We start from the raw sequence: 49,622 nt of genomic DNA, 5'->3' as shown, positions 1-49,622 counted from the left end.
CACCAGAAGATTTAATGGATAATTACTTGGCGGCACAAGCCGCATAAATGGTATGCGCTTCAAGGTTGAATCCGCGCAATAAAATTACGTATTTGGCTGAAAAATTATACAGGACTGGATCAAGGATGATGTGGGAAATTAAGTCATAACTGACGATCCACTTCCAAGATCGCCTGGATAAATACATAAGGCCACTTGGCTGAGGCGGCGTTTAATACCGTTACTCAAGCAGCCCCTGAAGGCCGCGACAGGCAGCCCAGCAGTGGATGTAAAATTAACGCGACTTAAACAGTAGAATTCGCCCATTCCCTGAATCAGTAATAAATAGCGTATCCTTATAAGCAAAAATTCCAGTAGGTGATTTAAATGTCGAAGCATTCGGCAATTCGCCTGGATCAGCAATTCCATTCTGATTGGCATCATTCTCAATCGAACCGTAAAAATCACTTTGCCCCAAAACATAATCTGCCGGTGCAAAATTCTTTTCCGGCCAGCGATCCCAGATTAAAACTCGATTGTTATTACCATCTGCAATAAACAGTTGTACTCCATTAGACCAGATTCCAGTTGAAGGCTCACTCAAAGTCTTTTCATTTATGGGGCCGTCAGCCTCCTCGTCAGAAGAAGAATACACTTTTTTGTCAGAAAAAGACGCTTGACCTAAAACGATATCTGCGGCTGTAAAGTTATTACCCGGTAGTTTATCCCATAGCAAAATACGGTTATTACCACCATCTACAATAGCCATTTTTTCGCCGTCACTCCAAACATCTGATGGAAGCGCAAGCGTTTGTGCTGAAGGCTGAAATACGGTAGCATCTTGATTCCTATCATTGGAAAAGCAATGCTCCATAGTTGACTGCCCAACAATCAAATCTGCAGGAGTACCACTGTCTTCTGGTACGGCGCTCCATATAAATACACGGGAATTGATCTCATCGGTAGCGAAGAGCTTACCATCAGCAATAGATGCCCCCCAATAAAGATCAAACCCCGCCGCATTCCAACAATCAATATTATCCCCTCCCCTGGGCTTTATATTCAAAGCCGGAATTGCCCCTCCGTCCTCCGGTATATTATTGTAAATAGAAAGCAATCTTGGCTCAGATTGCGCTATAAGCAGCCTGCCACGATCAAAACTAATCTCAGCAGGTCTCTGTAGCAGCTGCCTGCTATCTGACAACCTTGTGGTGTCCAAATCATCCTTCCCTATGACCATATTTGCAGATGCGCCATTCACAGAGGGAATAGAGTGGAACACCAAAACTCGATTGAGGGAAGTATCCCCTACAAATAACCTGCCATCTCCATCAACTGCTACATCTCCATGAGGGTAATATGAGAAATTTTTGGCGTTAATCCCTGACGTGCTGCTAGAAAAATCATCTTGTCCAATCACAACCTTTGCAGCATCAAAATTCTCAAAATACAGAGGCACCGTAAAACGGTTTGTCAGTGTGGTAGTTGCGTTACCTGCCAAATCCTTTGCAGTAATGCTGATTGCGCGCTCTTGGCCAGATACCCAGCGCTCATCAGCCATGACAGTTAGTGTGTCATTTTCTAAATGTGTTTTTGACCATGAGATTTTATACTCATTATCCAGCAGTGAGCCAGTCAATTGAAGGCTTCCTATATCCATGGCCTCGGAGAATACCACTTGAATGCTGTCATTCTTTTCAAGGCGAATATTTTCAGGGGTGATACGCACCAAAAATGGTGCAGTATTGTCAATAGAGTAACTGGCAGATAATGCTTCCATTTTATTGCCCGCTGCATCTTCAGCATTAACGACTAAAGTCAATTCAGATAATTCTGACCAACGCTCACTCGGTTGAAAAACAAAAGTATCACCATCAACTTGAGACAGTTCTCCTAGCTTTGCCATAGATCCAGACAAAGCAACATTCTGCAGCGTCAGTGGCTCACTGAAATCCAGTTGTATCGCTGCACTCAAACCAATCTCGCTACCACTCATTGGTGTCAGGGTCACTCTCGGGGGGGATATATCACTGCCAGAACCACCAGTGACCGGAGGGGCTGTATCCCCATTCTCATCTGGCACTTCGTTGCCATCTGGGCTTCCGGAGCTCCCGCCACTACAACCAAACAACGCGAATAAAATGGATAGAAGAAGGGTTGTTCTTATTATAGATTTTTTCACGTATAGATCTCCAACTCAACAATATTTAATTATACTGAGATATTGAACAGGCAATGGTTTATGTCATCGCTCAAAAATACTCTATATGAGAAGCAAAAAAAGAAAGGAGTTAAGCTTCTCTTACAGGAAAATCAAACAGCAATCTGGCTCAAATCATCTTTGACACCTCGCAGATTTTAATAGGCTAAAAAGCATTAACACAAATGACTGAACAGTGATCTAAGAAAATTTGTAGTTTTATCTTCTGATCACCATCCAACGAAAAACCAAACTCAACGCAGCCTGTAATACAGAGGCCCCTTCATGGGCAGCAACTATTTTGTCGAGCAGCTGTCTTTATATTCAGAACAGGTACCACCACGCGTAGTACACGTTTCCAGTAGTTTTCCTTTGGCTTCTGCACAGGAATACCCCTGAGAATATATACCCCCGAACTTTATGTCCTGCATATAACAGGTCCAATTGGGGCGCTCTTCAGTAGGTGGCGGTTGAACCACCGTGACAGGCTGTTGTTCCAGTGCTGTTTGCAAGCTAACGATCAGATTCTGCAAAGTACGCAACTCTTTTCTCAGCTGAATGACCTCTTTCTTTAATTTGCGAACCTCTTCCCCACCGGCGTTACTGCCATTAGCACTGTGGAATTCTTTACGCAGCCTAATTACTTCTCTCTTTCATTGACGCAGCTCATCTGTAGCCAGGGAACTGTCATGGGTTAGCGAAGGAATGGAAAATAAAGCGAGAGAAATCAAAAGGGACAAACTACGCATAGCATCACTTCCGAACCAATTACCGATGCACCATGAAAAACCTGCAAGGAATATAGTGTAAATACCCTGAACAGAAAATGAATTGTCTCCAGTGAAATAGGCCAAAAAGCCATAATGCATCAGTGGTACAACCAATACCTATGAGATATCTATGTGGAATGCCAAAGCGGACCCCACCATCAAAACAGAGTTTGCGGCCAGTTTAAACCGTATCCCCCTTTGCACGCCCAGTTGGACAGCGCTGCGCCACAGGTAGTACATTTGTGCACTATTAGTGGATACAATAGAAAGTCAATCGAAGACGCTCTCTGAACAGATTCTGCCCATTCGTGTCCTACTCATCCGGTGAAAAGGACTGGGTATGCAGCGCTGGTATCAATACACCCGGTTTAAGGGGAATTGGGACTGCCTGGCAGTCAAGGTGATGCCATAAGATAAACTCCCATGAATACAGGAGTATGACCAACATCCGGTTACCTCTACCAGGCCCTATTCAATAAAGCGCTTATCCTCCATTTCCGATGACTTCGCAAAAAAAAGCCGCTTCGGATGAAACGGCTTTTTCACTGGTGGGGAATTGCCCGGTGGTTATTACCAGCCAGCAATTTCCTTCAGAGCGCTGCCAATATCCGCCAGGGAGCGCACGGTTTTTACACCGGCGTCTTCCAGAGCGGCGAACTTCTCATCCGCAGTGCCTTTGCCCCCGGAGATAATCGCACCGGCGTGGCCCATACGTTTGCCCGGAGGCGCGGTTACCCCGGCGATGTAGGAAACCACCGGCTTGGTGACGCTTTCCTTGATGTAAGCCGCCGCTTCCTCTTCAGCGGTCCCGCCGATTTCACCAATCATTACGATGGCTTCGGTCTGCGGGTCCTTCTGGAACATTTCCAGGATATCAATGAAGTTGGAACCGGGAATGGGGTCTCCACCGATGCCCACGCAAGTGGACTGGCCGAAACCGTAGTCGGTGGTCTGCTTCACTGCTTCATACGTCAGGGTGCCGGAACGGGAAACGATGCCTACTTTACCCGGCTTGTGAATGTGACCTGGCATAATGCCGATCTTGCACTCACCCGGAGTAATCACACCCGGACAGTTGGGGCCGATCAGGCGCACACCCAATTCATCACACTTCACTTTGGCGTCGAGCATATCCAATGTCGGGATACCTTCGGTGATACAAACGATCAGCTTGATACCGCCATTGGCCGCTTCCAGGATGGAATCCTTACAAAAGGGCGCGGGCACGTAGATAACCGAGGCCTCTGCACCGGTGGCTGCCACGGCTTCTTTCACGGTGTTGAATACCGGCAGGCCCAGGTGAGTCTGGCCGCCTTTACCCGGCGTCACACCACCCACCATTTTGGTGCCGTACGCAATCGCCTGCTCGGAGTGGAAAGTCCCCTGGGAGCCGGTGAAGCCCTGACAGATGACTTTAGTGTCTTTATTAATCAGTACTGACATGATTATTTACCCTCCGCAGCTTTAACCACTTGCTGAGCCGCATCGGTCAGGCTGGTGGCCGCGATAATGTTCAAGCCACTGTCGCTCAACACCTTGGCGCCCAGGTCTGCGTTGTTACCTTCCAGACGCACCACAACCGGCACTTTTACACCCACTTCTTTCACTGCGCCAACCACCCCTTCGGCAATCATGTCACAGCGAACGATACCGCCGAAGATATTGATCAGTACGGCTTTTACGTTCTCGTCTGAGAGGATGATTTTGAACGCTTCCACAACCCGCTCTTTGGTGGCGCCGCCGCCCACGTCGAGGAAGTTGGCCGGCTTGCCGCCGTGCAGGTTCACGATGTCCATAGTGCCCATAGCCAGGCCAGCACCGTTGACCATACAGCCGATGCTGCCATCGAGCGCTACGTAGTTCAGGTCAAACCTGGCCGCATGCGATTCGCGCGGATCTTCCTGGGAAGGATCGTGCATTTCGCGCAAGTCAGCGTGGCGGTACAGGGCGTTTCCGTCGATCACCACCTTGGCGTCCAGGCAGTGCAGGTTGCCTTCGGTGGTGATCACCAGCGGATTGATTTCCAACAGGGCCAGATCTTTTTCCTGGAACATTTTCGCAAGACCCAGGAAGATCTTGGTGAACTGCTTAACCTGGGTCGGGTTCAGGCCCAGTTTAAACGCCAGCTCACGCCCCTGGTAAGGCTGGGCGCCCACGAGTGGATCAATGGTCGCTTTCAGAATTTTTTCCGGGGTTTCTTCCGCGACTTTCTCAATTTCAACGCCGCCTTCGGTGGACGCCATAAAAACGATACGACGGGTGGAGCGATCCACAACCGCACCCAGGTAGAGTTCCTGATCGATATCGGTGCAGCTCTCAACCAGGATGCGGGTTACCGGTTGGCCATTCTCATCTGTCTGGTAAGTTACCAAACGCTCACCCAGCCATTGTTTGGCAAATTCTTCAATTTCCGCCTTGGAATCTACCAGCTTTACACCACCCGCTTTACCGCGACCCCCCGCGTGTACCTGGGCTTTAACCACCCACTTATCACCACCAATCTCGTCAGCCGCCGCTACTGCCGCTGCCGGGGTTTCCGCCGCAATGCCTTTGGAAACCGGCAATCCGTATGCCGCAAACAGTTGTTTGCCCTGATACTCATGCAAGTTCATAGTCAATACCAATTCACATCTAACATGTGTTTATGAATTGCAGATTACTCTGCACCTGAAGACAAAATTCAACCTTTACACCACTGCAAATTTTGAATTCCGCAAATGAAACCGGGGCAGCCACTTAACTTTTAATTGGCTGCCCCGCGATCGAACATTGCGCTTACTTGCGCTTTTTGCGGTTTACGGCGTGAATCGCATGGCCATTCACACCAAGGGCCGCTTCCTTCACGGTCTCGGAAAGAGTCGGGTGCGCAAATACGGTCATACCGATATCCTCGGCACTGGAACCGAATTCCATCGCAATCGCCACCTGCTGCACCAAATCTGCGGCGGACGGGCCGACAATATGGGCACCCAATACGCGATCAGTTTCCGCGTGGGCGATAATTTTTACCAGGCCCTGAGTATCATTGGCCGCCATGGCACGACCGTTGATCGCGAACGGGAAGCTACCCACGTTGTAGGGCTCGCCATCGGCCTTAACCTGCTCTTCGGTACGGCCAACCGAGGCGATTTCCGGGTGGGTGTAAATCACATTGGGGATCACGTCGTAGTTCATCATGGGCTTCTGGCCGGCGATGCGCTCGGCAACCACAACCCCTTCCTCAGAAGCCTTGTGTGCCAGCATGGGGCCGCGCACCACGTCGCCAACCGCCCAAACGCCCGGTGCGGAGGTCATGCACAGATCGTTGACATAGATAGATCCGCGCTCGTCCATCTTCACACCGGCATCTTCGGCCAGCAGGCCTTCGGTGTAGGGGCGGCGGCCCACGCAAACGATCAGTTTGTCGAAGGTTTCTCTGTGCTCCTTACCGTCTTTGTCCTGGTAGGTGACAACCACTTCCCCACCCTGCACTTCAGAACCGGTAACACGGCAGGCAAGGCGGATATCCAGGCCCTGCTTTTTGAGAATCTTTTGGGATTCTTTCGCAATCTGCTGGTCCATCACTGGCAGGAATTTGTCCAGCGCCTCCAGAACCACAACGTCGGAACCCAGGCGGCTCCAGACAGAGCCCAGCTCCAAACCAATCACGCCAGCGCCGATAACACCCAGGCGCTTGGGTGCTTCGGTGAATTCCAGGGCGCCGGTTGAATCCACGATAACCGTGTTGTCCACCGGGGCGGGCGGAATGTTCACAGGTACAGAGCCGGAAGCCAGAATCACATGTTCCGCCTCAAAGATCGCAGACTTGCCCTCATCATCAGTCACTTCCACTTTTTTGTTCGCCAGCAATTTGCCGGTGCCAAAAATGGAGGTCACTTTATTGGCCTTGAACAAGCCGGCCACACCACCGGTCAGCTTGTTGACGATCTCTTCCTTGCGCTCGATCATTTTGTTGACATCCATCTTGACCTTGCCAACCGAGATGCCGTGCACACCGAGCGTATCCTTGGCCTCGTGATATTTCCACGAGCTGTCCAGCAAAGCCTTCGATGGGATACAACCCACATTCAGGCAGGTACCACCGTTTACGTTTTTCCCTTCCCTGTCCTTCCACTTTTCGATACAGGCGGTTTTCAGACCCAGTTGAGCGGCACGGATGGCAGCGACATAACCACCGGGACCAGAGCCAATTACGATTACGTCAAATTTTTCCGACATGATCAGTTCCAGATTTTTCTAAATTCAGTGTGATCGAGGGAACCGCCGGGGCGGCCCCTGAACAAAGGCGCTCAGATTTCGAGCAGAATGCGCGCCGGATCTTCGATCATCTCTTTAATGGCCACCAGAAAGCCAACCGCTTCCTTACCGTCGATCAGGCGGTGATCGTAAGACAGTGCCAGGTACATCATCGGCAGGATTTCCACCTTACCATCGACTGCCATGGGACGCTCCTGGATTTTGTGCATACCCAGGATTGCGGTTTGCGGCGGGTTCAGGATCGGGGTGGAAAGCAGGGAGCCAAACACGCCGCCATTGGTAATGGTGAAGGTGCCCCCGGTCATCTCTTCAATGGAGAGCTTGCCGTCGCGGGCACGCGTACCCAGATCGCGGATACGGTTTTCCATATCCGCAAGGCCCAGATTCTCAGCATTGCGCAAGATCGGCACTACCAGCCCTTTTGGGGAAGATACCGCCACACCGATATCCTGGTAGCCGTGGTAGACGATATCGTTACCGTCGATAGAAGCGTTTACCGCTGGGAAGCGTTTCAGGGCCTCTACTGCAGCTTTGACGAAAAAGCCCATAAAGCCCAGGCGGGTGCCGTTATGGACTTTCTCAAACAGCGCTTTGTAGTTTTTGCGCAGGTCCATCACCGGCTGCATGTTGACTTCATTGAAGGTGGTGAGCATGGCGGTGGACTGACTCGCGTCCAGTAGGCGCTCGGCAATGCGTTTGCGCATACGGTTCATGGGTACGCGTTTCTCTACACGCTCACCCGCAGCAACTGCCACCTCAGCAGCAGCCACAGGCGCCACAGCCGCGGGTGCTGTGCCGGCCTTCATTACGTCCTCTTTGAGAATGCGCCCGCCCTTACCGGTGCCTTCCACACCGGCCAGGTCAAGGCCCTTTTCCGCTGCCATCTTCCGGGCAGAGGGCATGGTGATTTTTTCACCGGCGGCGGGCACTGCGTCTTCGGCGGCAGGCGCCTCGGCCTGCTCTTCTGCCGGAGTAGCTGCGGCGCCGGCTCCCGGCTCAAACTTGGCGATCACTTCATTGGAGAGCACGGTATCGCCCTCATCCTTGAGGATCTCGGAAAGGGCGCCGTCTGCCGGCGCAACCACTTCCAGTACCACTTTATCGGTTTCGATATCCACGATCAGTTCATCGCGGGACACGGCTTCACCGGGTTTTTTATGCCAGGTGGCAACTGTGCCGTCCTGGACGGATTCCGGGAAAGTTGGCGCTTTAATCTCGATCGTCATTTTCCTGTTTCCTGAGATTGACTCTGCTTTACTGACTGCCGTCGTTGTTTGACGGTCAGCGCCTCGTTGATGAACTTATTCTGCTCCTCCAGGTGCGTGGACATATAGCCCGCCGCAGGGGCCGCTGAGGGCGCGCGGCCCACATATTCCAGGTCCAGCTTGGGGTGCGTTTCCGCCAGCAGGCGGCGCAGATGGTGCTGGCTGTGGTACCAGGCGCCCTGGTTCATGGGCTCTTCCTGGCACCAGGCGGCACTTTTAATATTCTTGTACACGGACACCGCCTCCACGAATGCTTCGTCGGGGAAGGGGTACAGCTGTTCGATACGCACAAGGGCCACATCTTCCTGCGTGCGCTCCAGACGCGCCTCCAGCAGGTGGTAGTACACCTTGCCGGAACACAGGACCAGACGCTTGACCTTGGCCGGGTCCACGCCCTGATCCTGGATCACAGTGTGGAAACGCCCCTCCGCCAGCGCCTCCAGACTGGAAGTGGCCAGCTTGTGACGCAAAATCCACTTCGGGCTCATAATGACCAGTGGGCGGCGCATCGGGCGGATCACCTGGCGGCGCAGCAGGTGAAAGATCTGCGCAGGCGTAGTGGCATTACACACCTGGATATTGTGCTCGGCACACAGCTGCATAAAGCGCTCCAGGCGCGCTGAGGAGTGCTCCGGACCCTGGCCCTCATAACCGTGTGGCAGCATCAACACCAAGCCGCACATACGCCCCCACTTGTGCTCACCGGAAGTGATGAACTGGTCGATCACCACCTGGGCACCATTGGCGAAGTCCCCGAATTGCGCTTCCCACACCACCAGGGATTTCGGTGTAGTGGTGGAGTAGCCGTATTCAAAGGCCAGTACCGCCTCTTCCGAGAGCAGGGAGTCATAGATATAAAATGGCGGTTGGTCTTCAAACATGTGCTGCAGGGGCACATAGCACTGGCCGTCTTTCTGGCTGTGAATCACCGCATGGCGGTGAGAGAAGGTACCGCGTCCCACGTCCTCACCAGTGAAGCGGATCAGACAGCCCTGCTCCAGCAGGGTGCCGTAGGCCAAAGTCTCCGCCATGCCCCAGTTCAGCGGCAGAGCGCCGGCGGCCATTTTGCGCCGATCATCGTAAATTTTGGAGACCTGGCGCTGCATCACAATACCGTCGGGCACGGTGGTCATGCGGTTGGCCACATCCTGCAGTTTCGGCAGGGCAAAACCGGTATCCGCAGGCTCCTGCCAGTCGTGACCCAGATAGGGACTCCAATCCACAAACATGGAAGCATCCGGCTGTTTTACCAGGCCGGTGGCCACGTCTTCGCCCGCATCCAGCTTGTCGCGGTAATCATTGGCCAGCTTGTCTGCCGCCGGTTTGTCCAGAACACCCTGGCTGATCAGCTTCTCTGCAAACAGCGTACGGGTGGTCTTGTGCTTGCGAATCGCCTGATACATCAGCGGCTGGGTGCCGGAGGGATCATCGGTCTCGTTGTGGCCCCGGCGGCGGTAGCACACCAGGTCGATGACAATGTCTTTCTTGAACTCATAGCGGTAATCCACCGCCAGCAGTGTCGCCAACACCACCATTTCCGGGTCGTCGCCGTTGACGTGCAGTACCGGGGCATCAATCATCTTGGCCGGGTCAGTACAGTACTCGGTGGAGCGAGCGTCCTCGCGCTTACTGGTGGTAAAACCCACCTGATTGTTCAGCACGATATGTACCGTGCCACCGGTGTAGTAACCGCGGGTCTGGGACATCTGCAGGGTTTCCTGCACAACACCCTGACCGGCAAACGCCGCATCACCGTGGATATTGATGGGCATGACCTTCTCACCGGTGCCATCCTTGCGGCGATCCTGGCGGGCGCGCACGGAGCCGACAACCACCGGGGCACAGATTTCCAGATGCGAGGGATTGAAAGCCAGCGCCAGGTGCACTTCGCCACCGGGGGTCATCACGTTGGAGGAGAAGCCCTGGTGATACTTGACATCACCGGAAGTATCCAGGGTCTTCTTGCCTTCGAACTCCTGGAACAGGTCTGTGGGATTTTTGCCGAGAATATTCACCAGGGTGTTCAGGCGACCGCGGTGGGCCATGCCGATGACGATTTCCTTCACACCATAGGTGCCGGAGCGACGAATCAGCGCATCCATCATGGGAATCAGGCTTTCCCCGCCCTCCACGCCGAAGCGCTTGGTGCCCGGGTACTTGGAGTCCAGGTGGCGCTCAAGCCCCTCCGCTGCGGAGAGACGCTGCAGGATTTCAATGCGAATGTCGTTGCCGAAATTGGCCCTGGACTGGCTGCGCTCCAGGCGCTGCTGGAGCCACTGCTGCTCTTCGAGGTTGGACAGGTGCATAATCTCTGCACCCAGGTTACCGCAGTAGGTGTGCTCCAGATTCTCGATAATTTCCCTCAGGGTCGCCTCTTCCTTGCCGATAAAGAGGCTGCCGGTATTGAAGGTGGTGTCAAAATCCCCCTCGGTAAGACCGTGGTAATTCAGCTGCAGGTCGGGCACCTGTTCACGGGCCATCAGGCCGAGCGGGTCCAGGGTGGCCTTTTTGTGACCGCGGTGGCGGTAGGATTCGATCAATTGCAGCACTTTGATCTGCTTGCGCTCGTGCTCGATATTCACGGAACCGGAGCCGGGCGCCACAACCGGGCGCGCGCGGTGCCTGCTGAGCAGTTCAAAGTGCTGGCGCACCGCAGCGTGGGAAACATCATTGCTTCCCCCCACTCGGGGGAGGCTGTCAAAGTAATTGCGCCACTCCTCCGGCACCCCGTTGGCATCGTGCAAATAGATCTCGTACAGCGCCTCCACGTAGGCGGCATTGCCCCCGGAGATATGGGAGCTGCGCCACAGCTGCTCCATGGTACTTTCGTGCATGTTAATGCCTACCTCAGTTGCAGTGCGCTTCTCATCGCTTACGCCACTGCCTTTCCTTTCACTCACAAAAGGGGAGGCGCCTAAAGCCACCTCCCCTTTTCAATTGAATGCCGGTTTATCGGCTTGATGTCATTGGATCAGTACGTTACCCGGTCGGTCCGCAATGGGCGGACACTGGCAGGGCGACCCTGTCCCCTATACCGCACGGGTCAATAGCATGTTGCGGATATGGCCAATAGCGCGCGTGGGATTTAATCCCTTTGGGCACACATTCACACAGTTCTGAATACTGTGACAGCGGAATACGCTGAAGGGGTCGTCCAGGTTGGAAAGTCGCTCGTCGGTGGCCAGGTCGCGGCTGTCCGCCAGAAAGCGGTAGGACTGCAGCAACCCGGCCGGCCCGATAAACTTGTCGGGGTTCCACCAATAGGACGGACAGGCGGTGGAGCAGCAGGCGCACAGAATACACTCGTACAGGCCGTCGAGTTTTTCACGCTCTTGCGGGGACTGCAGACGCTCAATGGCGGGCGCCGGGGTATCATTTTGCAGATACGGCTCGATCTTTTTGTACTGTTCGTAGAACAGTTCCATATCCACCACCAAATCGCGGATCACCGGCATACCCGGTAGTGGACGCAACACCAGTTTATTTTTCGGTGCCGCTTCCGACAGGGGCGTGGTACAGGCCAGGCCGTTGCGTCCGGAGATATTCATCCCGTCGGAACCGCATACACCCTCGCGACAGGAGCGGCGAAAGGACAGGGTCGCGTCCTCGGCCTTGAGCAGCTCCAGCACGTCCAGCACCATCAGATCCTTGCCCTGGGTATCCAACTCGTAGTCCTGCATATAAGGCGCTTTGTCGGTTTCCGGGTTGTAACGGTAAATGCTTACTTTCAACATACTCTATTCCGCTCCCGAATCAGTAGGTCCGAGCTTTTGGTTCAAAGGCATCCATGGTGGTTGGGGCAAAGTTTACCGCACGCTTGCCAACCCGTTTTTCCGCCGGGAAATACAGGGAATGACACAACCAGTTCTCATCGTCACGCTCCTGGAAGTCTTCGCGTGCGTGGGCGCCACGGCTCTCGGTGCGGGCTTCGGCGGCAATCGCTGTGGCCTCGGCAACCTCGAGTAGATTCTGCAGCTCCAGCGCTTCGATACGGGCGGTATTGAAGGCGCGGCTCCTGTCGTCCAGGCGCACCGCCTCAATACGCTCGCGCAGACCCGCCAGCTTCTTCACACCTTCCGCCATAAAGTCGCCGCGGCGGAATACACCGAAATGGTTCTGCATCACACCCTGCAGTTCTTTGCGCAGATCGGAGGCCTTTTCACCGGTCTCACTGATCTCCAGGCGGTTCAGGCGTGCCATGGCGGCTTCGATATCGGACTCGGAGGCTTCGCGGTGCTCAATCCCCTCGCGCAGGGCCTTCTCGATAAACAGGCCGGAAGCGCGGCCAAAGACCACCAGGTCCAGCAGGGAGTTGCCGCCGAGGCGATTGGCACCGTGTACCGAGACACAGGCCACCTCACCACAAGCGTAGAAGCCGTCGATGATATGGTCATTGCCGGCCGCATCCTGGGTAAGGGCCTGGCCGTGCACATTGGTGGGGATACCGCCCATCATATAGTGACAGGTGGGTGCCACGGGTATCGGTGCCTTCACCGGATCCACATGGGCAAACGTCTTGGACAGCTCGCAGATACCCGGCAGACGGCTGTTGAGCAATTCTTCTCCCAGGTGGTCGATTTTCAGCAATACGTGGTCGCCCTCGGGGCCACAACCGCGGCCATCGAGCGTTTCAAGCACCATGGAGCGGGCCACGACATCGCGACCGGCGAGATCTTTGGCATTGGGCGCGTAGCGCTCCATAAAGCGCTCGCCGTCCTTGTTGATCAGGTAGCCGCCCTCACCGCGACAGCCTTCGGTCACCAGTACGCCGGCACCATAGATACCGGTGGGGTGAAACTGCCACATCTCAATATCCTGCACCGGCATACCCGCACGCAGGGCCATCCCCACACCGTCACCGGTATTGATATGGGCATTGGTGGTGGAGGCGTAGATTCGACCGGCGCCACCGGTGGCGAACACTGTCGCCCTGGACTTGATAAAGACGATCTCGCCATCTTCGATACATAAAGCGATCACACCGACAACAGCCCCGTCCTGGTTCTTCACCAGGTCAATGGCAAACCATTCATTCAGGAACTCGGTATTGTGCCTGATATTGTTCTGGTAAAGGGTGTGCAGCAGAGCGTGCCCGGTGCGGTCTGCCGCCGCACAAGTGCGTGCAGCCTGGCCCCCGCGGCCGTAGTCTTTTGACTGGCCGCCGAACGGGCGCTGGTAGATACGGCCCACCTCGGTACGGGAGAAAGGAAGGCCCATATGCTCCAGCTCGAACACCGCCTCGGGACCCACTGAACACATATATTCGATAGCGTCCTGATCACCGATGTAATCAGATCCCTTTACCGTGTCGTACATATGCCAGCGCCAATCATCATTCGGGTCGGCACTGGCAATCGCGCAGGTGATACCGCCCTGGGCGGACACCGTGTGTGAACGGGTCGGGAAGACCTTGGTGATGACAGCGGTTTTGTAGCCAGAGCGGGCCATCTGCAGTGCCGCGCGCATGCCGGCTCCGCCGCCGCCAATTACAACCCCGTCAAAGGAAATAGTACGCATGTTCGCCATCGTTTATACACCCCAGAGAATTTCGATGCCCCACACCGTGTACAACACGGCAATTGCAGCCAGAGCCGTTTCCACAAACAGGCGCAGCGCCGTGGCTTTGCCCCCCATCACCCGATTAGTGATGTAATCGGTGACAACAGACCAGAGGCCGATCCAGGCGTGAATAATGACGGACAGCAGGGCCACCAGACTGAACACACGCATCCAGCGCTGGGCGAACAACTCCGACCAGGCCTGGTAGCCAAAATCTTTTGCGAGGAAAATAAAGCCCACAATGAAGAGGAGATACGCGATCAACACCACCGCGGTAACGCGCTGGTACAACCAGTCGAAAGTGCCGCTACGGCCAAAGCTTGTTACTGTTCTTACCACAACCATACCCCCGCCAGTAGAATAAGAATGACGCTTAGCACCAGCACCGTGACAGCGCTGCGGCGGCCACCTTCCAGGCTCTCACCGATGCCCAAATCCATCAACAGGTGACGCACACCGGCCAACAGATGGTAAATAAGGGCGGCCAGGGAAGCCCACAACACGACCTTGGCAGGTATGCTGTTGAATACGGCCGCCACATCGGCGAAACCCTGCGCCGATTTCAGGCTGACATCGAGCAAATAGAGCAACAGCGCGACGACCGCAAAGAGCACAACGCCGGAAATGCGGTGCAAAATCGAAGCCAAAGCAGCAGCGGGAAGCTGAATAGTGGAAAGATCTAGATTGACAGGTCTGTTTTTGTTCACAGGAAAAACACCTTGTTGCCCTGAACGACCGGGCGCCCGTTAGCTTTTCAATGGAGGGGCGAGCTGCTTGCTGATCACTTCGCACTCGACCCGGGTGAGTCTTATACAAAAGTAGCCGTACCGTGGCGCAAGCCGCGCGGATTATAGGCACTCGATAGTCAAAACACAACGAATGCCCTGAAACAGGCCCGCTTTGGGGGTCCCTGCAAATAGCCCCCTGGGACCACAGGATTTCCGTAGACTTTTATGCCTCCCTTCAGATAAAAGCTCCAGGGAGCCCGCCCTGTTACCGGATATCCTGCCGCAGCCAGACTGGCCGTCCACCCCTTTTGGTTTGACAATTTACGGTCCGGCACTTAAGTTTGGCCCCGCTCAAAAGGCTGCCAACCCAAGAGAACTCTGGGGAAGGGCCGCCAAAAGAACAGTTTTTTAGGAGTCCGCAATGTCCGATAAGAAAGCGCTACTCACGGTTGATGGTATTGACGGCGCTATTGAGATGCCCGTTCTCTCCGGTACCCTCGGCCCCGAGGTGGTCGATGTCAGCCGCCTGACCGGCAAGGGCTTGTTTACCTATGACCCGGGCTTCGTATCCACCGCTGCTTGCGAATCCAAAATCACGTTTATCGATGGCGCCAAAGGCCAGCTCTTACACCGCGGCTACCCTATTGAGCAACTGGCACAGCAGTCCGATTATCTGGAAACCTGCTACCTGCTGATGAATGGGGAGTTGCCCAGCGCCAAACAGAAAAAGGAATATGTTGACACCATCCTGTCACACACCATGGTGCATGAATCCCTGGTGAGTTTCTTTAAGGGTTTCCGCTACGATGCCCACCCCATGGCCATGATGTGCGGTGTGGTCGGCGCCCTCGCCTCCTTCTATCATGACTCCCTGGACATCAACAATCCGGAACACCGCGAAATTTCCGCACACCGCCTGATCGCGAAAATGCCGACCCTGGCCGCCATGTGCTACAAGCACTCCACCGGCCAGCCCTTTATGTACCCGGACAACAGCCGCAGCTACTCCGAAAACTTTCTGCACATGATGTTTGGCAACCCCTGTGAGTCCAGCAGGATTGACCCGATTGTGGCCAAGGCGATGGATATCATCTTCCTGTTGCATGCAGACCACGAGCAGAACGCCTCTACCTCTACCGTTCGCCTGGCCGGTTCCTCCGGCGCCAACCCATTTGCGTGCATTTCCTCCGGCATTGCCGCTCTGTGGGGGCCCGCGCACGGTGGAGCCAACGAAGCGGTACTGAATATGCTGCAGGAGATCGGTGATGAAAGCCGTATCGATGAGTTTGTGAAGCGCGCCAAAGACAAGAACGACCCCTTCCGCCTGATGGGCTTCGGCCATCGCGTCTATAAAAACTTCGACCCGCGCTCCCGCGTCATGCAGGGTATCTGTGACGAGGTTTTCGGTGCTATGGGTGTCGAGCATGACCCATTGCTGAAGATCGCCAGGAAACTCGAGAAGATCGCCCTTGAAGACGACTACTTTGTGGAAAAGAAACTCTACCCGAACGTGGATTTCTACTCCGGCATTATTATGAAAGCCATCGGCATCCCCACCGATATGTTCACCGTTATTTTTGCCACCGGCCGCACTGCAGGCTGGATTGCCCACTGGAATGAAATGATCTCCAACCCCTACAAGATTGGCCGCCCTCGCCAGCTTTACACCGGCCACACCCAGCGCGACTATACCCCCCTGGATCAGCGCTAGACAAATCAAGAATAAGCCCGGCAGTGCCGGGTTTATTCTTTTTCATCAACCGTAAACACAGGGGCTTTATCAATCTTTTGAGAATGCAATAAGCTCCTGCCCCGGAGTTGTGATACACCTCTCATCTTTCGTATCCCATCTGAATCAGGTCTCTATTCGGCATCAAAGCGCCTGTCATCCAATGTAAAATCCGCCACTCCCGGCCAGGGCGAAACAGTGCCGACCCCACTGGGCACTCCCCACATCCGCGGAACAACACACTCGCACAACGCACCAATCCATAATCTCTATCAAGGGTATGACACATGCTTAGCTTTCTTTCCGGTATGTTCCGAAGTGACAAGTCGAGAGACAGCGCAGATCTCGAAGAGAGATACACCCGCAGCGCCTACACCAGCGCCAAGGGGAGCCGGACCATCTCCTACGACCCCACACTCATCAAGGCCCTGGAAGACGACCATCGGAAACTGGTCGGCATTTTCCAGCGCATCTGGTCAGAGGGGTATGAGCAGCAAAATTATCGCCAGCTGTCCCAGCTACTTACCCAGTTCAAATCCACCTTCCAGGCCCACCTGATCAAGGAAAACGTGCGCTTTTATGTTTACCTGGAGCAGACGCTCGCCGGCGATACCCACACCCTACAGGTGGTGAAGGATTTCCGCTCCGATATGAACGAAATCGCCAATACGGTTGTACAGTTCTGCAAGCAGTACAACCACGAAGCTTTTACCCCGGAAATGGTTCGAGATTTTAAAATAGACTATCAGAAAGTTGGGGAGGCACTAACCCGCCGCACGGCCCTGGAGGAAAAGGAGCTCTACGTTCTTTACCAGCCATCCTGAGGATTATTCGTGAAAATATCCGGGGGTAAGCCGTGACTGACCTACTTTTGTAATCAGGCAAGACCCGGCCGCTACGCAACACTGTGTAATGCAGGGCCCGACCGCTAAAAGCTTGTGCAGCCGTCAGGGATGGGGCCGCATGACTTCAGCCCCTTTGCCACCACCCCGCGAAACCCATTCACAAACGCTCAAAAACTGACCGAAAGCTTCACTTTACAAAATAAATCGATTAACACCTCATTGGACATTTCCCCCTTTCCACCTCCAAAAGTATGCGGTGACAACCAGATAGCGTCACCTACCGCACCAAACTCCCTAAACAGCCTTTTCTTCATCGCCCTCATTCAACACTAGACGTTTATTTAATTTTGTTTAAATATAGAGGAATTAGAGTTTAAAAAAAAATCTTCCTGTGGGATGTGGATCTAATTGGTGTTCAAAGGTTTGTGGTTTAAAAAAAGAATAACAGTCGGACCCGTGGCGAAAGCTGAAGGACTTGGGGGGATGTATGACTGAACTAGACAGTTCACCTGTTCAGCAATACTCACCAGATAACACGTACACAAGCAATAACAGCTATCCAATTTACGTTATTGTGGGCACAGGGCCGGTTGGTGTCCGCTGTGCGCAAAAACTGTTGGAGTTTTGTGATGAGGCGCAAGTTGTTATCTATGGGGCCGAGACGGAATCGCCCTATAACCGGGTAAAACTTTCACAGTACCTGTCCCGCCATGTGGAACTGGCGGAGCTGGACAACCCCATTCTTGGCAGGCGTGACCACAGGCTGGCCGAATATATCGACCGAAAAATCCTCTCCATTGACCGCACTCAAAAAACTGTGACCGACGCTGCGGGAAATACACAGCCTTACACCAAATTGATTCTGGCTACCGGCTCCAATCCGGCCATTCCCCAGATTGCCGGCACCGATCTTCCCACTGTCTACCCCTTTCGCAGCCTGCGTAATACCAATGATTTGGTCAGCCTGCGTGATCGGCACGCCGATATTTGCGTCATAGGCGCCGGTGCATTGGGACTTGAAGCCGCAACCGCGTTAAAAACCCCAAAGAACACGGTCACTTTGCAGTCGCGGGGGTATTTGCTCAGTGGCCTGCTTGGCGAAGAGGGCGAAGCATTCCTGAAGTCCTCGCTCTCTGCGCTCGGTGTAAATCTCAAAATGGGCGATTCGCTGCAAGCGATCGAAGCGGATGGCAAAAAGTCCAGGCTGCGATTTGCCAGTGGCAAAACCCTGAGTGTAGATGCCATAGTGTTGTGTACCGGGATTCAGCCTGAAGTCACGCTCGCGCGACAGAGCGGATTGGATACACAACGCGGCATTGTTGTCAATAAATGGATGCAAACTTCCGACCCCGACATCTATGCCGTGGGCGAATGTGCCGAATTTGATCAAAAAATTTACCAATTGGTACGCCCCGGTTATGAGCAGGTGGAGAGTTGCTGCTCCCATATTCGTCGCAATCACGGCGGAGCATTGTTACAGCGCCCCTATACCGGGAGCTATACCGACATCCAGCTCAAGATCGCCCACATCCCCTGTGCCATTATCGGCGACGTTGCTGTAGACAATATCGAGTACCAGCACAACTTACAAAGAGACGCTTACCGCAATCGTTTCAAAGGAGTGTATCGCCAACTGTTTGTCAAAAATGGACGTATTCTCGGCGCAGTCTATATCGGCAGCTGGGATGAGGCCAACGACCTGCGCCAGGCTGTAGCACAGCAGGAAAAAGTCAACCAGCGCACTCTTAAGAACTTCGCAAACACAGGCCGTCTGTTTGGAAAACAGACGGCCACCAGTATCAAGCACTTCCCCGATAGCTACCTGGTCTGCCAGTGCAACTCAGTCAGTAAAGGGGACCTGTGCAAAACCATATCCGAGGGCAAGCGCTCCCTGAATGAATTGCAGCAGGCCACAACCGCCGGCTCCGTATGCGGCAGCTGCCGCCCGCTGATGGCAGAGTTACTGGATACTCCTGCCCCCAATCTGGTGATGCGTCACGCCAGGGGGATACTAATCACATCCGCATTGTCCCTGCTCCTTATTGCGTTGGCATTTTTGATGCCGGCTGCACCGGTTCCCGATACGGTACAAACAGCCTTTTCCTGGCAGAAACTCTGGTACGACAATTTCTGGAAGCAGGTTACCGGCTACACCATTCTTGTTCTGTGCCTGCTGACAGCAGCGCTCAGCGTACGAAAACGCTGGAAGAAATTCACTCTTGGCCATATGGATCACTGGCGCTATGCGCACAGTGTGATTGGTCTGATATCTCTTCTTGCCCTTGTGGTTCACACGGGGTTCCGCTTGGGAGAAAGCCTGAACCTGGCACTGATGCTTGTTTTTCTCACCGCGACCGCAACCGGTTCGCTTGTCGGTGTGTTTATGGCACGCAACCACCACTGGACAGACCTGAAACTACGCGAGCACCGCAAATGGTGGTCTCGTGTCCACTATGCCCTGCTGTGGGCACTGCCGGTACTGCTCTCCTATCATATTCTTGCGGTTTATTATTTTTAAATGAAATCCTATCAATTTAAATTCTGGCATTATGGCTTGCTGCTAACCTTGGCCGTGGGTTCGTTGGCTGCGTATAACCTGGAAGTTGCCGACAAATCCCTGTTTATCACCGGGGAAATGAGCCACGGGCACCACCAGATAGAGCTGGACTGCATGTCGTGCCATACCGATGGCTTTGCGGGCGAGGAGGCCATGCAACAGTCGTGTCTGAATTGCCATGCCGAGGAACTGGAACTGGCCGATGATTCCCACCCGCGAAAAAAATTTCTCGATCCGAGAAATGCGCAGCTACTGGAGACACTCGATGCGCGCCAGTGCATCAGCTGCCACACCGAGCACAAACCGGAAATTACCCGCGAGATGGGCGTCAGCCTGGCTGGGGACTTCTGCTTTCATTGCCACAGCGATATTGCACAGGAACGCAATAGCCATAAAGAATTCGGTTTCGAAACCTGTGCCAGTTCCGGCTGCCATAACTATCACGACAACGGTACGCTCTACGAGGACTTCCTGATTGCCCATGAAGGGCAGCCGGATTTGTTGGAGGATGCCCATTTGCCCGCCCGAACCGCGATGCAGATGTGGCTGCAGGAACACCCGCACAAACAACCACTGCAACCGGAACAAGCTGACCTGGATCTGAAAAGCGGCTCAAGTGCGGATATCCGCGCGGCCTGGGCGCAAAGTGCGCACGCCAGATCCACGGTCAACTGCAGTCACTGCCACACCGACAACAAACAGCAATTCAGCAGCCTTGACGTGGTGGAGCAGTGTGCAAGCTGTCACAGCGAACAGAGGGAATCCTTTATCCAGGGCAAACACGGGATGCGCCTGTCCTCCAAACTTTCACACGGGCTTGTTGAGCGCACCGGGGCCATGTCACCACTACAGGCAAGAATCCCCATGCAGGCGGATGCCTCGGGGGAATTGAACTGCATCAGCTGCCACGACGCCCATTCAGTCAATGTGCACTATGCCGCAGTGGAAGCCTGCCTTGGCTGTCACAGTGACGAGCACAGTCTGGCCTACAGGGACTCCCCCCATTTCAGTACCTGGGAAAACAATCCTGAAAATGGTGTCAGTTGCGCCAGCTGCCACCTTCCACGGGAGCCCCGTGACGGTCAAATCATGGTCAACCACAACCAGAACCACAACCTCCGTCCCAATGAAAAAATGCTGCCCGTCTGCCTGAACTGCCACGGGGCGGAGTTTGCCCTGGCCGCCCTGGCTGATAAAAAGTTGATCACACAGAATTTCAAGCATAAGCCCGCGGAGAAGCACCGGACCTTTGATCTGATTCGCGACCGTATTGCGAGAATGTCCAACAGCAAAAACCAGAAAACCAAATCCCAATAGGAGGGGAACACTATGCGTATTGCCGCTTGTTTTGTCGCCGGTCTGGCCCTGCTCACTGGCTGTGAAAAGAACCAGGGAATTGCGCCCGAGCGAATGGCGGATGCCATCTTTGCCGTCATCGAAGCAGACAGGGCCAACTACACCAATCAGGTCGTGAACCGTTTGCAAAATGAAGAAAAAGTCCTCGAGGCCGATGAGCACTGGCAGGATAAGAAGCTGCTGCCTTTACCCGCGCAAATGATGCGTATGGGGGCGGAGCGTGTAGCGGAAAAAAACTCCGGCTTCAACTACGCCCTCCTATCCCTGTGGCCGGTCAACAAACAAAACAAACCACGCACCGAATTGGAGAAAAACGGGCTACAGTATGTGATCGATAATCCCGGTAAAAATTTCTACGGGCGCGAGAAGCTGGGGGGCACCGAATACTTCACTGCAGTTTACGCCGACGTGGGTGTTTCCCCGGCCTGTATCAGCTGCCACAATGATCATGTGGACAGCCCGCGCAATGACTTTGAACTGGGGCAGACCATGGGCGGTGTTGTGATCCGTATCCCACTGTAAACGCCCGCCTTGCAAAACTGCACCGGGGGTCTCAGCTCGTCTACTTGCCCCTGAGACACAAACAGCACGATTACACCGCTGAACCAGAGGCCGCCACAAAAAAAAGCCGCAACAGTAAAGGCGGCTTTTTTTGTGGCTGTATAAATCAGTCCATCATCTTTTGGCCGCTGCAGCGCCGTCTTTCTTCTCGGGTGCCGGAAAGCCACGATCGCGCATCAACGCTTCAATGCGGGCATCGCGACCACGGAAAGCGCGGTAGGCTTGGGCCGGGTCCATGGCATTGCGCGGCGCGAACAGGTGCTTCACCAGTCTGCCAGCCACCTCCTTGTCATAGAAGCCGCCTTCGGATTCGGCGAATGCCTCGGAGGCATCAGAAGTCAGGACATCGGCCCACATATAGCCGTAATAGCCCGCGGAGTAGCCTTCACCGGAAAAGATATGGCCAAAATGCGGCGTGCGGTGACGCATAACCAGCTCTTGCGGCATCCCCAGCTCTGCCAGTGTTTCGCGTTCGAACCTATCCGGATCCAAACCTTCTGGATCGGCCGTATGCAGCCTCATATCCATTAATGCGGACGCCAGGTACTCCGTTGTGGCAAAGCCCTGGTTGAACTTGGACGCCTTTTTGATCTTGGCAACAAGATCCTCAGGAATCGGCTCGCCGGTTTTATAGTGCACCAGATAGTTGTCGATCACCGCATCGGTAGAAAGCCAGCGCTCCAGTAACTGCGATTGGAACTCGGTATAGTCACGCACGCCGCTGTTCAGGGTCGGGTATGTCACATTGGAGGCGAGAAAGTGTAGTGCGTGGCCAAACTCGTGGAAGAAAGTTTCCGCATCGTCCCAGCTCACCAGTACCGGCTCGCCGGCTGACCCCTTGATAAAATTGGAGTTGTTGGAAGACAGCACGGTCTTTTTGCCGTCGAAGGTGGAGTGATCGCGGTACATAGTGGCCCAGGCACCGGAGCGTTTTCCGGTGCGGGCAAACGGGTCCAGATACCAGAGCCCGATATGCTCACCACTGGTCCTGTCAGTAACTTCCCAGACTTTTACGTCTTCGTGAAAGACCGGAACGGTACCCGCTTTCACCGGGGTAAATTCGAAGTTGAACAGCTCACCGGCCACGTAAAACATGGCTTCGCGCAGCTTGTCCAATTGAAGATACTGTTTCACTTCGTCGGAATTCAGATCGTATTTGGCTTTGCGAACTTTTTCCGAATAGTAACGGTAATCCCAGGGCTCAATGGTAATGCCGGCTTTCTCGGCATCCGCAACCGCCTGCATATCCGCCACTTCCTCCTCCACGCGGGCTACCGCCGCCGGCCACACGGCTTCCATCAGTGTCAAAGCCCGCTCGGGGGATTTGGCCATACGATCCTGCAAACGCCACTGGGCATAATTGTCAAAGCCCAGCAGGCTGACACGCTCATCACGCAGCTTAAGGATTTCGGCAATGATGGCATTATTGTCATGTGTGTCGCCGTTATCACCGCGGCTGTAATAGTTGCTCCATACCTGCTTGCGCAGGGCGCGGTTATCGGAATAAGTCAGGAAGGGGTCCATGGAAGAGCGGGTATTAGTGATCGCGTATTTACCCTTCTCGCCCTTTTCCTTCGCCAGAGCAGCCGCTGCAGCAATATAGGAGTCGGGCAACCCGGCAAGTTGACCCTTATTCAGGAAAATATCGTAGCCTTCCTCATCCGCCAATACATTGTTGGCAAACTTGGTATACAGCTCCGCCAGGCGCTGGTTGATCTCGGCGTAGCGCTCTTTTGCTGGACCTTTCAGGGTCGCGCCATTGATTGCAAACTGGGTGTAGATCAACTCGACAACACGTTTCTGTTCAGCGTCCAGATCCATGGATTCGCGCTGGTCATAAATCGCCTTAACTCGCTTGAACAGTTGCGCATTCTGGGTGATCTTGGATTCGAACTCAGCCAACTGGGGAGCCAATTCCTGTTGGATCTTGCGGAATTCCGGGGAGGACAAGTTGCCACTCCAGATACCATAGTAGGAAAACACACGCCCCAACTCGGCACCGCCGCGCTCCAGCGGCACAATGGTATTGGCGAAGGTCGGCTCAGCCGGGTCAGCAGTAATTGCATCAATCTCTGCCAGGTTCAGCTCAATCCCCTTCTCGATCGCAGGTTTGAGATCTTCAAGGCGCATCTTGTCAAACGCGGGCACCCCACCGTAAGGACCCGTCCACTCCGCCAATAGGATATTGCCGGCTTGTTGGGCGCTTGCAGCCGAAGATTGTTCCGCTTTCACAGTATCTTTAGCAACCTCACCCTGTTTTGCCTTTTGATCACAGCCCCCCAGGGTCGCCAGACCCACGGCTGCGGATAGTACAATCAGTGCCTGACGCATTTGCTACCCCCTTTATTTGGTACCTTGTCATAGTTTTAGGGGCCAGAGTTTAACCCCAGTTGGCCTGTTCCGGCCAATGTTATCGTCTTCGCCTGCCGGGACTGCGATTAATAGAGGATTCCACGCGACAGTTCCCTTTTAATTAGCCGCTTCGTATAGGGTATTTTTTTATTTAACATCACTTTGGTATCGACTTTTTAAGTGTATTCTTTATAAATAGGATTAATAATGCCCCCTTGCCTACCCCTCGATAACACCGACCCCAGCGCGTACCAGCGCCAGCTGCCTTTCGGGGTCGAGGGGGTGTCAGGGGGGGACAGGAAAAGTAACAGCCCCTTTATCTTGCCAGCCTGATAGCCCAATATCTGCCCAAGCAGTGTCTGAGCAGACTTTCCGGCATCGGCGGCGTCTGGAGAGACTTAAACAATACCAAACAGGCTGTTTCAACAGGCTTGGCTTAAGGCGGTCATCGGGGATACTGTTTTGAGCAAAATAAAAAATTTCCAACTCGTTAAAAAATACTCAATCGGCAGGCCCTACAGCCCTTTTAAAAGGGTTTTTAGCAAGCTTTAACGCACCACTTCAGAATAATTTTCTTTTCATAACAAACGGCAGTCTTTTAAGAAGGCTGTACGAATTGAATCTTGAAATACCAACCCCTAAAGCCTGTGCAAATATTGTTATTGCTTGTTTAGGTATCCTTCTAACAGGTTGTTGAAAAGTCCTTCCATGACCTTTTTCAACTCGGGTTTGCGGCGTATGTCCGCAAACCCACCACACCAAAACAAGCCGTTACCTGCTTGATTTGCAGCTCGCACATCCCTGTTCAGGTTGGCAGGCTGCTGAAAACCGTACTTTTAGGCCAATAGGGGCAGAGCAGTCTATTTTTTATTTTTGCAAGATACCCAGGCATGAAATGGGTGTGCAAATCCACTCACCCCCAAGCCCCAAAACACGCTTTTTATGGGCGGTAAACGCCTTGTAATACTCTGCACCCTGCCAGCCATTTTGCCAAGCATGCGGGCCAATGCCAACGATACGCCTTTGCCAATTAGTGCAGCCTGTGAAAGTCGGCGGCTTTTTTTACTGCCTCCGAGCGACGATTTTTATTGCATCATCGCGCCACATTTTTCACTTTTGGATGGGCTAACGCCATCGGTTGTCCTCACCTCTGGCCCACGTAAATCAAAAACGCCCCCAAGTCAGATCAAAGCTTCCCTGCTACCGCTTATTCAGCCCCCCTTATCGTAGAAAGTGGCGGAGGGCTTGCCCCCTTGTGGTAAAAACGGATTCTGATCTGACAACGCGGGAGCGCTGCCTGCACAGCCGAGCGGTATCGGCTGCACCAGGTACCCGACAGGCAGTACACAATAATGATAATCATTGATGAGATTCGCGAGATGAGAGATTCTGGCTCCGGTCATTCACGCTGTAAAAGCGGCACCTACTTTAACCGCACTCTGTTGGCAGTCTGTATCGCTGCCGCCACCCACGGGAGCAATGCACAAGATACGCAAACGCCGGGGCCTCTGGAAGAGGTCACTGTGGAAGGTGTCAGAGGCTCCCTGAAAAATGCCCAGGATATCAAACGGGATGCAGCCACCGTTGCCGACGCCATTTCCGCTTCGGATATCAATGCCCTGCCAGATAAGAGTGTTCTAGAGGCCCTGCAGCGGGTTCCCGGCATTTCCATCGAACGCTTCGCCGCTGTAGACGACCCGGATCATTTCTCCATAGAAGGCAGTGGCGCGGCGCTGCGCGGCATGGCACAGAGCCGCAGCGAGTTCAACGGCAGGGACAGTTTCTCCGCGAACAACGGTAACGGGCTCAATTTCCAGGACGTGCCGCCGGAGCTGATGGGTTCAGTGGTCGTATACAAGAATCAGACAGCCGACATGATTGAGGGCGGTATCGCCGGGACCATCAACCTGGAAACCCGCAAACCCTTCGACAGCGATGGACAACAGCTTGCCTTCAGTGGCGCTATGAACTATACGGACATGCGCGGCGAATCCACACCCGATTTCTCCGGTCTGTACAGTAACCGCTGGCAAACCGAAATGGGGGAATTCGGTTTTCTGATCAGTGCCGCCGACTCAGAACTGCGCGTCAGCAATAACTCTGTGGGCCAGGGTGCGCCCCAATTGCTGGATATCCCCGAAATCGGCGAGCGCTGGGTGCCCATCAATGCAGGCGCGCGCATGGTAAACCAGGATCGTCACCGGACCGGTGGCAGCCTGGTCTTGCAGTGGGCCAATCCCGCCGATACCACCCTGGCTACCCTGGAGTATGTGCGCTCCGATGCGTCCACTACCTGGTTCGAAAACGCCCTCCAGTCAGACGACACTGTGGGAACGCCCAGTGCGGACAGTGTGTACACTGGCGATCGTTTTGTCTCAGGAACCCTGGAAGGCGCCGACCGCTACAATAGCTTCGCGCGCCGTTCGGTAACCGACACACTGGTAGAAGACCTCTCCCTGAACCTGGCATTGCACCCAACCGACCGACTCCACATCGCGTTTGACGCCCAGCTTGTGCAGGCGCAAACCCAAGTGCTGGATCTGTCCATCTTCGGCAATACCCGCGCAGACGTAGAAGTCGATTTCTCGGGAGACTCGCCGGAGGTGAACTTTATTGCACCCGTGGGTGTGCCACAATCCAGTGCAGCGTATTTCACCGATCCCGCCAATTATTTCTACCGCGCCGCGATGGATCATATCGAAGACAGTGACGGCGAAGAGAAAGCGCTGCAGTTGGATATGGAATACGATATCGACCAGGGCTGGTTTCAGTCCCTCAAAGGGGGGCTGCGCGCCTCAGAGCGGGAACAAACCACCCGCTGGTCCACTTATAATTGGGGTGTCCTGTCGGAAACCTGGGCCGGCGGCATGAAATTCTTTAACGGTGTCCACGATACCAGCCCCTGGGACGGCCAGCCGGGAACCGATACCTACCCCGCCCCGGCCCACGATGTCTTCGACTTTAACGACTTCTTCCGCGGCAAGACGCCCGGGATTGCCGGTGGCACTATTCTGGTACCGGGTGCTGACCTCCTGGCAGACCACGAGACATTCCGCTCAGAATTGGGGCGCATTTTTGGCTTTAGCAGCCTGAAAGACCGCAACGATCTAGTGGACGGAATCTTCACCCAGCCGGAATACAACCCGGTCAGGGAGGAGCGTCAGTCCGCTTATGTGATGGCAAATTTTGCAAGCCCGGACAATGTCCTGAAAGGAAATTTTGGCCTGCGCTATGTCACCCTGGATTACACCACTGCCGGCGGCGTCTCCTACTCCACCATCAGCGCCAGTTTGCCGCTACCTGCAGATGACCTCGCCTTCTTCAATGGCGACAGCTACCTGACCAGCAGTGCGGCCAGCCATTCCCATTGGCTGCCCAGCCTGAATGTAAAATACAATATCAATGATGAATGGCTAATGCGATTTGGCGCCTCCCGGGCGGTCGCTTTCCCGGATATGGGTATGTTGCGCGACAGCATGGACGTTTACGCCATTGTCACCGAGGTGGATACCGACGGAGATGGTATTGAAGACGCCGCGCGGGTCTCCGATTACCGCGCCGGTACCGGCAACCCCTTCCTCAAGCCAATGACGGCACAGAACTACGACGTCTCTCTGGAGTGGTATTTCAGTGATGTAGGCGCGCTCTCCGCATCGCTGTTTTACAAGGATATTTCGGATTTCTTTGTCAGCGGTGCCTTCCCCAGAGCAGTGACCAACAACAGCGTTACCAAGACGGTGGAGGTGGATGGAGCGGTCAATCTCGGCGACGGCACTGTGCGCGGTTTCGAGGTGGCTTATCAGCAATTCTTCGATCAGCTGCCCGGTGCCTGGAGCGGCCTCGGCCTTCAGGTCAACTACACCTATGCAGACGCCAAGAGCGTACCCAACCCGAACCTCAGCACCAACGATGGCAACGAGGTCGCGGTCGCGTTCGAAAACCTGTCGCTGCAGGGCATGTCCGAGCATACCTACAACCTGGTGGGATTGTACGAATACGATGACATCAGTGCGCGGCTGGCCTGGAACTGGCGCTCCGAGTATTTACTGACCACCCGTGATGTGATCACCAAGTTGCCCATCTATAACGGTGACAGTGGCCAATTGGATGGCTCTGTTTTCTACAACCTTAACGACCATGTGAAGCTGGGTCTTGAGGCCACCAATATTCTGGATCAGGTCACCGAAACGCAGATGCAGGTGGACGCCGACGGCACCAGGCTCGGCCGCTCCTGGTTTATCAACGACCGTCGCATTGCCGCGATTATCCGCATCAACTTCTGATAACCGCAGAGTGATACAAGGCCAAGGTGCGCAAGCGGCGCACTTTGGCCTGGGCGAAAAAGCCGGACGCCCTTGCAACAGAACACAGGCCTGAATGAAAAAAATAATCATACTTGGCGGCGGCACCGCCGGCTGGATGTGTGCCGCAGCCATGGCGCGATTTTTAATTCCACGGGGTATCGCCATTACCCTGATCGAATCCGATCAAATCGGTACCGTCGGTGTCGGCGAAGCCACCCTGCCCCATCTGCGTTTTTTCAACCAGACCCTAGGTATCGATGAAAATGCCTTTATGCGGGCTACCTTGGCCACCTACAAAATGGGGATAGAATTTCAACACTGGGGGCGAATTGGCGACGCCTACATTCATCCGTTTGGCGAATACGGTCGCGAATTGGATGGTATCCCCTTTCATCATTTGTGGTTAAAAGCGCGCCAGTCGGGACGGGCGGCCCCCCTGGATGACTACGCGCTTCCAGTGAAGGCGGCAGCCGCCGGCAAGTTCGATTTTCCACATCCCAACCCCCGCTCGATTCTCTCCACCTTTTCCTATGCCTTTCATCTCGATGCCGGGCTTTACGCCCGCTTCCTGCGGGACTTTGCCGAGCAGCTGGGCGTCGAGCGCGTCGAAGGCAGAGTAGATACCATTGGCAGGGACGAACGCGGGCATATCTCCGCACTGAAATTACAAGACGGCAACAGCCTCGGGGCAGATTTCTTTGTGGACTGCAGCGGTTTTCGCGCGCTCTTACTCGGGGGCACCCTGCAGACCCCCTTCCTGGACTGGTCCCGCTGGCTACCCTGTGACAGTGCCGTGGCGGTGCCCTGCGAGAGCAACCGGCCACCACCCCCTTACACCAGAGCCATTGCCCACAGTGCCGGCTGGCAATGGCAGATCCCCCTGCAGCATCGCACCGGCAACGGGCTCGTCTACGCGCGCGATCACCTGAGCGACGACCAGGCATGCCAGCGGCTGATGAACAGTCTGCCCGGGCCAACCAGTACCGAACCGCGTATTTTGCGTTTTAAGGCCGGGCGCAGGAAAAATTCCTGGGTCGGCAACTGCCTGGCCATCGGCTTGTCCAGCGGTTTTTTAGAACCCCTGGAAAGCACCGGCATTTACCTGATCCAGATCGCCATCACCAAATTCCTGGCGCTGTGGCCCCAGGGCGGGAGCTACCCTGCCGGACGCCGGGAGTTCAACCGGCAGATGTCACTGGAATACGAACGCATCCGCGATTTCCTGATTCTCCACTACCACGCTACAGAGCGCGAGGACAGTGCCTTCTGGCGCTATTGTCGTTATATGGCCATCCCCGATGACCTGAGGCTGAAAATGGCACTCTACCGGGAGCAGGGGTATATCGTCGGCTATGGTCACGGCCTGTTCCTGCAACCCAGTTGGCTGGCGGTCTATCACGGTCAGCGCATTTTGCCAAAGACTTACTCGCCCCAGGCGGATCTTCTGGCCTTAGACGAAATCGACAGGCTGCTCTCGGGCTACCGCCGGCTTGTGCAAAAAGGCGTGGCTGCCATGCCGGACCACGCCAGCGTCATTGCCCGTCAGTGTGGCATGCGTCCCCTACCCGTACCTCCAACGGCGATGAGCCTGTATGGGGGGATTGCACTGTGAATCGTTCAACCAATACAGGATCGGCTGTATCCTCTGCATCGAGCGCGGCGCAACCCGTTCACTGGGTTGTCTACGGCAATAATCCGGCGGCCCGCTACTGCCAGCTCTACCTGGTGCAACAGCTTCCCCGAGAGCGGATTTGCGTATCCCTGGTGGCGCCTGGCGGGAAAGTATCCGGTGCGGGGTTTCTGTTTGGGGACAGTGCCATGGAGCATTGCGAGATAGGGATTGATCCGCGCGACCTGTTGCAATCAAACACTGCCGATATACTTCTGGCTCTCAGGATACAGTCTGAAGCAAACCCCCAGGCAGGCCACTGGCTGGCCTCTGGCGGCTATGGTTTTATGCACCAGGGGCAGCCGTTCTTTCACTGGTGGCAGCGCAGCCGCACACTGTTCGATGCCTCGGAGTTCAATCTTGTCTGCCGGGCCGCCGAGGCGGGCCGCTACGGCGACATACCGACAAACGCGCCGGAAGTGTACCGCAGTTTGGAACGCGGTCTGCAGTTTAGCTACCGCGATTACTGCGATCACCTGGATCTGGCGGCACAATCGCGCAAGCTGCCTGTCTATCGCCAGCAGGCGACACTGAGTCCTGTTGACGAACACCGCTTTGACCTGCAACTGGCGGATGGGACACGAATGCAGGCAGGGTTTATTATCGACTGCGACGGCGCCTTGCTGGCGGAATCCGCGCTACACAATGGGCAGGGCGGGCGCTCTCTACCCCTGCCCGCCAGCCGCATGACCCAGACCCTGAGCGGCTGTCGCAAGCGCCTGACTGCAGCCCACTGCACCATTGGCCGCGATGGCTGGCAACTGAATCTGCGCGGTCTGCGTCTGGATCACAAAGTTATCCCCGCAGAGTACTTGCGCAGTTACCCCCATGCGTGGGCAGGCAACCTGATCGGCCTGGGGGCGGCACTGAATATCGGTGGTCTGGCCGTCGATTCCCTGGCGCAAACCCAGTACCAATTGCGGCAGCTGCTGCCCCTGATGCCGCTGCAAACCGAAGACGGCTGCCTGCGTGCGGCATTCAACCGCCAGGTTGCCACATACAACCGGGAGGTTACCGACCTGCACAGTCTCTGTCACTGGCTTGCCGGCCACACCCGGCGGCTGTCTCCCGGCGCCCGCGCACAGCTGGCACTCTTTCGCGCCAGCGGCAGCACTTTGCAAACGGACATCCCCCTGATCAGTGCGGAAACCAGGCTGTTGTTACCTACCCTGGCCGGCTTCTGGCCGCGACCGGGGACCATTCCCACAACCGGCGGAGACAGCGACTACAACAGATGGGTGCGCAAGCTCTCCGCTGACTACCGCCAGGCAGCCACGACACTGCCCGAATACCATTGTTACCTCCAGTCTCTATGTACATCTTCCAGCAGAGAAAAGCTCTGTGAGTAACAACGCCGGTGCCTGTTTTTGCGACAGGCGTTATCGAACCCATCGCTTATTTTCAGGGCCATTAGCGTGCCCGGCACCTACCATCGCAGCGGAATTACCCGCAGGAAGAACCCCATGCGAATCATCACACTCTGCCTTTTGACTTTTTTCTGTGCCAGCACTCAGGCGGCGAATCCTCCCAGAGACGAGACAGTGCCCCCGCCAGACCTGCCCGCCATAGGCATACAACTTTGGTCCGTGCGGGAAGATCTCAGCCGCGATTTCGAGGGTACCCTGTCCGCACTGGCTGACATGGGCTTTGCTGTGGTGGAGTTCGCAGGAGAGTTCGGTCCCTATGCCGGTCGCGGGCGCGAATTGCGCAGTTTGCTCGATCGACTGGGGCTGAAAGTGAGCGGAGCACATATCGGATTTAATAATGTCACTGCCGGCACCATCGAAGAAACCGCGGGATTTTATCGCGCACTGGGTGCCGAGTACCTGATTGTCGGCTGGGACCCCCGCGGCTGGAACACCGATGGCATCGATGCGCTCATCACAGACCTCACTCGCACCCATCGGCAACTGGAAGCGCGGGGCTTTCGCTTCGGGTACCACAATCACGCTGGCGAAATGTCCCCCTTTGCGGACACCACTTTCTGGGATTATATTGCCACCAACACCTCAGACACTTTCGTGCTACAACAGGACGTGGGCTGGACAACCGCGGCGGGAGACGACCCTGTGGCCAGGGTGATGCAGTATCCGGGGCGCACGCTGACAACCCACTACAAGGCACACTTCCCCGATGCTATCCCGAATGCCCGTCCCATCATCGGCGAAGATGTGATCGACTGGCTGTCGCTTATCCATGCAAACGTCTCCACTGGGGGCACGCGCTGGATTATTCTGGAACAGGAAGCGTACCCCGATGGAATGCGCCCTCTGGCCGCAGTGCGCGCTTCCAAAGCGGGGCTGGACCACTACCTGGCGATCTATCGCACCCGACTGGAAAACGGTGGACACTTTTTCCCCGCCGAACCCTACAGGCCGAAACCCTTACCGGCGTTTTCCCGGGTGCGAGACCAGTTGCCCCGCCCCGTGTTTGCACGCAGGCCGGACTATATCGAATTTTATTACCGCGCCTGGGAAATCGGCTTTGGGCGTTTCACTCAGCCGGCGACAGGCAGCCCGCTTGTGAAAAACTTTATCGACGAGGCCTTTAACGAAAATATCTTTCTGTGGGATATGAGTTTTTCCACCATGTGGGGTAATTATGCCCACCATCTGTTTCCGGCTATTGAAGGACTCGACAACTTTTACGCACTGCAGATGCCAAACGGTGAAATCGTCCGGGAAATCGGCGAGGGCAACGGCCGGCTCGGTGTGAAAGGCTGGTCGGAGCCTGGCACCCCTGGTAGCCTCAATCACCCCATGCTTCCCTGGGCCGAGCTGCGTGCTTACCGTATCACCGCCGACCGGGAGCGCCTGGCGCGCACCTATCCGACATTGCGTGCTTATCGCGAGAGTTACCGACAGATCTACCACCCCGCTACCGGACTGTATCTCACCGACAAGGCTGCCATGGATGACTCACCGCGCAATGACGTCCTGTTGGCCGGTGTGGATGTCTCTGCACAAATGGCCCTCTTTGATCGCTGGTTGGCAGAAATGGCAGACATACTCAACAAACCCGCTGATGCCGACTTCTATCGCCGGCGCGCGGCCCGCTACAGTGATTATCTGAACAGGAAACTATGGGACGCACAGAGCGGTTTTTACTACGACTGGGGCAAAAACGGCAAACGCATGACCATGCGCACCATTGCCGCTTTTTGGCCCATGCTGGGCGGCATTCCCAGTGCAACCCAGGTCGAGCGGCTGATCCGGCATCTGAACGATGAGAAAAGCTTCAATACCGCACACCGGGTGCCCACCCACCCAAAGGATGAAGCGGGTTACAGTGGCGACTACTGGGCCGGCGCCGTCTGGGCGCCCACCAATACCATGGTCATCTCGGGACTGGAAAAATACGGGCACAGGGACCTGGCTCACGAAATCGCTCTCAACCACTTGAATGCCACTACTGAGGTGTACAAGCAGACGGGCACCGCATGGGAAAATTACTTTCCGGAAAAACCCCTCCGTGGCCGCAAGGCCAAACCGGATTTTGTCGGCTGGTCCGGACTCGCCCCCATCACCTACCTGATCGAATACGCCATCGGCATCCGCATCGATGCACCCAACAATACCATCCACTGGTGGCCACGGGAGCTGGGCAGGCACGGCATTGAAAACCTGCGCTATCGCACAGCCAGCGGACGCTGGAATAAGATCAGTCTGGTCGCCGCAGCCCGCAAACACAGCGATGCTGCGCTGCGCTTCAGCACCGCTTGTGAGCAGAGTTTCAACCTGGTGTTGCACGGCAAAAGCGGCACCGAGAAACACACTATTCACTGCACGCACCACTGATCAATTCAAAGACGCGGTGACGCCTGCTTGGATATTTTCAGAATCCAGCACCCAGGCACGACGGCTTCTGCGGTTTATCAAAAAATGGCGTCGCCCAGAAGCGTCTGCTGTCTGTTTTATCCTTAAGAGATAAGAGAAGAAATTAATCCAGCATATCTTTTTGTAGCCAGCTTTATTTTTTACCAGAGTCTATGCCTTTAAATACCGGCGAGTTTGGATAGTAGTTTATGGCCAGCCTTACCAAATCCCTTAACTCCCTCCTGCGCCCTTTTCTTTCCAGCCTCTTTGCTGTCCCCAGTAAGGTTTGCGCCGCATAAAATGAATCTTCGAGAGGTATAATTTCGAATCCATATTGCTTAGAAAGCTTCTCATAGAACGCTTTTATTGCATTTGCAGGGCTTTCAGAATGCCAGAACTCTCTATAGGGAACACGCCAGGTATGGTAGGGATAAATGTTTTCCAAACCATGTTCGATCCCGGAAATTGACATTCCGTAATGGTTTTCGTTTTCAAGAACTTCTATTTTATAATTGATATCAGGGTTCGCTGTATCTCTAAGCTTTTGGTTTAGCTCAACATAGGCCAAAGCTTCCTCCTTTGGCCTCCGCTTCAAGTCATCGCTCGCCTTACCTATGTAGATGGCACTCTTGGAGCGCTTGTTGTCTTGAATAGCCTGCAACAATCTTTCTGCTATGGTTTTTCCAGAGGTCGTCTTTACCGCCAGTTCAGCGGCAAGCACAATATATCCATCAAACAGGTCAGGCTCATTCCAAAAGGCCTCCAGTACCGGGCCAAACGTTGGTGACATACCGATGATAGTTTTGTGTGTATTGACCCGATAATTGTTTTCAAGAAAAGGGAAAAGCTCTTTTCTATAGAAAACCAAATAATCCTTAATTCTCTTCCCGTCAGCATCACCAAAAAACGTGCTGCCATCCGGGTAGCGTAATGACATCGCCATATCGTAGCGTTTCCCCGTACTATTTGGGATGCCCACCACAATACTTTCTGGCATTTCATTTCTGGAAACTTTAATTTTTACGATTGCGCTTGCAGCCTCAAACAAATATTCAGTATCCATAACAATAATCACAGGATAACTGTGGATATTCCGGTGATAATTTGATGGCAGAGAAATGTATACTGCTCTTTCTTCACCCAATATATCTGAATATAAACGGGTACTTTCCCCTATGATGATTTTATCTTTATGATTTTCAGCACTGGAAGAAAAGGTTGAAAACAAAAAGAGGACCAAGAGTAAAAGCTGTACAGAAAGGTTTTTTAGTGCATGGAGCATTTACTTTCTTCTTAGGATAAATAATGCGGTTTATACTTGCCCGATGGCCACACAGGATACAGCCGATTCCTGAAAACAAGAATCCCTTTTTAACCACGGAGAATAGTTCTGCCTGCCCATTCCAGACTACAGGTGACTTCTTCTGCAGACACTTCAGCAAATATCCACTCAATGGCAGTTTTTCGCACCAGATGTTGCACTTTCGTACTAAATTTTCCGATGTCGTATTTGCCAACCGGGAGACGATATTGTATCTATTTTTACCGGTAAGCAATGGTAAAGGATGCCCAAGCGTGGGCGCGATAAGGGCAAACAGCGGGCTCTATGGCTACCATACCAGCCGCAGTGGTGCCGTGGCCAGCAACCCGCAGCCCGATTTTAGCGCTCCCTGCACACATCACTTTCTCTCAATGACCGGCTGCGGGTTGCCAGTGCCTTTGCCATAGCGCATCGAACCCGCTCTATACCCGTCCGCTGGCCGGGCAACGCCGCGCTGATTTCCGGTTGCGGCGAAAAGGCAAAAGGTGTTTACAACCAAAAGAAGCGAGTTTACCCGGCCGCAAAACCCTGCCTCCGGAGGTGGTGCGGGTTTCAGTCCACAGGATTTTTTTGCCGGGCATCCCCCGCTTAGCGGATACTGCTTGGGGCGTCGTAAGTCAGACCGAAGCCGTAGGGAAACAGCGGATCGTACTCCGCATCTCCAATATTAATCGGCAACTGTGCCAGACTTTTCGGCCAGGTCACCGGCAGCTTGCCGGATGGCGCCTGCTCGCCAAAGAGTACATCGGCCACCCCCGCGCCCTCACTGCCCGGCAACCAGGCGGCGACTGCGGCCTGCCAGGACCGAATGGCCTCGGCAATCATCAACGGTCGCCCGGAAATGATCACAACCACCATGGGAACCCCACTGGCCTGCACTCGCGCCAGCATCTCGCGTTGGGATTTCGCGAGTGTGATGGGTTGGCATTTACTGCAGGGCTGCGGGCGGTAGTCCCCCATGCCCTCCGCATAGGGCTCCTCCCCCACCACAACGAGGGCCACATCGTGCCCGGCAGCCCCCTCCCCCGAAGGACTGTAGGTGACTTCCCGCTCGGCCAGCGCACGGATGCCATCGAGGATGGTGGTGCCGCGGGTGATACTGCCGCGCTTGCCCTGCCACTCAATGGTCCAGCCACCGGATTGCAGGCCTATATTGTCGGCGTGATCGCCGGCGACAAAAATCTTTGCCTTTTTCCCCAGCGGCAACAATCCGCCTGCATTTTTCAACAATACCAGGGACTCGCGCACCGCCTGTCGCGCCAGGTCGCGATGTGTCGGATGCCCGAGCAGGCGGTCTGCATCCGGCGCCGCGGCCAGTGGTGGCAGCGGCCATTCAAACAGTCCGGCCCGGAACTTGGTGGTAAGGATGCGGGTTACCGCCTCGTCGATACGCGCCATAGGCACTTCACCGGCTTCGACCGCTGCGGTGAGGTCGGTGATAAAGTCCCGCCATTTTTCCGGCTCCATCACCATATCCAGACCGGCATTGACGGCACGGACAATACGCGCGCGGTTGGTCTCGGCAGGAATCTCGCCGAGTGCCGACCAGTCGGAGAGTGTGATACCGGCAAAGCCGAGTTCTTTCTTGAGAGTACCGGTCACCAGCGCCTTGTGCTCATGCATCTTGGTACCATCGACACTGCTGTAGGACACCATCACGCTGCCCACATCAGCCTTAAGTGCCGGTAGGTAGGGGGCGATATGCAATGCGCGCAGACTGTCCGCGCCAAGACGTGTATCGCCGCGGTCGATCGCATAGCCCTCATCACCGGTACCGTAAGTGGTACCGCCATCGGCGACCCAGTGTTTGGCGGTGGCGAGCACTTTGTCAGCCGCCAGGTTGTTGCCGTCGAGCCGCTCTCCCTGTAGCCCCTGGATGAAAGGGCCCGCGAAGGCTGACACCAGCTCCGGGTCCTCGCCAAAGCACTCATAGGCGCGCCCCCAGCGATCATCACGGGCCACACACAGGGTGGGTGCAAAAGTCCAGTGAATACCGGTGGCCGCCACTTCCTTTGCCGTGGCCGCGGCGATCGCACGCGCCAACTGCGGATTGCGGGTCGCACCCAGGGCAACATTGTGGGGAAAGATGGTGGCTCCCAGCACATTGTTATGGCCGTGCACTGCATCGGCACCATACAGGATTGGAATGCCAAGACGGGTGCCACTGGCAGCCGCCTGATAGCCCTGGATCATCTCAACCCAATCACTGCGACGATTTTCCCCGGGAATGGAGCCGCCACCGTTGAGAATAGCACCGAGATAATAGTTTTTGACATCTTCCGCAGTGGCATACTGGCGTTCGGCCTGGGTCATCTGTCCGACTTTTTCCGCCAGTGTCATCTTGCGCACAAGCTCGCGAACCTTCTCCTCCACAGACGTTGCCGCCTGCGCTGTGACGACACCCAGTACCAGTACTGCGGCCGCGACGGTTGTGCTGGCCACTCGGGACTTTTTCATACTTTCTTCCTGCTAAACGGTTTTTTATTCACCCGGTGATCAACCGCAGGGATTGCTGCCGCCCTCGCCACCGCGATAAGGCACCGCTGGGTTATCAAAAGTTTGTGCCAGCTTACAGCGGCTGCGCACCGACGTCTCAGCCCCTTCAGCCCTCGCACGAAATCATCGCACTGCCAGCGGCACCCGGTACATATTTGACGTTGGCAACCGCCAACGCGAGGGCGCCCTCACTGGTAATCGACAGAGCAGCCGACACCCGGCTGAAATCCGCACCCCCGGCAACAAAACACTGCAGGTCGATGGAGACCTTTGACCAGTTGCCGGGTTGCAGTTTTGCCAGTGCGGATTGCAGTGGCAATTCAGCCGCGCAGCCCGCACCACAATCGATTCCCGCCCGTACTGCATGCTCGGGCGTGCGGTCGACACGCACATCCAGTGTCAGCGCTGCGCGCTCTTTTAGATAGCGACTGAGGTCCTGGGGGCTCTCGGCAGCGAGCCGTACCGCCCCCGGACGCAGGCCTTTCCAGCGAATCTGGCGCGCGTCCTCCTGAGACTCCCAGTCGATGGCGGCCACAGTAATATTGGTGTCCGGGCCACTGCTGGACCGGTTACCGGTAACGGCCACCGGTTCCCGTTGTTCTTCGGCAATCAACAGTTTCCAGGGCGAACGCGGGCGCGACACCATCAGCCAGGCATCTTCGAGTGCGCCGTCGGAATAGGTCTCACCGTCCTCTGACAGGGTGTTGCTCACCAGGGACTGCGCACCATCCTGCAGCCCGTAGCCCAGTGGGAACAGCGGCGCGTAGGCCGCGTGATAGGGATTCAATACGGTCTGATGCACATAGTGCGGCCAGCTGAATGGCAATGTCCCGCTGAAGCGGTATGGTCTCTCACCTTCGGGGCTGGTAAACAGCACATCGGCCACCCCCACCCCCTCGGAGCCCGGCAGCCAGGCGGCGACAAAGGCATCCGAGGCATTCAGCTCCTTATTGACCCACAGCGGACGGCCGGACAGAAAGATACTGACCACAGGAATCCCCTGTTTGCGCAGGGCTTGCAGCAGTGCCAGATCGCTGTGACTGCCGAGCTGATACTCCAGGCTGGCCAGGTCGCCGTGCCATTCCGCATAGGGCGCTTCACCGAATACGACGATGGCCACATCGGGCCCATCGCCACTGGTAAAGGTGGCGCGGGAGAATCCGCCGCGCTCGCTCAGCACCGCCTCACCACCGGCAGCTTCGACCAGTGCCTGGATGCCTTCAAAAATCGTAGTCGCACCGGGGAAGTCTTCACGGGTATTGCCGGTGCCCTGCCAGGAAATAGTCCAGCCACCGCTCTGTTTGGACAGGTTGTGCGCACCGTCACCGGCTACCAACACGTTCTGTGCGGGCGCGAGTGGCAACAGGTTGTTGTTGTTTTTCAGCAGCACCAGCGATTTGCGCACCGCCTCGCGGGCCAGTGCACGGTGCTCCGCACTGCCCAGAATGCCGCTTCTGCCAGCCAGCGGGCGCTCGTGTTCGAACAGGCCAGCGCGAATTTTTACCCGCAGGATACGCCGCACGGCATCATTGAGGCGCTCGGGACGAATCTCTCCGCGGCTGGCTTGCGCCAGGGTGTTTTCATAGAGCTTTTTCCAGTCCGACGGTACCATGAACATATCCAGACCCGCATTGATTGCCGCTGCACAACTGTCCAGGGTACAGCCGGGCACGAAGCGGTGGCCATTCCAGTCACCCACAACAAATCCATCAAATCCAAGCCGTGCTTTCAGTACATCGGTTAACAGGTGCTTGTGGCCATGCAAAGGCTCACCATTCCAACTGTTGAAGGAAGCCATCACTGTCTGTACCCCTGCCGGCAGTGCGCCCAGGTACCCCGCCCCGTGTACTTTTGCCAGCTCACGCTCGGGGACCTGGTTGTCACCGCGGTCGATACCGCGCGTGGTACCGCCATCACCCACAAAGTGTTTGGCGGTGGCAACGAGATGCTCACCCCGCAGGAAGTCGCTATCGTTCTTCTCTCCCTGCAGGCCCTTGACCATGGCCTCTGCGTAGGCCTTCACCACAGCCGGGTCTTCGGAATAACTTTCATAAGTGCGACCCCAGCGGTCATCGCGCACCACCGCAACCGTGGGGGCAAATGTCCAGTCGATACCGGTCACCGCCACTTCGCGGGCAGTGGCCACACCGATACGGCGGATCAGGTCCGGGTCTCGGGCCGCGCCCAGGCCGATATTGTGGGGAAAGAGAGTCGCACCGACGATATTGTTGTGCCCGTGTACCGCATCGCTGCCCCAAATGATCGGGATGGCGACCCCACCATCACTGGTATCCATGGACGCAGCAAAATAAGCCTCGGACAGTGCGAGCCAATCCTCTGGCGTGGCGAACTTGTCATTATTCGGGTAGGTGCCACCACCATTGAGCACCGACCCCAGATGGTATTTCCTGACGTCTTCGGGGGTGGTGTATTTGATCTCGGCCTGGATCAACTGGCCCACCTTTTCCTCGATAGACATCTGCGCCATCAGCCCGGTTATGCGCGCCTCCAGCGCCGGGTCAACCGGCAGTGCCGGCGGCAGCGCGGGCCATACGGAAGTCGCGTGCGCGGCAACGGTATCCGCAATCATTGTCTCAGCCCGGTGCTGCCCCTCGCGCTCGCAACCGGCCACAATCGCACTGCAAAGCAGCACCCCCAACATTTTTCGCCTGGGCAATGACATCGCGTCTCTCCTCATCGTATTTTTCACCACCGGTACAGGCGACCACCCCGCGCAGTGCGAGAAACCAGTGGCGCGCGGCCCACGGGCAGATTTTTCAGGTATTCGGCCATCACGCCTAGAGCGTGCCTCCGATGCAGAAGCAACAGTCCATGAATCGATGCGGCGGACATGGGAGTATGGGTTTCTGTACCAGCGAGCCTGATAAAATGCAGCCTTCACGGCAAAGCTGCAACAAAGGGCCAACACATTGTCGGCGAGAGGGACTGAATTCTGGCTGAGTGGGAAAGCCTGGGCCCGCTTAGGTAATGTCAGAGCGCGCGCGTTGCAATGGGTAATTCATTCGTCAACCGATTGAATCAAGACCACGCAAATCCGTTACCGTTTTAGTGGGCTCCAATCCCCAGGGATCAAAAACGGCCTCCGGCGAGCGCTTGACCCATACCGCTTGCAGGCCTGAAGACAAGCCTCCAATAATATCAAAAGGATTGCTTGAAACCAGCCAGAGGTTTTTTGCCGGTGAGTGGGTTTCCCGTATAAGGTAACTGTAAACTGCCGGGTTGGGTTTAAAAGTCATAATATTATCGCAGCTGACAATACCTTCGAAATAGTGTTGTATGCCCACATGCCTGAGCAGGGATTCGACCGCTTTTTCCTCTCCATTTGAAAAAGCAACCATCTGGATTTTTCTTTTGTGCAGCGCTGCGAGAGCGGGCTTTACATCATCAAAGTCAGGCAGCGTCAGGTAACTGTCGATAACTCTTTTTTTCTGTTCTTCTGACAGTTGGATACGGTAAAACCGGCAGGTATATTCCAGTGCATCGTACGTACACCGGGAAAATGGCTGGTACTTCTGCATTAGCCCGCGACGAAAAGCATATTCAAGCTGCTTTTCCCGCCATGTACCGCTAAACGCACTGGCCCTGGAACCTATCCATTGCGTAAGGATCGCGACAACGCCGTGGGTATTGATAAGCGTGCCATAGACATCAAAGGCCAGTGTGACGGCCATAGTCGTTTCCTTTCATGAAGAAGGCATACTCCAATAGCGCAAAGCTGGATCTGCCGGACTTGGTACAAGTCTTGCGCACTGGCTGGCCGGACAGCAGAGCACCTGTTGCTTCCCCACTCCGGCTTGACGCTTATTGGTTGAAAAAACGCCGTAACACCGTGCTGTTACCGCTTATATCAAAATAGCCGTAGTGCAGCCCTTAGCCCATCTATACGCGAATTTTCTTCACCTGAGACGTATTTACACATCTTTGCGACAGGAAGCACCCTGCCAGGTAGCAAGTGTCATATCCCATCTGATAGGCTTAACGGTCTTGACAGCCCTCTATGGCAGCTAGACACACAAATAAATTCGGCCAGGACACTGATTGCAAGATCAGTGTCCCCGCTGGATATGGGATAAAAATGAAAATAATTGGGTTATGGATACTGGGCCTGATGGCCCTGGCAGCACAATGTGTACAGGCAGGTACCGCGGAACCTATCCCCTTTACACGTCAGGGCATTCTGTCCTACCACTTTCAATCCGATCTTCTGGGGCGGGGGTTTGTGATCGACGTGTTACTGCCCCTGACCTATAACCCCGAAGCCAATACCCGATACCCGGTCATCTATATGACCGACGGTTTCATGCATTTCCCCATGACCGCCCCCAATCTGATTCAGGAGCAGATGCCGGATGCACGGGGAAAGGCCAAAATTCCGCCAGTGATTCTGGTTGGCATTTCTCATCCAACCGACAGCACCAGCCTCAGGATGCGCCTGACCGACTTCACCCCCGTAGCGGGGGAAATTCAGGGTACTCTGCTGGGCGGTGGTGCGGACCGCTTCCTGGAATTTGTCGAGAAAGAATTAAAACCCTTTATCAATAATTCGTTTATGGGGGATGAAAACGACGAGACAGTTGCCGGCCACGCCCTGGGGGGACTGTTCGCCCTGCACACTCTGTTCAATCACACCGACAGCTTTGATCGCTATGTCATTGGCAGCCCCAGCATCTGGTGGGCCGGGAAGCAGATCCTGGAGAGCGAACTGGCCTACGCGGAAAGGCACTCAGATCTGCCAAAGAGTGTTTATCTGTTTATCGGTGGCGAAGAAACCTGCCTGGACGACATGTCCGTCTGCGGTGTGCGGGACTTCGGAGGCTTGCTCCAGCGCCTCGAATCCCGAAGCTATGACAATCTCATCCTGCAAAAGCACATCTTCGACCATGAGAATCATGGCACAGTGGTGAATCCCGGTTACGATAAGGGACTGGAACAGGTATTCAAATCCCCACTCCCGCCGAGAAAATACTCCTTCTAGGTTGTTAGCCGGACTGGCCATGCCTCCAAGGCGTTCCAATCCTGCCCAGCGGGATTGTTTAAACCAATCACCCAGGCCCTATAGCGATGTACAGGGCTGTGCTGTCACCCTCCAAAAATCGACGCAACTCCATGTACAAAAAGCAATTCCGCCCAGCAGTTGCAGTGTTCGGTGTTGCAGGGGCAGTAATCCTATGGCGGATGGAAGCCTGAGTTGTTAGCCGGATTGATCCCCTGCGGTTACCCTCACAGGTTGCACCAATAACCCAACCGCCCCTGCCGGCACTAATGGGGTAACTGGCGCGATTTTAATGGTATGGTAGGATTTACCTCAGTGGATGGGGTTGCTTCACACACCCGGGAACACCCGGGAACACTTGGGATCGCCTGGCGATTGCCTGCCACTGCAGCTTTATTACAGTATTTCCTACAGGGGGGGTTAGATGCCTATAAAAAAATGGATTGTGCAATACGGTATTGCTTTACCAGTCACCTTTGTCCTACTGGCCGGCATTCAATACTGGAAAGGGAGAGGGCTGGAATATGCCATAGAATTTGGCATCCTGTGGTCACTGGCCTCTGTCGCGCTATTTGCAGCGACCCGCATCTACTATTTTCGCAAAGGCATGCACTGTAAGGTTTGCAATGATCTGCCGGAGAATGCGCAACCCCGACAGGAAACCTGACAAGACCAATCGGTCTTCTTCTACCTCTTGCCATCACTGGTGAAAACCGGGCAAGCCCACAACCGCATCGGCACTTGAAAAGCGGCAGTCAAACTGATCGTGGAAGACCGGTTTGACTGCCGGGTACATAACCTACCTCAGGAATGCGTCTGTGACCCCCTCATGTTATTTGCAGCCCAGCCCGGAATTTTTGGTTACCAGATTGTAATCGCGGGTATTTACCACAAAATCCCCATTTACATCCAGCGATGCGGGCGCGTCGGGAATCCGCTTGCCCAGGTAGGGCAGCATTTTAATCAGGTCGTTCTGGTCCACACACCCATCCCCATTCACATCAAAACGGGAAGTGGTGGGGATGCTGGACGAGTCATCAATGAGTGCAACGTAACCGCCGGAGGCCGCGGCCATGGTGTTGAACAGGCCACCCGCATCACCGGGGGCGAATTGATGATTAAAGGAGACCGCCGGTGTGTCGCCAGCCAGAGCCACAGGCTGGCTGTAACGGGCCAGACTGATATAATCGCCAAAAACCCCAAAATAGATAGGCACAGTCGCTACACCGGCGCCCGCTGTCTGGTAGGGTGGCACATCAAAAGGGAATAATTCCTGCCAAACCCTGCCCTGCCAGCTCAGGGGCTCCCAGGGCTCCACACCATCGGCATCCCCCGCTCCGCCGCAACTGAGCCCTGCACTGGAATTTTCCTCGCCATCGGAGAGTACCCAAAGTGTGCGATACAGCAGCGGTGTGGCCAGTTCCAGGTCATCGATGGCGGAGCAGACCGTGTGCGCCAGTGGTGTGCTCCCTGAGCAACCCTGTGCCGACAAAAGGTCTATGGCCTGTATGGCATTGGCTTTGGAAACAAAGCCACCGGTACGGTTCGTATAGGCATTGTTTTGGAAGGTCCATACGCTGATCTGCGTACCTCCCACAAGGCTGTTGTTGATTTTGTCCTTGGCGATCGACAGGGCATCTTTACAGCGGGTACTGGCCACACCATTACGCACCGTTGCAGCCGTCATGGAGCCACTGCGATCAATTACCATGGTGGCGTGAAAGGTCTGTGCCAGAGCGAAAGTACCGCTCAGGCTCAGTAACAATCCCGTAGCAGTTGTTAAAAGAACGCGCAATATCCTCATTACTATCTCCTTATAGTAGGTCGATTGGTGACTCAAGTAATCCATATCGTGGTTAACGGCAGATCCATACCGGGAAATATCAAGCCCAAACTGCACAAACATGCATTCAGTATTCACCAGGCAATCAAGCAGAATTTTCAGCATCTATTGATCTATCATCCTGGAAATACTGCCTCAATGCCCGATAGAACTTCTTCAGCGGCTTGCAGCCGGTATCTGTACGACACTGCACAGTAATTTTCCGGCGTTTATTGCTATCAGAATTGATATAAATCAGAAACAGTCAATACTGTAAAACCAACCGAACAAGCCAGATATCGGTAACCACATTAAAAATCCAATATTCCCAAAACAACAAATAACGTATACTTAAAAATAATTCCCGGGTATTGATCCAAGCGCTTACAACAAAAAGCGGGGCACGGCCCCGCACGTCATATTAACAGCCGCAATTGGGAACACAAGCATCCATTGTGAACTCTTGGTGAAAAATGAACGTATAATCGTGCCGCAAGAACGGCTTTTCGGCGGCGCGAGGTTAACAACTTTGCGTTAAGAAGCTATTTCTTATCGCAAGCTTGTCATACAAATTTTCTATTTTTTTACCCATAGAAAATACTACCTGCTCCAAGACACAGAGAAGCTTTAGTGGGTGAAGTGTTTATTAATGTTTGATAGCTTTGCTACAGTACATCGAAAACTTTAACGTAGTCTGTTTAAGCTGACTGTATACAAGCCGGCATTACACAACCTACACCAGCCTGAGAGTCGCAGTGCAAACAATGCATTAGGAGTCCGTTATGTAGGTTATAAGATTTACTTGCGTACCACCAAGTTGATGCCCCACTAGAAACATTCTGCGCCACAGAATGATCAATTTATGGCTTTGTGTATAAAGCAGAGGGAAGGAAAATAATACACAAACGATCTTCAGTGAAAAATCATGGCCAGACCGTACAATACCAACCAGGACCCGGTTAGCGCAGCATTAAAATATACGCCAAAATCCTCTTATCACGCCATAGAGTATTCGCATACAGTGTTACTAAAGTGTTACATTGGTATGCGCACATAGCCCCACCAAAGTGCCAAATAAACGCGCTTATCCAATCGACTAGGCAACCTGACGCCTATTCTATTGCCCCACAATAAATACAATCCAAAAAAAGAGGTTACCCATGAAAAAGTTTTTCATGCCATTACTGGCTACACTGGCGGTAACACTGTACCTGATCGGATTCTCCCCCCTGGCGTTCGCCGATGGCATTCCAGGCAGGAACGACGAAAACCCAAATCCACCTACCGGTGGCACAGCTTTACTGATGGCGAACGGGATCTATAATCCAGCCGACCCCTCCTTTACCCCACCAACCCCGGATGAATTTGACACCCTGATCATGGGCCGCAGTGAAACAGAGAAGCTTGAGCGCAAGCAGTTGGCCATTGGGTATTTTCAGGCGCGCTATGGTATTGATTTAACCAGCGGCTCTGCGGATTTCGGTAACATCCTGCTGATGGAATCTGTATTTGATCCAAGAAATAACTACCGGGCCTACCATTTACCAATCAGTGCCGGAGACAAGGGGAAAATCGCAAAGAACGGCCGCATCGTATATGACCGGCAGTTTGTGATGTTTGTTGGGGCACTGGGGTTAAGCTCCACCTTAGCCGGGTCCTGGGGTGGGGCTTTGGGGATAACGGTACCACCGGGCACTGTTGCCGTGGACGGCGATTATCTTGTTCAGGGTAGCAATCATTTCCGTATCAATCATCCCAGGAATCTCTATCTCCGCTTTCAAAGCGTCGATCCAATATTCAACGCCGCTTCTGGAGATATAAAATTCAATTGTGTGTTATTAAACAAACATGGCGAGATTATTGGCGCTGCCATCGGCAGACAGGAGTTTGTGGCACTTGATAATAGCAACAACCTCTTCCAAATGGCGGTGCAAAATATCTGGCAGTTTCCAGCCCCAGAATGGGCACTCCCGTAACACCGCCAGTTATTGCCGGAGGGTAATGTCAAAGCCCTGAATTGGCAGAGAATGCTTTCACACATCGCACCGGGTTGATTGCAGGTCATTGTATTGAGATATGCCGGTATAACGGACTCAGCCTTTGCGTTTTAGGCTTTGTGAACACAGTTATTAAAAGATCAAGAGTGCAGCTATTGACCCGACTTTAGCGATACCCAATGGGGTAGATCTGTCAATCTTTACAGAAATCCATAAATTCATTAAAAATTGCTTTCAAAAATATAAAACAACAACACAAACTCAGCCCCTTACACATTGCACCCTGCATTTCTGTATTTATTGATTGACGAAAATACATTTCCTTAAAATTATAAGAGGTGTCATCATGCAAGGGAAATTACATAATAAAACTGCGGTAATTACCGGAGGTGCCAATGGTATTGGCCGTGCATTCTGCAAACATCTTGCCGGGGAAGGCGCGGACATTATTATCGCGGATATAGCATCTACTGAAGAGACTTTACAATAAGTAGATAAAATAGGCCGTAAATCATTATCGGTAAACTGCCACCTCAACAATATATCGGATATTTACCATTTATCACAGTCGGTTGATACATATTTTGGCGGTGCTGATATATTGGTTCATAACGCTGGCATTTATCCATCAGCGCTATTTGAGGATATGCAATTTAAAGAGTGGCGCAAGGTGATGTCACTCAATCTTGATGCCATGTCTCATTTGGTAAAGGCTTTCCTTCCCTATATGAAAGAAAATCGCTGGGGAAGAATTGTTTCCATGTCTTCAACCACCTTTCACTCCGGCATAGCAATGAACGCACACTATACAGCGAGTAAAGCAGCGCTGATAGGCATGACCCGGGTATTGGCAACAGAACTCGGGGAGTATGGCATTACGGTGAACTGTATTGCCCCCCGGGCTTGTACGCACAGCCACCACGGAATCCGGGCCACAGGCACAGTGGTTCGATACATTGGCCAGGCAACAGGCCATTAAACGCGTGCAGAAACCTGCCGATTTGGTGGGCCCACTGGCTTTTCTGGTCTCTGATGACGCAGCGTTTATTACCGGGCAAACGCTGTTGGTTGATGGAGGTTGGCAGTTTGCATGATAGCCGGAGAGTACAATAAATAGAATAATAAAATAGAGGTGCATTAAAATGACAACGCTTTTTTCAGAACTGGATATAGCTGGCCTTCAATTAACAAACCGCATTATCATGGCGCCTTTCAGCCGCGCACGCGCATTACCCGATGGAACACCAAGAAACAACCTGACTGCTTTATATTCTGCACAGCGAGCCTCTGCTGGTTTGATTATCAGGGAAGCAGTGTATATATCCCCTGAAGGTAAGGGGTACGCATTGTCACCGGGGATCTAAAGCCAGGCGCAAATCCATAGCTGGCATCCAATAACCCATGCTGTGCATAAGGCAGGCGGTCGGATATTTTGCCAGCTTTGGCACGTGGGCCAGGCATCTCATACCCGGCTACAGCCCGGTGCTCAATCGCTTGTAGCGCCGTCGGTAATCCAGGCAGAAACAGAAGTGTATCTCTCGGGCCAGATGGTACCTGCCTCTCGCCCGCGCGCCCTGAAATTGGAGGAAATCCCAAGAGTCATTGCAGACTATCGCCAGGCTGCAATCAATGCCCATGATACCGGTTTTGATCGCATTGAGATTCACGCTGCTAACGGCTACCTGATCGATCAATTTATTCGGGATGCTTCCAATCAACGCACCAACGGGTATGATAGGCCGGTAGAAAATCGACTTCGTTTTATGACGAAAGTTTTGCAGGCGATATTGGAGGTTTGGCCTGCAAATCGTGTCGGCATTCGCCTGAACCCGTTTTCCTCCACAAACAATACATATGACAGTGAGTGAATCACCCCAGGTTTCTCGGAGGGTAACTTTCTTGAGAAAATTAGTCAATGAGCAAACAACCTGGATACTCCCCCGAAGTACGGGAACGCGCAGTTCGCATGGTGTTGACCGGCGAACACGAACATAAATCACGCTGGGCGGCGATTACATCTATCGCCTCCAAGATCGGCTGTACACCTGAGACTCTATGATCATGGGTCAACAAGATAGAAGTCGATAACGGCACTAAGCCCGGCACCACTAGTGGTGACGCAGCCCGCCTTAAAGAGCTGGAGCGCGAAGCCCGCGAGCTGAAGCGTGCTAACGAGATCTTGCGCAAGGCTGCCGCTTTTTTGACCAGGCGGAGCTCGACCGCAAACCGAAGTAATGGTGACATTCATTGGTCATGAGCGTGAGGCGCACGATGTCGAGTCACTCTGCGAGGTTCTGCCGATTGCACCGTCGACTTACTATAACTACAAGCATCTGCAAGCCAATCCAAAGCAGCGCTGTGTGCGCGCTCAACGTGACGATGAGCTGAAGACTGAGATCCAGCAGGGGAAGGCGTTCGAAGAGGCAAGCGCTGCGTTACGACTATCCCAGACGAGCTGGCCGACATGCCGCTGGACCTGGTGAACCGTGAGTTTACGGCGGAGCGCCCCAACCAGCTTTGGGTGGCCGACATAACCTATGTCGCAACTTGGTCTGGCTTTGTTTATGTCGCATTCGTTGTCGATGTATTCTCCCGCTACATTGTTGGCTGGCGCGTGTTAAAGAGCCTCCAAACCGACATCGTGCTTGATGCTCTGGAGCAGGCACTGTGGGCACGGGGCAAGCCCCGCGGCGTTACCCATCACAGTGATCGAGGTAGTCAGTACCTGTCGATTCGATACACTGAGCGGCTTAGTGAGGCGGGCTTCCAAGCGTCAGTCGGCAGCATCGGCGACTCCTACGACAACGCACTGGCAGAAACCATCAACGGCTTATTCAAGGCGGAGCTCATCCACAGAACAGGCCCCTGGAAAGGACTGGATGAGGTTGAACGCGCAACCTTGACCTGGCTCGACTGGTTTAACCATCGCCGCATTCTCGAGCCGATTGGCGATATGCCTCCAGCCGAATACGAAAACCTGTATTATCAGCAAGCCGAGTCTGCCCAAGCGGCATGACTCAAATCAA

29 protein-coding genes, 3 pseudogenes and 1 other annotated feature are annotated in these 49,622 nt (G+C 54.3%); of the genes and pseudogenes, 16 read left to right on the top strand and 16 right to left on the bottom strand.

The genetic code is table 11. The features are described 5' to 3' along the window. Positions 1-274 precede the first annotated feature (274 nt). The 10 genes from Q1A48_RS12805 to sdhC form a co-directional block, all read right to left on the bottom strand. A complete protein-coding gene (locus Q1A48_RS12805) occupies positions 275-2,161 on the bottom strand; it encodes an Ig-like domain-containing protein (RefSeq protein ID WP_299945434.1) in 1,887 nt (628 codons plus the stop codon). Positions 2,162-3,519: 1,358 nt separating this feature from the next. Next, positions 3,520-4,392 (bottom strand): succinate--CoA ligase subunit alpha, encoded by an 873-nt coding sequence (gene sucD, locus Q1A48_RS12800; RefSeq protein ID WP_299945432.1) that lies wholly within the window; start codon positions 4,390-4,392, stop codon positions 3,520-3,522. A 2-nt stretch (positions 4,393-4,394) separates the two neighbouring features. Then, positions 4,395-5,561, bottom strand: coding sequence for an ADP-forming succinate--CoA ligase subunit beta (sucC, locus tag Q1A48_RS12795; protein ID WP_299945429.1), 1,167 nt, complete (start codon positions 5,559-5,561; stop codon positions 4,395-4,397). A gap of 163 nt (positions 5,562-5,724) precedes the next feature. Then, complete coding sequence (lpdA, locus tag Q1A48_RS12790; RefSeq protein ID WP_299945426.1) at positions 5,725-7,167, bottom strand: dihydrolipoyl dehydrogenase; 1,443 nt, start codon at positions 7,165-7,167, stop codon at positions 5,725-5,727. Positions 7,168-7,238: 71 nt separating this feature from the next. Continuing rightward, the gene (odhB, locus tag Q1A48_RS12785; RefSeq protein WP_299945423.1) at positions 7,239-8,432 is read right to left on the bottom strand and encodes a 2-oxoglutarate dehydrogenase complex dihydrolipoyllysine-residue succinyltransferase; all 1,194 of its coding nucleotides are present in this window, start codon (positions 8,430-8,432) and stop codon (positions 7,239-7,241) included. Next, entirely contained in the window at positions 8,429-11,305 is a 2,877-nt protein-coding gene (locus Q1A48_RS12780; protein WP_299945436.1) for a 2-oxoglutarate dehydrogenase E1 component, read from the bottom strand. The genes odhB and Q1A48_RS12780 overlap by 4 nt, the downstream gene beginning before the upstream one ends. Positions 11,306-11,500: 195 nt before the next feature. Beyond that, a complete protein-coding gene (locus Q1A48_RS12775; RefSeq protein WP_299945420.1) occupies positions 11,501-12,205 on the bottom strand; it encodes a succinate dehydrogenase iron-sulfur subunit in 705 nt (234 codons plus the stop codon). A 19-nt stretch (positions 12,206-12,224) separates the two neighbouring features. Then, a complete protein-coding gene (gene sdhA, locus Q1A48_RS12770; RefSeq protein WP_299945417.1) occupies positions 12,225-13,997 on the bottom strand; it encodes a succinate dehydrogenase flavoprotein subunit in 1,773 nt (590 codons plus the stop codon). Positions 13,998-14,000: 3 nt separating this feature from the next. Beyond that, positions 14,001-14,369, bottom strand: a complete 369-nt coding sequence (gene sdhD / locus Q1A48_RS12765; protein ID WP_299945414.1) for a succinate dehydrogenase, hydrophobic membrane anchor protein — start codon at positions 14,367-14,369, stop codon at positions 14,001-14,003. Continuing rightward, positions 14,363-14,737: a succinate dehydrogenase, cytochrome b556 subunit gene (gene sdhC, locus Q1A48_RS12760; protein WP_299945411.1), complete on the bottom strand. Its 375-nt coding sequence runs from the start codon at positions 14,735-14,737 to the stop codon at positions 14,363-14,365. Before sdhC ends, sdhD begins: the two co-directional genes overlap by 7 nt. 442 nt (positions 14,738-15,179) lie before the next feature. Between sdhC and gltA the strand changes: the two genes are divergently transcribed. The 5 genes from gltA (at position 15,180) to Q1A48_RS12735 (ending at position 21,767) form a co-directional block, all read left to right on the top strand. Beyond that, positions 15,180-16,469, top strand: coding sequence for a citrate synthase (gene gltA, locus Q1A48_RS12755; RefSeq protein WP_299945408.1), 1,290 nt, complete (start codon positions 15,180-15,182; stop codon positions 16,467-16,469). A gap of 305 nt (positions 16,470-16,774) precedes the next feature. Further along, on the top strand, positions 16,775-17,311 hold the full coding sequence (locus tag Q1A48_RS12750) for a hemerythrin domain-containing protein (RefSeq protein ID WP_299945405.1): 537 nt from the start codon (positions 16,775-16,777) through the stop codon (positions 17,309-17,311). Between the two features lie 508 nt (positions 17,312-17,819). Beyond that, complete coding sequence (locus Q1A48_RS12745) at positions 17,820-19,850, top strand: FAD-dependent oxidoreductase (RefSeq protein ID WP_299945402.1); 2,031 nt, start codon at positions 17,820-17,822, stop codon at positions 19,848-19,850. Beyond that, positions 19,851-21,206: a cytochrome c3 family protein gene (locus tag Q1A48_RS12740; RefSeq protein WP_299945399.1), complete on the top strand. Its 1,356-nt coding sequence runs from the start codon at positions 19,851-19,853 to the stop codon at positions 21,204-21,206. It begins immediately after the preceding gene. A 12-nt stretch (positions 21,207-21,218) separates the two neighbouring features. Continuing rightward, positions 21,219-21,767: a DUF3365 domain-containing protein gene (locus Q1A48_RS12735; protein ID WP_299945396.1), complete on the top strand. Its 549-nt coding sequence runs from the start codon at positions 21,219-21,221 to the stop codon at positions 21,765-21,767. Between the two features lie 153 nt (positions 21,768-21,920). On the opposite strand, the gene Q1A48_RS12730 is transcribed toward Q1A48_RS12735, so the two are convergent. After that, positions 21,921-24,137 (bottom strand): M3 family metallopeptidase, encoded by a 2,217-nt coding sequence (locus tag Q1A48_RS12730; protein WP_299945393.1) that lies wholly within the window; start codon positions 24,135-24,137, stop codon positions 21,921-21,923. 1,373 nt (positions 24,138-25,510) lie between these two features. Between Q1A48_RS12730 and Q1A48_RS12725 the strand changes: the two genes are divergently transcribed. From Q1A48_RS12725 to Q1A48_RS12710, 4 genes are all read left to right on the top strand, one after another. Further along, on the top strand, positions 25,511-28,441 hold the full coding sequence (locus Q1A48_RS12725; protein WP_299945390.1) for a TonB-dependent receptor: 2,931 nt from the start codon (positions 25,511-25,513) through the stop codon (positions 28,439-28,441). Between the two features lie 94 nt (positions 28,442-28,535). After that, positions 28,536-30,074 carry a tryptophan halogenase family protein gene (locus Q1A48_RS12720; RefSeq protein ID WP_299945387.1) on the top strand — a complete coding sequence of 513 codons (1,539 nt, stop codon included), beginning with the start codon at positions 28,536-28,538 and terminating at the stop codon, positions 30,072-30,074. Next, complete coding sequence (locus Q1A48_RS12715; protein WP_299945384.1) at positions 30,071-31,480, top strand: tryptophan 7-halogenase; 1,410 nt, start codon at positions 30,071-30,073, stop codon at positions 31,478-31,480. The genes Q1A48_RS12720 and Q1A48_RS12715 overlap by 4 nt, the downstream gene beginning before the upstream one ends. Positions 31,481-31,594: 114 nt before the next feature. Further along, complete coding sequence (locus tag Q1A48_RS12710; RefSeq protein ID WP_299945381.1) at positions 31,595-33,928, top strand: trehalase family glycosidase; 2,334 nt, start codon at positions 31,595-31,597, stop codon at positions 33,926-33,928. 172 nt (positions 33,929-34,100) lie between these two features. On the opposite strand, the gene Q1A48_RS12705 is transcribed toward Q1A48_RS12710, so the two are convergent. From Q1A48_RS12705 to Q1A48_RS12690, 4 genes are all read right to left on the bottom strand, one after another. After that, positions 34,101-35,228 carry an alpha/beta hydrolase-fold protein gene (locus tag Q1A48_RS12705; protein ID WP_299945379.1) on the bottom strand — a complete coding sequence of 376 codons (1,128 nt, stop codon included), beginning with the start codon at positions 35,226-35,228 and terminating at the stop codon, positions 34,101-34,103. A 627-nt stretch (positions 35,229-35,855) separates the two neighbouring features. Continuing rightward, positions 35,856-37,724: a glycoside hydrolase family 3 N-terminal domain-containing protein gene (locus Q1A48_RS12700; RefSeq protein WP_299945377.1), complete on the bottom strand. Its 1,869-nt coding sequence runs from the start codon at positions 37,722-37,724 to the stop codon at positions 35,856-35,858. A 145-nt stretch (positions 37,725-37,869) separates the two neighbouring features. Continuing rightward, the gene (locus Q1A48_RS12695; protein ID WP_299945374.1) at positions 37,870-40,446 is read right to left on the bottom strand and encodes a glycoside hydrolase family 3 N-terminal domain-containing protein; all 2,577 of its coding nucleotides are present in this window, start codon (positions 40,444-40,446) and stop codon (positions 37,870-37,872) included. 343 nt (positions 40,447-40,789) lie between these two features. Next, the gene (locus tag Q1A48_RS12690; RefSeq protein ID WP_299945371.1) at positions 40,790-41,455 is read right to left on the bottom strand and encodes a haloacid dehalogenase type II; all 666 of its coding nucleotides are present in this window, start codon (positions 41,453-41,455) and stop codon (positions 40,790-40,792) included. A 404-nt stretch (positions 41,456-41,859) separates the two neighbouring features. On the opposite strand from Q1A48_RS12690, the gene Q1A48_RS12685 reads away from it, so the two are divergent. Both Q1A48_RS12685 and Q1A48_RS12680 read left to right on the top strand, forming a co-directional pair. Then, positions 41,860-42,759 carry an alpha/beta hydrolase-fold protein gene (locus Q1A48_RS12685; RefSeq protein WP_299945369.1) on the top strand — a complete coding sequence of 300 codons (900 nt, stop codon included), beginning with the start codon at positions 41,860-41,862 and terminating at the stop codon, positions 42,757-42,759. 442 nt (positions 42,760-43,201) lie between these two features. Then, positions 43,202-43,444 (top strand): hypothetical protein, encoded by a 243-nt coding sequence (locus Q1A48_RS12680; protein WP_299945367.1) that lies wholly within the window; start codon positions 43,202-43,204, stop codon positions 43,442-43,444. A 165-nt stretch (positions 43,445-43,609) separates the two neighbouring features. Here Q1A48_RS12680 and Q1A48_RS12675 read toward each other — a convergent pair whose 3' ends face one another. After that, positions 43,610-44,581 (bottom strand): dockerin type I domain-containing protein, encoded by a 972-nt coding sequence (locus Q1A48_RS12675; RefSeq protein WP_299945365.1) that lies wholly within the window; start codon positions 44,579-44,581, stop codon positions 43,610-43,612. A gap of 1,178 nt (positions 44,582-45,759) precedes the next feature. On the opposite strand from Q1A48_RS12675, the gene Q1A48_RS12670 reads away from it, so the two are divergent. From Q1A48_RS12670 to Q1A48_RS12655, 5 genes and pseudogenes are all read left to right on the top strand, one after another. Then, positions 45,760-46,575, top strand: a complete 816-nt coding sequence (locus Q1A48_RS12670) for a hypothetical protein (protein WP_299945363.1) — start codon at positions 45,760-45,762, stop codon at positions 46,573-46,575. A 367-nt stretch (positions 46,576-46,942) separates the two neighbouring features. Beyond that, positions 46,943-47,575, top strand: a pseudogene (locus tag Q1A48_RS12665) (SDR family NAD(P)-dependent oxidoreductase). Beyond that, the gene (locus Q1A48_RS21850) at positions 47,487-47,690 is read left to right on the top strand and encodes an SDR family oxidoreductase (RefSeq protein WP_366523412.1); all 204 of its coding nucleotides are present in this window, start codon (positions 47,487-47,489) and stop codon (positions 47,688-47,690) included. The pseudogene Q1A48_RS12665 and the gene Q1A48_RS21850 overlap by 89 nt, the downstream one beginning before the upstream one ends. 48 nt (positions 47,691-47,738) lie before the next feature. Then, positions 47,739-48,464, top strand: a pseudogene (locus Q1A48_RS12660) (hypothetical protein). A gap of 47 nt (positions 48,465-48,511) precedes the next feature. Next, positions 48,512-49,612 (top strand): annotated as a pseudogene (locus Q1A48_RS12655) (IS3 family transposase). Next, positions 48,790-48,905: a sequence feature (AL1L pseudoknot), on the top strand. Its footprint overlaps the pseudogene before it by 116 nt. Positions 49,613-49,622: the final 10 nt, after the last annotated feature.

Origin of the sequence: uncultured Microbulbifer sp. (assembly GCF_947489355.1) — a bacterium.
Taxonomy (GTDB): Bacteria; Pseudomonadota; Gammaproteobacteria; order Pseudomonadales; family Cellvibrionaceae; genus Microbulbifer.
The sequence above is the reverse complement of the archived record's forward strand: the minus strand, read 5'-3'. Positions and strand labels throughout refer to the sequence as shown.

What these genes read in the sequence shown, in the direction of transcription:
- sucD (WP_299945432.1), bottom strand. Translation starts at nt 4,392, where the DNA reads ATGTCAGTACTGATTAATAAAGACACTAAAGTCATCTGTCAGGGCTTC.
- sucC (WP_299945429.1), bottom strand. Translation starts at nt 5,561, where the DNA reads ATGAACTTGCATGAGTATCAGGGCAAACAACTGTTTGCGGCATACGGA.
- lpdA (WP_299945426.1), bottom strand. Translation starts at nt 7,167, where the DNA reads ATGTCGGAAAAATTTGACGTAATCGTAATTGGCTCTGGTCCCGGTGGT.
- odhB (WP_299945423.1), bottom strand. Translation starts at nt 8,432, where the DNA reads ATGACGATCGAGATTAAAGCGCCAACTTTCCCGGAATCCGTCCAGGAC.
- Q1A48_RS12780 (WP_299945436.1), bottom strand. Translation starts at nt 11,305, where the DNA reads ATGCACGAAAGTACCATGGAGCAGCTGTGGCGCAGCTCCCATATCTCC.
- Q1A48_RS12775 (WP_299945420.1), bottom strand. Translation starts at nt 12,205, where the DNA reads ATGTTGAAAGTAAGCATTTACCGTTACAACCCGGAAACCGACAAAGCG.
- sdhA (WP_299945417.1), bottom strand. Translation starts at nt 13,997, where the DNA reads ATGGCGAACATGCGTACTATTTCCTTTGACGGGGTTGTAATTGGCGGC.
- gltA (WP_299945408.1), top strand. Translation starts at nt 15,180, where the DNA reads ATGTCCGATAAGAAAGCGCTACTCACGGTTGATGGTATTGACGGCGCT.
- Q1A48_RS12750 (WP_299945405.1), top strand. Translation starts at nt 16,775, where the DNA reads ATGCTTAGCTTTCTTTCCGGTATGTTCCGAAGTGACAAGTCGAGAGAC.
- Q1A48_RS12745 (WP_299945402.1), top strand. Translation starts at nt 17,820, where the DNA reads ATGACTGAACTAGACAGTTCACCTGTTCAGCAATACTCACCAGATAAC.
- Q1A48_RS12740 (WP_299945399.1), top strand. Translation starts at nt 19,851, where the DNA reads ATGAAATCCTATCAATTTAAATTCTGGCATTATGGCTTGCTGCTAACC.
- Q1A48_RS12735 (WP_299945396.1), top strand. Translation starts at nt 21,219, where the DNA reads ATGCGTATTGCCGCTTGTTTTGTCGCCGGTCTGGCCCTGCTCACTGGC.
- Q1A48_RS12730 (WP_299945393.1), bottom strand. Translation starts at nt 24,137, where the DNA reads ATGCGTCAGGCACTGATTGTACTATCCGCAGCCGTGGGTCTGGCGACC.
- Q1A48_RS12725 (WP_299945390.1), top strand. Translation starts at nt 25,511, where the DNA reads ATGATAATCATTGATGAGATTCGCGAGATGAGAGATTCTGGCTCCGGT.
- Q1A48_RS12720 (WP_299945387.1), top strand. Translation starts at nt 28,536, where the DNA reads ATGAAAAAAATAATCATACTTGGCGGCGGCACCGCCGGCTGGATGTGT.
- Q1A48_RS12710 (WP_299945381.1), top strand. Translation starts at nt 31,595, where the DNA reads ATGCGAATCATCACACTCTGCCTTTTGACTTTTTTCTGTGCCAGCACT.
- Q1A48_RS12705 (WP_299945379.1), bottom strand. Translation starts at nt 35,228, where the DNA reads ATGCTCCATGCACTAAAAAACCTTTCTGTACAGCTTTTACTCTTGGTC.
- Q1A48_RS12700 (WP_299945377.1), bottom strand. Translation starts at nt 37,724, where the DNA reads ATGAAAAAGTCCCGAGTGGCCAGCACAACCGTCGCGGCCGCAGTACTG.
- Q1A48_RS12695 (WP_299945374.1), bottom strand. Translation starts at nt 40,446, where the DNA reads ATGTCATTGCCCAGGCGAAAAATGTTGGGGGTGCTGCTTTGCAGTGCG.
- Q1A48_RS12690 (WP_299945371.1), bottom strand. Translation starts at nt 41,455, where the DNA reads ATGGCCGTCACACTGGCCTTTGATGTCTATGGCACGCTTATCAATACC.
- Q1A48_RS12685 (WP_299945369.1), top strand. Translation starts at nt 41,860, where the DNA reads ATGAAAATAATTGGGTTATGGATACTGGGCCTGATGGCCCTGGCAGCA.
- Q1A48_RS12680 (WP_299945367.1), top strand. Translation starts at nt 43,202, where the DNA reads ATGCCTATAAAAAAATGGATTGTGCAATACGGTATTGCTTTACCAGTC.
- Q1A48_RS12675 (WP_299945365.1), bottom strand. Translation starts at nt 44,581, where the DNA reads ATGAGGATATTGCGCGTTCTTTTAACAACTGCTACGGGATTGTTACTG.
- Q1A48_RS12670 (WP_299945363.1), top strand. Translation starts at nt 45,760, where the DNA reads ATGAAAAAGTTTTTCATGCCATTACTGGCTACACTGGCGGTAACACTG.